45 protein-coding genes and 1 other RNA gene (1 of these 46 running past the window's edge) are annotated in these 57,671 nt (G+C 72.7%); 16 read left to right on the top strand and 30 right to left on the bottom strand.

Going from position 1 to position 57,671, the window contains the following annotated elements:
- The 6 genes from IDM40_RS12810 to IDM40_RS12835 all read right to left on the bottom strand — a co-directional run.
- A partial coding sequence (locus IDM40_RS12810; RefSeq protein WP_193122218.1) for a protein kinase domain-containing protein occupies positions 1–516 on the bottom strand: 516 nt, incomplete at its 3' end.
- Between the two features lie 235 nt (positions 517–751).
- Entirely contained in the window at positions 752–2,062 is a 1,311-nt protein-coding gene (locus tag IDM40_RS12815) for a hypothetical protein (RefSeq protein WP_328807012.1), read from the bottom strand.
- Positions 2,052–4,013 (bottom strand): hypothetical protein, encoded by a 1,962-nt coding sequence (locus IDM40_RS12820; RefSeq protein ID WP_193122219.1) that lies wholly within the window; start codon positions 4,011–4,013, stop codon positions 2,052–2,054. The genes IDM40_RS12815 and IDM40_RS12820 overlap by 11 nt, the downstream gene beginning before the upstream one ends.
- A 147-nt stretch (positions 4,014–4,160) precedes the next feature.
- Entirely contained in the window at positions 4,161–4,412 is a 252-nt protein-coding gene (locus IDM40_RS12825; RefSeq protein WP_193122220.1) for a hypothetical protein, read from the bottom strand.
- A gap of 336 nt (positions 4,413–4,748) precedes the next feature.
- Positions 4,749–7,472, bottom strand: a complete 2,724-nt coding sequence (gene acnA, locus IDM40_RS12830; protein WP_328807013.1) for an aconitate hydratase AcnA — start codon at positions 7,470–7,472, stop codon at positions 4,749–4,751.
- Between the two features lie 376 nt (positions 7,473–7,848).
- Positions 7,849–8,784, bottom strand: a complete 936-nt coding sequence (locus IDM40_RS12835; protein ID WP_193122222.1) for an LLM class F420-dependent oxidoreductase — start codon at positions 8,782–8,784, stop codon at positions 7,849–7,851.
- Between the two features lie 180 nt (positions 8,785–8,964).
- On the opposite strand from IDM40_RS12835, the gene IDM40_RS12840 reads away from it, so the two are divergent.
- Together IDM40_RS12840 and IDM40_RS12845 are read left to right on the top strand one after the other, a co-directional pair.
- Positions 8,965–10,065 (top strand): hypothetical protein, encoded by a 1,101-nt coding sequence (locus IDM40_RS12840; protein WP_328807017.1) that lies wholly within the window; start codon positions 8,965–8,967, stop codon positions 10,063–10,065.
- Between the two features lie 101 nt (positions 10,066–10,166).
- Positions 10,167–10,304, top strand: a complete 138-nt coding sequence (locus IDM40_RS12845; protein WP_193122224.1) for a hypothetical protein — start codon at positions 10,167–10,169, stop codon at positions 10,302–10,304.
- 107 nt (positions 10,305–10,411) lie between these two features.
- On the opposite strand, the gene IDM40_RS12850 is transcribed toward IDM40_RS12845, so the two are convergent.
- Entirely contained in the window at positions 10,412–11,701 is a 1,290-nt protein-coding gene (locus IDM40_RS12850; protein ID WP_193122225.1) for a class I SAM-dependent RNA methyltransferase, read from the bottom strand.
- A gap of 226 nt (positions 11,702–11,927) precedes the next feature.
- On the opposite strand from IDM40_RS12850, the gene IDM40_RS12855 reads away from it, so the two are divergent.
- Positions 11,928–12,602, top strand: a complete 675-nt coding sequence (locus tag IDM40_RS12855; RefSeq protein WP_193122226.1) for a potassium channel family protein — start codon at positions 11,928–11,930, stop codon at positions 12,600–12,602.
- Positions 12,595–13,284, top strand: coding sequence for a potassium channel family protein (locus IDM40_RS12860; RefSeq protein ID WP_193122227.1), 690 nt, complete (start codon positions 12,595–12,597; stop codon positions 13,282–13,284). Before IDM40_RS12855 ends, IDM40_RS12860 begins: the two co-directional genes overlap by 8 nt.
- A gap of 61 nt (positions 13,285–13,345) precedes the next feature.
- Here the strand turns inward: IDM40_RS12860 and IDM40_RS12865 are convergent, their stop codons facing one another.
- Positions 13,346–14,134: a DUF3159 domain-containing protein gene (locus IDM40_RS12865; protein WP_193122228.1), complete on the bottom strand. Its 789-nt coding sequence runs from the start codon at positions 14,132–14,134 to the stop codon at positions 13,346–13,348.
- Positions 14,135–14,364: 230 nt separating this feature from the next.
- Between IDM40_RS12865 and IDM40_RS12870 the strand changes: the two genes are divergently transcribed.
- Positions 14,365–15,468 carry a serpin family protein gene (locus tag IDM40_RS12870; RefSeq protein WP_193122229.1) on the top strand — a complete coding sequence of 368 codons (1,104 nt, stop codon included), beginning with the start codon at positions 14,365–14,367 and terminating at the stop codon, positions 15,466–15,468.
- Positions 15,469–15,486: 18 nt separating this feature from the next.
- On the opposite strand, the gene IDM40_RS12875 is transcribed toward IDM40_RS12870, so the two are convergent.
- The 4 genes from IDM40_RS12875 to valS form a co-directional block, all read right to left on the bottom strand.
- Complete coding sequence (locus IDM40_RS12875) at positions 15,487–16,227, bottom strand: PIG-L deacetylase family protein (protein ID WP_193122230.1); 741 nt, start codon at positions 16,225–16,227, stop codon at positions 15,487–15,489.
- Positions 16,228–16,276: 49 nt separating this feature from the next.
- Positions 16,277–17,110, bottom strand: a complete 834-nt coding sequence (locus tag IDM40_RS12880; RefSeq protein ID WP_193122231.1) for a DUF3710 domain-containing protein — start codon at positions 17,108–17,110, stop codon at positions 16,277–16,279.
- 101 nt (positions 17,111–17,211) lie between these two features.
- Positions 17,212–17,673 (bottom strand): dUTP diphosphatase, encoded by a 462-nt coding sequence (gene dut / locus IDM40_RS12885; protein ID WP_193122392.1) that lies wholly within the window; start codon positions 17,671–17,673, stop codon positions 17,212–17,214.
- Positions 17,674–17,775: 102 nt separating this feature from the next.
- Positions 17,776–20,355, bottom strand: a complete 2,580-nt coding sequence (gene valS, locus IDM40_RS12890; protein ID WP_193122232.1) for a valine--tRNA ligase — start codon at positions 20,353–20,355, stop codon at positions 17,776–17,778.
- Positions 20,356–20,550: 195 nt separating this feature from the next.
- Between valS and IDM40_RS12895 the strand changes: the two genes are divergently transcribed.
- Entirely contained in the window at positions 20,551–20,829 is a 279-nt protein-coding gene (locus IDM40_RS12895; RefSeq protein ID WP_193122233.1) for a DUF4235 domain-containing protein, read from the top strand.
- Between the two features lie 201 nt (positions 20,830–21,030).
- On the opposite strand, the gene IDM40_RS12900 is transcribed toward IDM40_RS12895, so the two are convergent.
- The 3 genes from IDM40_RS12900 to IDM40_RS12910 form a co-directional block, all read right to left on the bottom strand.
- On the bottom strand, positions 21,031–21,327 hold the full coding sequence (locus IDM40_RS12900; protein WP_193122234.1) for a DUF4193 domain-containing protein: 297 nt from the start codon (positions 21,325–21,327) through the stop codon (positions 21,031–21,033).
- Positions 21,328–21,833: 506 nt separating this feature from the next.
- The gene (locus tag IDM40_RS12905) at positions 21,834–23,090 is read right to left on the bottom strand and encodes a sensor histidine kinase (RefSeq protein ID WP_193122235.1); all 1,257 of its coding nucleotides are present in this window, start codon (positions 23,088–23,090) and stop codon (positions 21,834–21,836) included.
- Positions 23,087–23,740 carry a response regulator transcription factor gene (locus IDM40_RS12910; RefSeq protein ID WP_193122236.1) on the bottom strand — a complete coding sequence of 218 codons (654 nt, stop codon included), beginning with the start codon at positions 23,738–23,740 and terminating at the stop codon, positions 23,087–23,089. The genes IDM40_RS12905 and IDM40_RS12910 overlap by 4 nt, the downstream gene beginning before the upstream one ends.
- Positions 23,741–24,417: 677 nt before the next feature.
- Between IDM40_RS12910 and IDM40_RS12915 the strand changes: the two genes are divergently transcribed.
- Entirely contained in the window at positions 24,418–24,582 is a 165-nt protein-coding gene (locus tag IDM40_RS12915) for a hypothetical protein (RefSeq protein ID WP_017614545.1), read from the top strand.
- Between the two features lie 140 nt (positions 24,583–24,722).
- Here IDM40_RS12915 and IDM40_RS12920 read toward each other — a convergent pair whose 3' ends face one another.
- From IDM40_RS12920 to IDM40_RS12930, 3 genes are all read right to left on the bottom strand, one after another.
- Complete coding sequence (locus tag IDM40_RS12920) at positions 24,723–25,538, bottom strand: inositol monophosphatase family protein (RefSeq protein WP_193122237.1); 816 nt, start codon at positions 25,536–25,538, stop codon at positions 24,723–24,725.
- A gap of 46 nt (positions 25,539–25,584) precedes the next feature.
- A complete protein-coding gene (locus tag IDM40_RS12925; RefSeq protein WP_193122238.1) occupies positions 25,585–27,621 on the bottom strand; it encodes a S9 family peptidase in 2,037 nt (678 codons plus the stop codon).
- A 258-nt stretch (positions 27,622–27,879) separates the two neighbouring features.
- Positions 27,880–28,899, bottom strand: a complete 1,020-nt coding sequence (locus IDM40_RS12930; protein ID WP_193122239.1) for a ferrochelatase — start codon at positions 28,897–28,899, stop codon at positions 27,880–27,882.
- Positions 28,900–29,048: 149 nt separating this feature from the next.
- Here IDM40_RS12930 and IDM40_RS12935 point away from each other — a divergent pair, with 149 nt between their 5' ends.
- Complete coding sequence (locus IDM40_RS12935) at positions 29,049–30,347, top strand: D-arabinono-1,4-lactone oxidase (RefSeq protein WP_193122240.1); 1,299 nt, start codon at positions 29,049–29,051, stop codon at positions 30,345–30,347.
- A 136-nt stretch (positions 30,348–30,483) separates the two neighbouring features.
- On the opposite strand, the gene IDM40_RS12940 is transcribed toward IDM40_RS12935, so the two are convergent.
- Complete coding sequence (locus IDM40_RS12940) at positions 30,484–31,638, bottom strand: hypothetical protein (protein ID WP_193122241.1); 1,155 nt, start codon at positions 31,636–31,638, stop codon at positions 30,484–30,486.
- Positions 31,639–32,220: 582 nt separating this feature from the next.
- Between IDM40_RS12940 and sepH the strand changes: the two genes are divergently transcribed.
- Positions 32,221–33,654 carry a septation protein SepH gene (gene sepH / locus IDM40_RS12945; RefSeq protein WP_193122242.1) on the top strand — a complete coding sequence of 478 codons (1,434 nt, stop codon included), beginning with the start codon at positions 32,221–32,223 and terminating at the stop codon, positions 33,652–33,654.
- Positions 33,655–33,714: 60 nt separating this feature from the next.
- On the opposite strand, the gene IDM40_RS12950 is transcribed toward sepH, so the two are convergent.
- The gene (locus IDM40_RS12950; protein WP_328807014.1) at positions 33,715–35,700 is read right to left on the bottom strand and encodes a PH domain-containing protein; all 1,986 of its coding nucleotides are present in this window, start codon (positions 35,698–35,700) and stop codon (positions 33,715–33,717) included.
- 1,088 nt (positions 35,701–36,788) lie between these two features.
- Complete coding sequence (locus IDM40_RS12955; protein WP_193122243.1) at positions 36,789–37,379, bottom strand: PH domain-containing protein; 591 nt, start codon at positions 37,377–37,379, stop codon at positions 36,789–36,791.
- Positions 37,380–37,530: 151 nt separating this feature from the next.
- On the opposite strand from IDM40_RS12955, the gene IDM40_RS12960 reads away from it, so the two are divergent.
- Both IDM40_RS12960 and IDM40_RS12965 read left to right on the top strand, forming a co-directional pair.
- Complete coding sequence (locus IDM40_RS12960; RefSeq protein WP_193122244.1) at positions 37,531–38,493, top strand: ATP-binding cassette domain-containing protein; 963 nt, start codon at positions 37,531–37,533, stop codon at positions 38,491–38,493.
- Positions 38,490–39,320, top strand: coding sequence for an ABC transporter permease (locus IDM40_RS12965; RefSeq protein WP_193122245.1), 831 nt, complete (start codon positions 38,490–38,492; stop codon positions 39,318–39,320). The genes IDM40_RS12960 and IDM40_RS12965 overlap by 4 nt, the downstream gene beginning before the upstream one ends.
- Here the strand turns inward: IDM40_RS12965 and IDM40_RS12970 are convergent.
- Positions 39,302–42,697 carry a BTAD domain-containing putative transcriptional regulator gene (locus IDM40_RS12970; RefSeq protein WP_193122246.1) on the bottom strand — a complete coding sequence of 1,132 codons (3,396 nt, stop codon included), beginning with the start codon at positions 42,695–42,697 and terminating at the stop codon, positions 39,302–39,304. The two genes, IDM40_RS12965 and IDM40_RS12970, sit on opposite strands and share 19 nt — an antisense overlap.
- A gap of 153 nt (positions 42,698–42,850) precedes the next feature.
- Between IDM40_RS12970 and IDM40_RS12975 the strand changes: the two genes are divergently transcribed.
- The 3 genes from IDM40_RS12975 (at position 42,851) to IDM40_RS12985 (ending at position 49,720) form a co-directional block, all read left to right on the top strand.
- Positions 42,851–43,468 (top strand): YbhB/YbcL family Raf kinase inhibitor-like protein, encoded by a 618-nt coding sequence (locus IDM40_RS12975; protein ID WP_193122247.1) that lies wholly within the window; start codon positions 42,851–42,853, stop codon positions 43,466–43,468.
- Positions 43,469–43,793: 325 nt separating this feature from the next.
- Positions 43,794–47,018 (top strand): hypothetical protein, encoded by a 3,225-nt coding sequence (locus IDM40_RS12980; protein WP_193122248.1) that lies wholly within the window; start codon positions 43,794–43,796, stop codon positions 47,016–47,018.
- 335 nt (positions 47,019–47,353) lie between these two features.
- Positions 47,354–49,720, top strand: a complete 2,367-nt coding sequence (locus IDM40_RS12985) for a SulP family inorganic anion transporter (RefSeq protein ID WP_193122249.1) — start codon at positions 47,354–47,356, stop codon at positions 49,718–49,720.
- On the opposite strand, the gene IDM40_RS12990 is transcribed toward IDM40_RS12985, so the two are convergent.
- From IDM40_RS12990 to IDM40_RS13015, 6 genes are all read right to left on the bottom strand, one after another.
- Positions 49,669–49,818, bottom strand: a complete 150-nt coding sequence (locus IDM40_RS12990; protein WP_193122250.1) for a hypothetical protein — start codon at positions 49,816–49,818, stop codon at positions 49,669–49,671. The genes IDM40_RS12985 and IDM40_RS12990 overlap by 52 nt on opposite strands.
- 223 nt (positions 49,819–50,041) lie before the next feature.
- Positions 50,042–50,430: RNase P RNA component class A (gene rnpB, locus IDM40_RS12995), an RNA gene on the bottom strand.
- Positions 50,431–50,452: 22 nt separating this feature from the next.
- Positions 50,453–51,103: a histidine phosphatase family protein gene (locus IDM40_RS13000; RefSeq protein ID WP_193122251.1), complete on the bottom strand. Its 651-nt coding sequence runs from the start codon at positions 51,101–51,103 to the stop codon at positions 50,453–50,455.
- Positions 51,100–51,861, bottom strand: a complete 762-nt coding sequence (locus IDM40_RS13005) for a zinc ribbon domain-containing protein (protein ID WP_193122252.1) — start codon at positions 51,859–51,861, stop codon at positions 51,100–51,102. Before IDM40_RS13005 ends, IDM40_RS13000 begins: the two co-directional genes overlap by 4 nt.
- A 121-nt stretch (positions 51,862–51,982) precedes the next feature.
- The gene (locus tag IDM40_RS13010) at positions 51,983–52,852 is read right to left on the bottom strand and encodes a Nif3-like dinuclear metal center hexameric protein (RefSeq protein WP_193122253.1); all 870 of its coding nucleotides are present in this window, start codon (positions 52,850–52,852) and stop codon (positions 51,983–51,985) included.
- 4 nt (positions 52,853–52,856) lie between these two features.
- Entirely contained in the window at positions 52,857–53,882 is a 1,026-nt protein-coding gene (locus IDM40_RS13015; protein ID WP_193122254.1) for a helix-turn-helix transcriptional regulator, read from the bottom strand.
- Between the two features lie 62 nt (positions 53,883–53,944).
- Here IDM40_RS13015 and IDM40_RS13020 point away from each other — a divergent pair, with 62 nt between their 5' ends.
- The gene (locus IDM40_RS13020; protein ID WP_193122255.1) at positions 53,945–55,324 is read left to right on the top strand and encodes an FAD-binding oxidoreductase; all 1,380 of its coding nucleotides are present in this window, start codon (positions 53,945–53,947) and stop codon (positions 55,322–55,324) included.
- 85 nt (positions 55,325–55,409) lie between these two features.
- The gene (locus IDM40_RS13025; RefSeq protein WP_193122256.1) at positions 55,410–56,261 is read left to right on the top strand and encodes a deoxyribonuclease IV; all 852 of its coding nucleotides are present in this window, start codon (positions 55,410–55,412) and stop codon (positions 56,259–56,261) included.
- A gap of 20 nt (positions 56,262–56,281) precedes the next feature.
- On the opposite strand, the gene IDM40_RS13030 is transcribed toward IDM40_RS13025, so the two are convergent.
- Together IDM40_RS13030 and IDM40_RS13035 are read right to left on the bottom strand one after the other, a co-directional pair.
- On the bottom strand, positions 56,282–56,989 hold the full coding sequence (locus tag IDM40_RS13030) for a winged helix-turn-helix domain-containing protein (RefSeq protein WP_193122257.1): 708 nt from the start codon (positions 56,987–56,989) through the stop codon (positions 56,282–56,284).
- 62 nt (positions 56,990–57,051) lie between these two features.
- Positions 57,052–57,671 carry the 3' end of an MFS transporter gene (locus IDM40_RS13035; RefSeq protein ID WP_193122258.1) on the bottom strand. Its footprint extends 661 nt past the window's final position, so the window shows 620 of its 1,281 coding nt (coding positions 662–1,281); its start codon lies beyond the right edge, outside the window; the stop codon is at positions 57,052–57,054.

Genomic DNA, 57,671 nt, shown 5'->3' on the forward strand with positions numbered 1-57,671 from the left:
CGACTCCACCGCACGCGCGATCCCGAAATCGATCACCCGGGGGCCGTCGGCAGCCAGCATGATGTTGTCCGGCTTCAGATCCCGGTGCACCACACCGGCTGCGTGGATGGCTGCCAGGGCGGTGGCCGTGTTGACGGCCAGCCGGTGCAGGTCGGTCCCGCGGCGGGGGCCTTCCTTGGCCACGGAGTCCTGGAGCGTGGGGCCGTCGATGTACTCGGTCGCGATCCAGGGCTCGTCCGCCTCGGGGTCGGCGTCCAGGATCGTGGCGATGCAGAACCCGCTCACCCGACGCGCCTGCTCGACCTCCGCGGTGAACCGGCGCCGCATGTCCGTGTCGCCCGCCCAACTCGCGTGCAACACCTTGACCGCGGCCTGCCGGCCCGAGGGGTCCTCACCCAGGAAGACCTCACCGAAACCGCCGCGGCCCAGCGAGCGCAGCAGCCGGAAGTCGCCCACGGTCCGCGCGTCCGGTCGCCCCGGATCCGCTCGGCTCTCCTCGTCCAGGGGTTCGTCCACGCCCGTCCCGTTCCTTGGTCGTCCTGCGGAAGGCACCCAGCCCGCACCCGGGGTCCGCGGGGCACTCCGGGGTGCGCGTGTCGGGGGCGGTGTGCCGGCGGACCCGTGCGGCGGCACGGGACGCGGGGACGGCCTCGCCCTACTGGGAGCGGCCTCCAGGTTAGCCACAGGGCGCGGGTGCCGGGGACGCCAGGGGCGCGCTGGGCCGGGGATCCGGGCCTCTCGGACCCGGCGCTCATCTTCGCGCGGTGGGCTCACCGCGCAGGATCCGCTCCACGAGGTCGTCGCGGAGCGATCCGTAACCGGTCGCCGACCACACACTCTCCTCGGCCGGGACCTCGTAGTAGGGCACCTGGCTCCCCTCGTGCTCGGCCGGGAGCACGGTGGGCCGCAGACGCCGTCCCACCGCACGGGCGCACTCGCTGCACAGCGGAACCTTGATCGTCCGGGTTCCGCCGAACTCTCGCCACTGGGTGGGCGCGGTGCCGGTGCCGTGCAGCGGGTTGGCGTAACAGGGGCGGCGCGGGGTACGCAGCCCCGCCAGGGCGTCCTCGGCGCGGTCCAGGAGCACGAGCACCCCGGCGGCGTCGGGCAGGTTGGGCCCCTCCGCGGCCATCCGGTCGAAGACCCGCGCGGCGGCGTCGCGGGCGTCGAGCGCGCGCGAGACCTGGCGCGGGGGCGCGGAGGTCTCCCCGTGCAGGCGCTCCCCGAGTTCGATGAGGTCGTTCTCGGCGCGTTCGACGAGGGACTCCAGTCGGGCCCGGTCGGCGTTGTCGAACGCGGCGTGCTGGGCCACGGGCGTGCTCGCGCGGTGCGTGCGGGCACGGACGACCAGGTACAGCGACAGGGCGAGGGCGAGCAGGGCCAGGAGCACGGCCCCGCCGAGCACCCACGGGGTCCACAGCAGTGTTCCCACCGGGGTCGAAGGGCTGCCGTTCTCCGCCTGGTGGGCCTCCATGGCCTCCTCGTAGGCGGCCTCGGGGTCGGGTGACAGGGCCGCCTCGACCGCCGTTTCCACCTGGTCGGGGATGGTGCGCTCCTCCCCGCCCATGTGGGTGTAGCTCGCGGCCATGGCCCCGTGCAGAGCGGGCCGGTCGCTCTCGCCGGGGGTGCCGCCCAGGTCCGTCCCGTCCAGGCCGCCGGTGCTGTTGTGCACCAGGTAGTGGCGTTCTCCCCCGCCCAGGCGGTCGTGCACGGCCGTGGCCAGGGACTCGGTCTCCCCGCCCCAGGCGTCGCCCTGGGTGAGCGGGACCACGACGACGTAGAGGTCGAGGCCGCTCTCCTCGATCTGCTCGGCGACCCGTGCGCGCACGTCCTCGGGGAAGGCGTCGTCGTAGGCCGGGTCGACGTGGACCGGGGAGCTCTCCAGGTGCTCGGCGATGCTCTGCGCCGGGCTCGCCCCGGTACCGGTCCCCTCCTCCGGTGCGTCGTCGGCGGAGGCCGGGGCGGCGGGGCCGGAGAGCAGGGCGGCCAGGAGCAGGGCCGGGGCCGCCGCGCGCGTCACCGCCCGTGCGCACCGTCGGGGGAAGCGGGGGTCAACGGGCACGGGTCGCCTCCAACAGCGTTCCGGTCATGCGTTCGGGGTCGTGGGCGCCGAAGCGGTGGCGGATCCAGGGTGACTTCGGCGCGGCCCGGTAGGGGTGCGCGGTGGTGCGGGATCTCAACCTCAGGACCCGTTCGCTCCGCACGGCGTCGCCGAGCCGTGCGCACTCCGCGCACAGGGGCGCCTTCCCTCCGGTGATGCGTGTGCGGCGGTGTTCGGCGGCGAAGGGGTGCAGGGGGTTGACCGTGCACGGTTCGGTCGAGGCCTCGGGGTCGTGCGCGGCGGTGAGGACCCGGCGGGCCAGGACCGCCGACCCGAGCAGGCCCAGCTCGTCGTCGGTGCACTCGGCGTACAGCAAGGCGATCTCGGCCTGGGGCATGAAGGCGTCCGGGACCTGTTCGGGACTGCGGTCGAGCAGGTCGCGCAGCCGGGCGGTCTCGCGGGCGGCGGTGCGGCGCAGGGCGCCCCGGCTCAGGACCGGGGAGGCGATCTGGCCGCGCTGCCTGCGCACCATGTACAGCCCCAAGGCCGCAAGGCCGACCGCGGCGGCGCCCAGGAGCGGTCCCACCACGAGCGCGCCGGGGACCAGGCCCTCGACCCAGTAGCGCTCGGAACGCGGCCCGGGCAGGATCGGGTCCGCGTCGGCGAAGGACGGCTCGAACCCATCGCCGGGGGTGAACTCCAGCTGGTCCATCTCGGCCACCGCCTGTTCCAGGGCCGCGGCCGGGGTGGTCTCCTCGATGAGGGTCGCGGCCGACCACAGGCTGTAGGCGTCGATCTCGAGCCCTTTCACGGAGGCGCCCACGTCGGGAGTCTCGACACCGGGGCCGACCACCAGGTAGACACCGTCCTCCTCGGCCACCGACGCGAGCGCGGCCGCCAGGACCTCCGCGTTGCCCTCGGTCTCGTCGTCCGTGGCCAGCGGTACCACCGCCGCGTACACGGGCACGGACGCTTCCTCGAGCCGGTCGGGCAGCTCGGTGAGGCCCTCACGGTCCATGCCCGCGAGCGGGTCGACGTGGAGGGGGCTCCCCGCGAACGTGGCGGCGATCCGCTCCACCCGGGCGGTCGAGGCCACGTAGGGCTCCTCGGTGCGCACGAGGTCCTCGGGGGAGACGACCTCGCTGCCGCCCGGGGGTTCGTTCACGGTGTAGGTGTAGGTCCCGACCACCGCCGCGGCGAAGGCCGTCAACGGCAGGAGCACGGCCGCGGAGGCAGGCCCGGGCCTGCCTCCGCTGCCGGCCCGCCAGGCCAGGACGCCGCCGATCACCAGCAGGGCCCCTCCGGCCGTGCCCACGAGCAGGCCGAGGTTCTCCGGGCCGTTGTTCGCGGTGGGGTGCAGCCCGGCCAGGAAACCGTCCTCGGCGTCGTCGGCCTCCACCGGCGGCGGTGCGTCGCCGGCCAGGCCCGCGGCCATGGTGCGGGCCACGTCGTGGGCGGGCACGCCGTACAGGTCGGCGTCGTACACGGCGGTGCGCGCGTCGTCCTCCGACAGGCCGACACCGTGGGTGAGCACCTCGGTGAACCCGCCCGAGGGAGGCAGGAGGACGTAGAGCCCGTCGGCCCCGAGCCGGTCGTGCACGGCGGGCAGGATCTCGTCCGTGCCTCCCGGTGACCCCGCGCCGACGAACGGGGTGACCACCACGTAGTAGGGCACACCGAGGGGCTCGAAGGCGGCGTGCACACCCTCGGCGAGCTCGTCGGGCGGCACAGTTCCGCCCGTGGCGCCGTCCACGACCACGGCGGCGTCCTCGGGCTCCTCGGCCAACAGTTCGGCGTAGTGCTCGGCGGGCGTGGGTGTGTGCTCGATCCCGTCGGCGGGTCCGTCGGGGGCGGTGTCGGCGACAGCGGCCGGGGCCGCCGCGAACAGCGCGAGCAAGGCCGCGGCCGACAGCGACAGGGCCGCGCAGACTGGGAAGAGGGGGCGGGAGGGAGGAGGGACAGGCGAGGGCATGAGCTGATATTAGGCCCATACCGCTCTCACCGGGACAGACGGTCCCGGATCTGTGGACAACGGTGGCGACCGAACGCAGAAGGCCCCGGCACCCGCTGCGGGATGCCGGGGCCGGAACGCCCGTGTGGCAGGGCCTTCCCTACCGGGTCAGCCCGTTCCGGTGACCGTCTCCGAGGAGCCGGCACCGTTCTCGTTCGCCCACTCGTGGCTGTGGTACCACCACGTGCCGTGTTCACCGGCGTAGGCACCCGTCTGGCTCTGCCACGCACCGTCCGGGCCGGCGCCGCTGGCCTCGGACCCGTAGTAGCTGTCGGCCATCGCCAGCGCCGGCGCCCCCAGCGCCAGTGCGGGGACGGCAGCGGCGACGACGGCCGCGCGGCGCAGCATCTTCTTGCCCATGTCGGTCGGTTTCCCCTCATCGGTGTCGGGGCCCTGCTCCGGCACACGGGGCCCGGTCCGCCGGTGGTCCCGTCTCGACCGCACCCCAGGAGTATGCCCCTCGTCTCAGGCCATGCTGCGCCCGGACGGTCCAACCCGAAACACACGACACCTCCATACTCCGCAAATTCGAACCATGACTGTGTGTAGGCGACCAAGGCGACGGGAAACGCCTCCCCTCCCCCGCCCACGTACACACCCTGCGCACGACGAAGGGACCGCCACCGTCGGTCGGACGGTGGCGGCCCCCGTGAACCGCGCGGCCCACCTGTTGGGTGGGGAGCGGAGCTCGAACCGCTACTTGGCGATCAGCTGGCGCAGCACGAACTGCAGGATGCCGCCGTTGCGGTAGTAGTCGGCCTCACCCGGGGTGTCGATGCGCACGTCGGCGTCGAACTCGACCCCGGTGTCGGTGGTGACCTTGACCGTGCTCGGGACACGGCCCTCGTTGAGCTCGGTCACGCCGGTGATGGAGAAGGTCTCCTCACCGGTCAGGCCCAGGGAGTCCGCCGAGTGCCCCTCGGGGAACTGCAGCGGCAGGACGCCCATGCCGATGAGGTTGGAGCGGTGGATGCGCTCGTAGGACTGGGTGATGACCGCGCGCACACCGAGCAGGCGGGTGCCCTTGGCGGCCCAGTCGCGCGAGGAGCCGGAACCGTACTCCTTGCCGCCCAGGACCACCAGCGGGGTGCCCTGCTCGGCGTAGTTCTGCGCGGCGTCGTAGATGAACGACACCGGGCCGTCGGCCTGGGTGAAGTCGCGGGTGTAGCCGCCCTCGGTGCCCGGCGCGAGCTGGTTGCGCAGGCGGATGTTGGCGAACGTCCCGCGGATCATCACCTCGTGGTTGCCGCGGCGCGAACCGTAGGAGTTGAAGTCGCGGCGCTCGACACCGTTGGCCTTGAGGTAGTCGGCGGCCGGGGTGCCGGGCTTGATCGCCGCGGCCGGCGAGATGTGGTCGGTGGTGACCGAGTCGCCCAGCTTGGCCAGGACACGCGCACCCGAGATGTCGGTGACCGGGTCCGGGGTCTGGCCCATGCCCTCGAAGTACGGGGGCTTGCGGACGTAGGTGGAGTCGTCCTCCCACTCGAAGGTGTTGCCGGTCGGCGTGGGCAGCGAGCGCCAGCGCTCGTCACCGGCGAACACGTCGGAGTAGGCCGACTCGTACATGTCGGAGGCGATGGAGTTGTCCATGACCTCCTGGATCTCCTCGGAGGTCGGCCAGATGTCGGCCAGGTAGACCGGCTCGCCGTCCTTGCCGATGCCCAGCGGCTCGGTGGTGATGTCGACGTCCATGGACCCGGCCAGGGCGTAGGCGACCACCAGCGGCGGCGAGGCCAGGTAGTTCATCTTGACGTCGGGGTTGATCCGGCCCTCGAAGTTGCGGTTGCCGGACAGCACCGAGGTCACGGCCAGGTCGTTGTCCTGGACGGCCTTGGAGATCTCCTCCGGCAGCGGGCCGGAGTTGCCGATGCAGGTGGTGCAGCCGTAACCGACCAGGTTGAAGCCCAGCTTGTCCAGGTACGGGGTCAGGCCGGAGCGCTCGTAGTAGTCGGTGACGACCTTCGAGCCCGGGGCCATGGAGGTCTTGACCCACGGCTTGCGGGACAGGCCCTTCTCGACCGCCTTCTTGGCCAGCAGAGCGGCGCCCAGCATGACCGAGGGGTTCGAGGTGTTGGTGCACGACGTGATCGCGGCGATGGTGACGGCGCCGTGGTCGATCTCGGTCTTGGTGCCGTCGGCCATGGTGACCTCGACCGGGCGGTGAGGACGGTTGCCGTTGACGTGCTGGGCCGGGGCGTCGGAGGCCGGGAAGGACTCCTCGTTGGCCTCGTCGACCTCGTCCTCGACGTAGTTGCGCACGTCGTGGCGCCAGGAGGTCTTGGCCTCGGACAGCGCGATGCGGTCCTGCGGGCGCTTGGGGCCGGCGATGGAGGGGACGACCTCGGACAGGTCGAGCTCCAGGTACTCGGAGTACTCGGCCTCGTTGGACGGGTCGTGCCAGAAGCCGTTGGCCTTGGCGTAGGACTCGACCAGCGCGACCTGCTCCTCGGAGCGGCCGGTCAGCTTCATGTACCGGATGCTCTCCTCGTCGACGGGGAACATCGCGGCGGTGGAGCCGAACTCGGGGCTCATGTTGCCGATGGTGGCGCGGTTGGCCAGCGGCACCGAGGAGACGCCGTCGCCGTAGAACTCGACGAACTTGCCGACGACGCCGTGCTCGCGCAGCATCTCGGTGATCGTGAGCACCAGGTCGGTGGCGGTCGTGCCGGGCTGGAGCTGGCCGGTGAGCTTGAAGCCGACCACGCGCGGGATGAGCATGGAGATCGGCTGGCCGAGCATGGCGGCCTCGGCCTCGATGCCGCCGACGCCCCAGCCGAGGATGCCCAGGCCGTTCTGCATCGTGGTGTGGGAGTCGGTGCCCACACAGGTGTCGGGGTAGGCCTGGCCGTTGCGGTTCATGGTCACGCGCGCCAGGTGCTCGATGTTGGCCTGGTGCACGATGCCGGTGCCGGGCGGGACGACCTTGAACTCGTCGAAGGCGGTCTGGCCCCACCGGAGGAACTTGTAGCGCTCGTAGTTGCGCTCGTACTCGATCTCGACGTTGCGCTCGAACGCGTCGGGGCTGCCGAAGAGGTCGACGACGACCGAGTGGTCGATGACCAGCTCGGCGGGGGCGAGCGGGTTGATCTTGTCCGCGTCGCCGCCCATCTCGTGCACGGCCTCGCGCATGGTCGCCAGGTCGACGACGCAGGGAACGCCGGTGAAGTCCTGCATGATCACCCGCGCGGGGGTGAACTGGATCTCCTGGTTCGGCTGGGCCTTCGGGTCCCAGTTGCCCAGGGCACGGATGTGGTCCGCGGTGACGTTCTGTCCGTCCTCCTTGCGCAGGAGGTTCTCGAGCAGAACCTTCAGGCTGTAAGGGAGTCGGTCGGAGCCCTCGACGGCGTCCAACCGGAAGATCTCGTACGACTCGTCGCCAACGCGCAACGTGTCACGTGCACCGAAGCTGTTCGTGGACACGGTGTCTGCCTCCTGATCTCGCCACTTTGTCCCCAGCATCCTGCCTCATCGGGCAGGCGCGGGACCTACTGAGGCCGCCCTTACCGGATGCCGCGGACCGGGGCCTCCGACTGCGGGGCCCGTCTCGGCACCAGCATCCACCAGTTCCGCTCTGACCTGCAACGACACCACTCGCCACAGGACAGGCGGCCCACGGATCCCGGGCGTCCACGATGGAGCGGGGCCGGGCGCCGCCAAGCGGTGAACTTCACACGCCCGAGCCGGATGCGGGCCGGGGGAGCCCCGCTGTTATCTTGATGTCAAGGTATCTGACTTGTATCTCGATATCAAGTTATCGGGTCCCTGCCGGGGACGGACGCCCGCCCCCGCACAGAGCTCATCCCACCTGCGGAGCGACCTGCTCTGCCACCAGCGCCAGGTGGTCCAGGTCGGACATGTCCAGGACCTGGAGGTAGAGGCACTCGGCCCCCGTCTCGGCGAACCGGCCGATCTTGTCCACCAGCTCGGCCGGGGTGCCCGCCAGGCCGTTGGCCCGCAGTTCCTCGGGGGCGCGGCCGATGCGCTCGGCCCTCCGTGCGATCTCGGCCTCGTCCCGGCCGGCGCAGAGCACCTGGGCGGCCGAGTAGACCATGGGCGCGGTGCGGCCGGAGCGGGCCACCGCGTCGCGGGTGCGGCCGAAGGCGGCCCCGGTCTCCTCCAGCGAGCAGAAGGGCACGTTGTACTCGTCGGCGAACGTGGCCGCCAGGCGCGGGGTGCGCTTGGGCCCGGTCCCGCCGATGACCACCGGCGGACGCGGCGCCTGCTCGGGTTTGGGCAGGGCCGGCCCCTCCGAGAGGCGGTAGTGCTTGCCCTCGTAGCGGAAGGACTCGCCCACGGGCGTGCCCCACAGGCCGGTGATGATGTCGAGCTGTTCCTCGTAGCGGTCGAAGCGCTCTCGGCCGGTGATCGGGAAGGGGATCCCGTAGGCGGCGTGTTCCTCCTCGTACCAGCCCGCACCGAACCCGAACTCGACACGGCCGCCGCTCATCCGGTCGACCTGGGCCACCGAGATGGCCAGAGGGCCGGGGTAGCGGAAGGTCGCGGCGGTCATGAGCGTGCCGAGCCGGATGCGGGAGGTCTCGCGGGCGAGCCCGGCGAGCGTGATCCAGGCGTCGGTGGGACCGGGGAGACCGTCGGTGTGGTCGCCCATGTGCAGGTAGTGGTCGGAACGGAAAAGGCCGTCGAAGCCGAGCTCCTCGGTGGCTCTGGCGACGGCGAGTTGGTCCTCGTAGGTGGCCCCTTGCTGGGGCTCGAGGAAGATCCTCAGACGCATGGGCCCCATCCTCGCCCACCTGTGCCCGGGGCGCCGAATCCGCCGCGCGTCCGGGGGTCTGCGCACGCGAGCGTGCGATGACCCCCGACACACCATCTTGCATTTGGCAAATATTTTACCAGGAAGAAAATAGGATGCACGAGTCGGCCCCGACCGGGGCGGCGCCCTCTCCCGGAGGTGGTGTTCTTGTCCCTGTCCCGCGTCTTCCTCACCGCCCCGGCAGCCCTCGTGGGCGCCGCAGCGCTCGCCCTGTTCCCGCTCGCCCCGGCCGCCGCCGACACCGCCTCAGAGGACGAGCCCGGTTTCCCGGCGAGCGCGGTCAGCACCCTGGTCCGCGTCGATCTGCCCGACGAGGACACACGCGGTTTCTGGGGACGGGTGCACGCCGAGTCCGAGCTGGGCGCGGAGCGTTCCTCGGCCGAGTTCGGTTCCGACCCCACCGGCATCACCCCCTATCTGGAGGTGGCCGGCCCCCAGCGCTCGCAGGTCGGCACCAGTGCCGAGGACAACGGGCGCGCCGAGGCACACACGTCGGCCGCCGGCATCGAGCTCTTCCCCACGGCCGCGGAGGAGGACCCCCTGCAGCCAAGGTCCCAGGAGCAACAGCCTTTGGTCGCGGTGAGCGGACTGCACACCTCCGTGGCCTGCGACTTCCACGGGAACCTGTCGTGGGAGCACGGCCTGGGCGGCAGCGGTTTCAGCGAGCAGGTCATCACCGTCCTGGGCACCCCCGTCCCGGCGGACGAACCCGAGGTCACCCAGACCGTCGAGGGCCCCGGCGGGGAGGACACCGAGGTCACCGTCACCACCACCGAACCCGACGGGGAGGACGCACGCGGCGGGACCGTGGGCACCACCGTCACCGCCGTCCAGGACGGAGAGATGCTCTTCGAGCTCACCCTGGGCCAGGTCAGCGTCGAGTGCGGCACCCCCGACGAGACCGCCGACGGCGGTGCGGGCACTGCCGTCCCTGCGGGCACCGGGTTCGCGGCCGGCGCGGACCAACGATCCGGTGGACTGCCTGCCGCCGACGGGGCCGAGGCGGCGGACGACAGCGCAGCCGGGGCGGTGACCGCCGACGACCGGGACGGGATCGGCCGCGACCAGTCCGCGGACGGGCCGCCCGGGCCCGGTACCTACCGCGAGGCCTCCGCCGAGGGCCTGCCCGTGACCGGGACGGCCGTGGCGGGTCTGGGAGCCGTCGGCGTGCTCGCGCTCCTCAGCGGAGGCGTCGCGCTGTACCTGGGCCGCCGGCGCAGCGCGCAGGGCGACGACGCGTGAGCGGCACCGACACACCCCGGGACGGCCGGATCCCGGCACAGACCGCGCCCGGGTCCGGCACCGGCCGGGACCGAGAGGCCCCGAACGGGTACATCCTGTACATGGAAGAGACCCCCCTGCTCCCGGAAGACCGTGCCAGACTCGTCGAGCTCCTCGCCCTCATGGACCCGGACCACGCCCGTGAGGTGGCCGAGTACCTCGGGATCGATCTCGAGGCGGAACCGGCCGAGGGCCACTGACCCCGCGTCCCGTGGCTCCTGTGACTGACCCCGCGTCCCGGGCTCGTGTGTGCCCGGGACATGCGCCCGCGCGGCGACGTTCCCCCTGACGGGAGGCCGGCCGGGGCTCAGCCCTGGTCGCGGTGGCGCGGTGCGGGGTTGAGCGGCTCCAGCACCGCCAGGCACTCCACGTGGTGGGTCATCGGGAAGGCGTCGAAGGCGCGCAGTTCCGTGAGCCGGTACTTGCGGCGCTCGAACTCGGCCAGGTCGCGGGCGAGCGTGGCCGGGTCGCAGGAGACGTAGGCGATCGCACGCGGGCGGGTGCCCGCGATCAGGTTCACCGCCTCCTTGCCCGCACCGGCCCGCGGCGGGTCCAGGGCGACGACGTCGGCGCGCACGTCGGCCCACTCGCGCAGCTGGGCCGTGGCGTCCCCCTGTTCGATCCGCACCTGCTCCAGGTCGCGCAAGTTGTACCGGGCGTCGCGCACGGCGTCGGCCCCGCTCTCCACGCCCATGGCGCGCCCCTCCGGGCCCACGGCCTCGGCGAGGAAGCGGGTGAACAGACCCGCACCGCAGAACAGGTCCAGGGCGGTCTCCCCCGGCTTCGGGCCCAGGGCGTCCAGGACGGCGTGGGTCAACACCCGCCCGGCCTCCGGGTGCACCTGCCAGAACCCGCCGGCGCTGACCCGGAACTCACGGCCGTCGACGTTCTCGCGCACACCCTTGCGACCGCGCACCTGCTGGATGCGGTTGCCCTTGAACCGGCGCAGCACCGCGCTGGACGCCTTGAGCTCGGGCAGCGTTCCGAGCTTGGCCTGCACGGGGTTGACGATGACGGCCCGGTCGGCGCGGGCGGCGGAGGCCACGGCCTCGACGTCACGCACACCGTTCCAGCGCACCTCGGGGATGCCGAGCTCGGTCACGCCGGGGTGGGCGATGAGGCAGCGGTCCACGGGCTCGACCTCGTGGGAGCGGTGGCGGCGCAGTCCGGCGTGGCCGTCCTCGTCGACGGAGAACCGCACGCGGGTGCGCCAGCCGAGCCCGTCGGGGGTGCCGGGCAGTTCTTCGACCTCGACCTCGCGCTCGATCCCGGCGATGCGGCGCAGCTGTTCGGTGACCACACGGCCCTTGAGCCGGCGCTGGGACTCCGGTGAGGCGTGCTGCCAGTCGCAGCCGCCGCACTTGCCGGGGCCGGCGAAGGCGCAGGGGGCCTCGACCCGGTCCGGGGAGGCCTCGAGCACGTCCACGGCGTCGCCGCGCAGGAAGCGGCTGGTCTCCTCGGTCACGCGCACACGCACCCGCTCACCGGGCAGGGTGTGGCGCACGAAGACGACCTGGTCGTCGTGGCGGCCCACACACCACCCTCCGTGGGCGACGTCGTCGACGGTCAGTTCGAGCTCGGTACCCACACGGGTCATGGCGGTGTCCTTCGATGGTCGGGGCAGGTACGGGTGACCCTGCGCGCACAGCCACCATCCGTGCCCAATCTACCGTCCCGCCGGGGCCCGCCCGGACGTGCGGAAGCCGCCCCGGGGGTGGGCCGCCGCACGTGCTATGGGGATCTGTGCCAGGGTGTGTCGTTGAGGGCACGGATCGATCGTTCAGGGTGCCCGGTGAGGGTATTTCGACAGGAGTGCGGGCCAGATGCACATCGTGATCATGGGGTGCGGCCGAGTGGGGTCCACTCTCGCGCACACGCTGGTGGACCTCGGACACACGGTCGCGGTGATCGACCAGGACCCCGACGCCTTCCGGAGGCTGCGCAGCAACGTCGCCAAACACGCGGTGCGCGGTGTGGGCCACGACCGCGAGGTGCTGCAGACGGCCGGGATCGACCGGGCGTCGGCGTTCGCGGCGGTCAGCAACGGCGACAACTCCAACATCATCGCCGCCCGGGTGGCACGCGAGACGTTCGGTGTCGAGCACGTGGCCGCCCGCATCTACGACCCGCGGCGCGCGGCGGTCTACCAGCGCCTGGGGATCCCGACGGTGGCGACGGTCCGGTGGACCGCGGACGCGATCCTGCGCCGCATGGTCCCCGGCGACGCCCAGCTGGCCACGGAACCGGAGTGGCAGGACGCCTCCGGCACGCTGGCGATGCGCGAGACGACCCTGCCCGAGGCCTGGGCCGGGCGCACCATCGCCGAACTGGAACAGGGCCGGGGCCTGCGGGTGGTGTACGTGACACGCAGCGGCCGGATCCTGCTGGCCGGGTCCGACGAGGTGTTGCAGAGCGGCGACGTCCTGCACATGGCCGCCCGCCCCCGGGACCTGCGTGCCCTGCCCGAACGGCTCGCCGACGAGACGGAGCGTGGTTGAGATGCGGATCGCGATCGCGGGGGCGGGGAGCGTCGGGCGCTCCATCGCCACGGAACTGGCCGGCAGCGGACACGACGTGCTGCTCATCGACCGGGACACCCGGCGCATCGGCGTCGACGACATGCCCCAGGTGGAGTGGCTACTGGCCGACGCGTGCGAGCTGGCGACGCTGGAGGACGCACGTCTGGGCGACTTCGACGTGGTCATCGCCGCCAGCAGCGACGACAAGGTCAACCTGGTGGTGTCGTTGCTGGCCAAGACCGAGTTCGGCGTCGAGCGGGTGATCGCACGCATCAACGAGCCCGGCAACGAGTGGCTCTTCGACGACTCCTGGGGTGTGGACCTGGCGGTCTCTCCCCCACGCCTGATCGCCGACCTGGTCGAGGGTGTACCGGAGGAGGACCCGGAGGACGAGGGCACACGCCCGCCGCTCCCGGGCGCGGAGATCGCCGAGACGGTGCTCCCCGCGCACAGCCCCTTCGCGGGCCGCCCGGAGTCGGAACTGACGGCGGTGCTGCCCGAGGGCGTCGCGCTGGTCGCGGTGCTGGCCTCCGGCGGGACGGTGCGCCCGCCCGAGCCGTCCCGGGAACTGGCCGTGGGCAACACGGTGGTCTTCCTCGCCGCCCCCGAGGCCCTGGGCACCCTGGAGGAGCTCCTCGGCCACGCCGACGACGACCTCTGACGGAGCCCGCGCAGAACGGCCCCGGTCCGAAGGGATCCGGGGCCGTGCGTGTGCCGGGAGGTCAGGGGGCGTCGGGGCGGGTGCGCTCCCCGGCCGGTTCCTGGTCCTGGTCCGAGCTCTGGCCCCGGTCCAGTGGGGTGCGGCCGCGCGCGAGCACCCACACCATCCCGGCGAACGCGGCGACCTGCAGGGGCCAGCCCATGGCGACCTTGGACAGCCCCAGGAGCGCGAAGGTGTCGGCCCATTCGTAACGGTCGGCGAGCCACAGCGGGTACTGGACGAGCACCCGGATCACACACGGCAGCACCAGGAGCCAGGTCAGGCGCGAGGCGAGCGTGACCACGGCGGGGTTGGCACGCCAGGAGGTGAAGTCCTCCTTGTCCCCGATGAAGGGGCCGATCATCAGACCGATCGCGGGCCAGCGGATCAGCACCGTGATCGACAGGACCACCGCGTACACGGCGTTGTAGATGATGCCGGGCAGGAACGCGTCGGCGGCATTCCCGCTGCGCATCGCGAACAGCGCGGCGATGCCGATGCCGAACAGGCTCGTGATGACGTACTGGGGCGAGGAGCGCTGCACCAGGCGGATCGCGCCCAGGAGCAGGGCCACGACCACGGCCGCGGTGATCGACTGCCCGAGCTCGCTGGTGATGACGTAGCCGAGGGTGAAGGTCAGGGTGGGCACGGCGGCCTCGACCATGCCGCGTTTGCCGCCCAACGCCTTGGACAGCTGTGAGCGGACCAGGGCCTCGACGGTGTCCTCGGTGACCCGGGGGGTCTCGCGGGCGCCGTCCTGGTCGTCCGCCGGCGAGGCGGGCTCCTCGGCGGCCCGATGCTGCTCAGTCATCCTGCTCCTGGTCCGGTCTCGCATGCCTGCGGCGCGGTCGCACCCGCTCTCGCGACCCAGCCTATGCCACGTGTCACCCTGCGCATCGGGCGCCGGAGCAGCCGGTGACGGGCAGCGGCCCCGGTTCGCCCGCTTTGATCCCCGGTTGTCGCGTGCGGCTTCTCACCGCTTTCCGTGCACCGGCGCTTTCCGTACGCTGGCGGCCACACCCGCCGTCGCGAGGAGACCGCATGAGGCTGAGCACCGCACCCCGGACCGACCACCTGGCGTTCGCAGCCGCTGTGGACCGGGTCCTCACCCGGACCGGGGGCTCGCACGTGTGGTCTCCCTACTCGGTGGCCACGGTGCTGTCCCTGTTGGCCTCGGGCGCACGCGAGCGCACCCGTGAACAGCTGGTCGCCCTGGTCGGAGAGGATCTGCGCGGACACCTGGAGGCGCTCGACGACGCCGCGGCGCCGGAGGAGGGGCTGGAGCTGTCCGCCCTCAACGGCCTCTATCCGCACCAGGACCTGCCGCTGCGCCCGGGGTTCGAGGAGCTCGTGCGCGCACGGGTCGCGGCCGAGGTCGAACCGGCCGACTTCCGCGGCGACGCCGAGGGCGTGCGCAAGCGCATCAACGAACGGGTCTCCCGGGTGACCCACGGCCTGATCGACGAACTCCTGCCCGCGGGCACCATCCACTCCGACGTGCGGTTCCTCCTGGTCAACGCGTTGTGGGTGACCATGGCCTGGACCCGCCCGTTCGAGTCCGACCTGACGTCGCAGCGCCCCTTCCGCGCCCCGGGCGGGCGGCGCAAGGTGGCGACCATGCACCGCACCGAACGCCTGCCGTACGCCCGTGCCCGCGGGTGGTCGATGGTGAGCCTCGAGGGCGGGCACGAGCTGTCCCTGGACCTGTTCCTGGCCGACGACGAGGCCTCCACCCCGCCGCCGTTGGGCGCCGACGACCTGGGGGCGCTCTACGCGGGCCGCAAGCAGCAGCAGGTCGAGCTGGCCCTGCCCCGGTTCTCGGTGGAGACCGACACTTCGCTCCTGGAACCCCTGGGCGAGCTGGGTGTGCGCGACGCCGCCTCCGACCTGGCCCGGTTCGACGGCATCAGCGAGGCGCCGCTGAAGGTCGACGCGATGCTGCACCAGTCGGTGCTCCGGGTGGACGAGAAGGGCGCCGAGGGGGCCGCGGCCACCGCGGCGGTGATGGTGATGTCGGCGGCGGTCCCGACCCGTCCGGTGCGTTTCACCGCCGACCGTCCGTTCGTGTTCGCGCTGCGCCGCCGCGGGGCCCTGCTGTTCCTGGGACGGGTGAGCGATCCGGTCGACCCGGGTCCGGCTGAGTGAGGCGCGGCTCCCCGGGCCTCAGGTGTCGAAGACCTCGAACCCGGTGGCCAACGGGACCCCGGCCCAGCGCCCGGCCTCGACCGCCGCTTCGGCCAGGAACGTGCGGTGGTCCCAGCCTTCCAGGGCACCCATGTAGACCTCGTGTGCGTCGAGGGAGGCCACCCCGGCCGCGAGGTCCTCCTCCGCCAGTTCGACGTAGTGCGTGGACTCCGGCGCCGAACCGAACGCCGCGAACCGCACCCCCTGCCACGGTTCCAGGCCCTCGGCGAGCTGGTCGCGGAAGACCCACCGGTTGGCGGCATCGCGCACGGCGTCCAGGAGTGCGGGGCCCAGGACCCGGTGGTCGGCGTGGTTGAAGAACGAGGCGCCTCCGAACTTCTCCCGGAAGTTGATGGAGACCACCACGTCGGGTCGGTGCCGGCGGATCGCCGCGGCGAGCGCCCAGCGCAGGGGCAGTCCGTACTCGAGGGTGCCGTCGGAGAAGTCGAGGAACTCCACCGCCGAGGCGCCGACCACCGCAGCGGAGGCGCGCTGCTCGGCCATCCGGACCTCGGCGCACTCGGCGGGGGCGAGGGTGTCGATGCCCGCCTCGCCCTTGGTGACGAGCAGTTCCACGACGTCCTTGCCCTGCCGGGTCCACCGGGCCAGGGCGGAGGAGGCGCCGAACTCCAGGTCGTCGGGGTGGGCCACCACGGCCAGGGCGCGATGCCAATCCTCCGGCAGGGGCCGGGGGGCGCTGTCTTCCGTGCTCGCGTTCATGTCCCCGAGCCTACGGACACCGGCGCTCCCCCGACAGGACCCGGCCCCGTCAGGTGCTCGGGGGCTGCTCGCCGGCCGACCCGGATTCGGGCGAACCGTTCGGGGAACGGCCTGCGTTGCCCTTCTGCGCCGCGCGCTGCTTGGCGGCCTCGGACATCTTGTCCTGGATCTCCTTGGGCACGACGATGGGCAGCATCTCGCTGGGCGGCGCGGGCTGGTCGCCGCGCGCCACGACGATGCCGGCGAACATGCGCTCCGCCTCGGCCATCATCTCGGGCTTGGAGGCGCCCTCACCGCGCACGACCCCGCGCAGCACCCAGCGCGGGCCGTCCACGCCGATGAAGCGCACGCGCTGGCCCATCTGCTTGCCCTCTTCGTTGGTGCGGCCCTTGACCGGCACCAGGGCGCGCAGCTCCGCACCGAAGGGGCCCTCGTGGTCCTCCACGCGGCCGCCCTGCTGGGTGACCTGCCCGCGCAGTTCCTCGCGCATCTCGTCCCAGAGCCCGGAGGACTTGGGCGCGGCGAAGGGCTGCACCTGGAGCGAGGTGCGGCCCCGCACCAGAGTGATGCCGATGACGCGCTGCTTGCCCTGCTTGTCCTGCGCGACGTTGACCTGGATGTCGGTGCCCTGTTCCATGGGCACCTGCATGCTCCCGAGGTCCATGCGGTTGGCCTCGGGGGCGTCCTCGCTCTCGTCCCAGGGGCCGGTCGCGCGGTGGCGGTCGACGTCCTTGGCCGGCTGGGCCTTGGGCGCCTCGGGTGTGATCTCGTTGTCGAAGGAGACGGCGCCCGCAGCGCCCTCCTTCTTCACGGGGCTCGACCCGGATTCCGGTGCGGCCCCTCTGTCGGTCTCCTGGTCCTTCTTCTTACGGCGTCCGAACACGCCCTCACCTCTCCAGCTCTCAGGTCGGACCCGGCTGGTCACCGGGGTTGGCCTCTGCGACGGCGTGCCGTGCGGCCGCCGGCCGGGGCCTGGGGGAACCGTCAGCTCTGTGCGGCGTGTCCCCCGGTCGATCCGAAACCGCCCGCGCCCCGCTCGGTGTCGGGCAGGGCGTCGGCCTCGACGAACTCGGCCCGCTCCACGCGCTGGACCACCAGCTGGGCGATCCGGTCCCCCCGTTCGAACTTGACGGGGGCGTGCGCGTCGGTGTTGAGCAGAGTCACGCGGATCTCTCCCCGGTAACCGGCGTCGACGGTGCCGGGCGCGTTGACGATCGTGACGCCGTGGCGCGCGGCAAGGCCGGAGCGCGGGTGGACGAAGGCCGCGTACCCCCGGGGCAACGCGATGGCCAGACCGGTGGGCAGGGTGGTCCGCTCCCCCGGTTCGAGGACGGCGTCCACGGTCGTGCGCAGGTCGGCGCCGGCGTCACCGTCGTGGGCGTACTCGGGGAGGGGGAGGCCGGGGTCGATCCGGTGGACCGTGATCGGGATCCGACCCTCTTCCATGGATGTGGTACTCACATTCGCCGAGCCTATCGTTCCCGGCACAGCGGGCCGGGGCAGCGAAGGGGCCGGGTCGACGGCGGCCGACCCGGCCCTCGGGGACCGTTACTGCTGTTCCTCGGGCTCGGGCAGGGTCACCTCGACGGTGAGCTCCTTGCCCTCGACCGGCTCCAGGTCGATGGCGGCGGCGCGGCCCGCGGCGGACAGGTCCCCCACGGCCGAACGCACGGCCTCGACACGGTCGCCGGCCACCCGCACACGCTCGACCTCGGCGCGCATCGACAGCTTGGCCTCGGACTTGGCGCGGCGCACGTCGCGCAGCACCTCGGCGGTCACGGCGAGCACGGCCGGGTCGCCGTCGGCGGCCACGGTGCGGTACTCGGCGGCGGAGGGCCAGGCCTGTCCGTGCACAGAGCCGTCCTGCCACCAGCTCCAGACCTCTTCGGTCACGAAGGGCAGGAACGGCGCGAAGAGGCGGTGCAGCGCGCCCAGGGCGATGAGCAGGGCCGAACGGGCCGAGGCGCCCTCGGGCGACTCGGTGTCGTAGGCGCGGGCCTTGACCAGCTCCAGGTAGTCGTCGCAGAAGTCCCAGAAGAAGCGCTCGGTGCGCTCCAGGGCCCGGGTGTGGTCGAAGTTGGCGAAGGCCGTGCCGGCCTCCTCGACGACCTCGGCCAGGGCGGCGAGCATCGCGCGGTCCAGGGGTTCGGTGACCTGGGCCGGGTCGGATGCGGCGCCCTCGCCCGCGACCGACATGACGAACTTGCTGGCGTTGAGGATCTTGATGGACAGGCGGCGCCCGACCTTCATCTGACCCTCGTCCAGCGCCGTGTCGGTGCCCAGGCGGCCGTTGGCGGCCCAGTAGCGCACCGCGTCGGAGCTGTACTTCTCCAGCATCGCGATGGGCGTGACGACGTTGCCCTTGGACTTGGACATCTTCTTGCGGTCCGGGTCCAGGATCCAGCCGGAGATGCCGGTGGTGGACCAGGGCAGCGAGCCGTTCTCCAGGTGGGCGCGCACGACCGTGGAGAACAGCCACGTGCGGATGATGTCCTGGCCCTGGGGGCGGAAGTCCATCGGGAAGACGCGCTCGAACAGGTCCTGGTCGCGTTCCCAGCCGGAGGCGATCTGCGGCGAGAGCGAGGAGGTCGCCCAGGTGTCCATGACGTCGGGGTCGCCGGTGAACCCGCCCGGAAGGCCGCGCTGGTCCTCGGTGTAACCGTCCGGGGCCTGCGAGCTCGGGTCGACCGGGAGCTGGTCCTCGGCCGGGACGAGCGGCTCGTCGTAGCGGGGGTTGCCGTCGCCGTCGAGCGGATACCAGACGGGGAAGGGCACGCCGAAGAAGCGCTGGCGGCTGATGAGCCAGTCGCTGTTGAGGCCCTCGACCCAGTTCTCGTAACGCTGGCGCATGTGGTCGGGGTGCCAGACGAGCTCGCGTCCGCGCTCGAGCAGCTCGTCGCGCAGGTCCTCGTCACGGCCGCCGTTGCGGATGTACCACTGGCGGGTGGTGACGACCTCGAGGGGCTTGTCGCCCTTCTCGTAGAACTTGACCGGGTGCGTGATGGGCGTGGGCTCGCCGACGAGGTCGCCGCTCTCCCCCAGCATCCCGACCATGCGCTCGCGGGCGGTGTGCACGGTGGCCCCGACGAGCTTGTCGTAGGCCTCGCGGGCGGCGCCCTCGCGCAGGCCCTGCGGGGCGTCGGCCATGATGCGCCCGTCCCAGCCGATGATCGGACGGGTCTCGAGCTGGAGCTCGCGCCACCAGGTGACGTCGGTCGTGTCACCGAAGGTGCAGATCATCGCGATGCCGGACCCCTTCTCGGGGTCGGCGAGGCGGTGCGCCTTCACCGGGACCTCGACACCGAAGACCGGCGTGGTCACGGTGCTGCCGAAGAGGTCCTGGTAGCGCTCGTCGTCGGGGTGGGCGACCAGGGCCACGCACGCCGGGAGCAGTTCGGGACGGGTGGTCTCGATGTGCACCGGGCTGCCGTCGGCCTTGTGGAAGGCGACCTTGTGGTAGGCGCTGGGGCGCTCGCGGTCCTCGAGCTCGGCCTGGGCGACGGCGGTACGGAAGGTGACGTCCCACAGGGTGGGCGCCTCGGCCATGTAGGCCTCACCGCGTGCCAGGTTGCGCAGGAACGCACGCTGGGCGGCGGCGCGGGAGGTGTCGTCGATGGTGGCGTAGGTGTGCCGCCAGTCCACGCTCAACCCGAGGCGGCGCCAGATCGACTCGAAGACCTTCTCGTCCTCGGCGGTGAGGATGTCGCAGAGCTCGATGAAGTTGCGGCGCGAGATCGGGATCTGCCGCTTGGGGTCGGGCTTGGCCGGGGGCTGGAAGTCCGGGTCGTAGGGGATCGACGGGTCGCAGCGCACGCCGTAGTAGTTCTGGACGCGACGCTCGGTCGGCAGTCCGTTGTCGTCCCAGCCCATCGGGTAGAAGACGGCCTTGCCGTTCATGCGCTGGAAACGCGCCACGGTGTCGGTGTGGGTGTAGGAGAACACGTGACCGATGTGCAGCGACCCCGAGACCGTGGGCGGAGGGGTGTCGATGGAGAAGACGTCCTCGCGGCCGGCGGTGCGGTCGAAGTGGTAGACGCCGGACTCATCCCATACGTCGACCCACTTCGCCTCGATACCGTCCAGCGAAGGCTTGTCGGGCATGCGGAAGGAATGAGAGCGGTTGGTCATGCGCCAATATTAGGCCCTGTTCGGCGGGCACTCGACCGGCTTCGCAAGGCTCGGGCGGTGAAAAAGCGCCGCGCTTTCCCCGGGGCTCCGCCGCTGCGCGGGGACCGCCCCCCGTGGCAGGATTCGGTACGCAGACGGTGCGCGGTCCGGCCGCGCACCATCGTGTAGGTACGAAGGAAACGGTGGACGATTCTGATGGCTAAGAAGGACGGCGGTGAGATCGCTCCGGCGCTCATCGGTTTCGCGGCCGGTTTCGCGGCGGAGTTCGCCACGCGCAAGGCGCTGACCTTCGCGTGGACCCGTGCGACGGGTGAGGAGCCGCCCACGGACCTGGAGTCGCCCGAGGTCAGCCTGGGGCGCGCCCTCAGCTGGGCCGTCGTGGCCGGCGTCGGGGTCGAGGTGGCCCGGGTGCTGGCCGTCCGCGCCGCCCGCAAGGGGATCAGCGGTTCGCCCAGGGCCGAACTCTCCTCGTAGCGGTGTCCCGGACGGAGACAAGGCGTGGTGGTGGACGGCTCACCGCACGGGGATTTCGTGCGGTCGGCCGTCCACCACCCTCGCCCGTGGACGTGAGGGCCGCCCCGTGGCTCTGCCTGTAGGGAGGGACGACGGGTCGGGCCCGCCTTCACATGCGCGCCCCGTGGGTGTTGACCCCTGAGACGGCCCGTTCACGTCCGTTCAGACGCACTCCTTGCAGATGAGCCCACCGTTGCGCTGTTCGGCGAGCTGGCTGCGGTGGTGCACCAGGAAGCAGCGCGAGCAGGTGAACTCGTCGGCCTGGCGGGGGAGCACACGCACGGCGAGCTCCTCACCGGACAGGTCCGCGCCGGGCAGCTCCATTCCCTCGGCGACCTCGTCCGGGTCGACGTCGATGGTGCCGGTGCCCTTGTCCCCACGGCGAGCCTGCAGCTCCTGGAGGCTGTCCTCGTTGATGTCCTCGTCAGTCTTGCGCGGGCTGTCGTAGTCGGTGGCCATCTCTGCTAACTCCATCCCCCTCGTTCAGTGCCTCGTCGCGCGGGTGTAACGCTTGAGAGACCTTGGTTTGTGCCCGGTTCGTCCGATGAGTTCTCCCGATGCCGGCGGACCGTGCCCCCTCCCGGGCCACTGCCCACAGGTCAGCGGCACGACCACGGTCCTGTGGCCGGAGGCGGCCACGTGAGGTGGTCGTGTCCGCGACCGGTCGGTTGAGTACTACCCAACGCCGGGCGTCCCGTAGACCTGGAAAGTCCGATTCCGCCCACGGTCGGAAGAACCGCGAAACGCTGCCCCCGGTATGGACAAAAACCAAGACATGCCCACGTCAGGAGGGATTCCCTCCCTGTCCACGCCCGGGGAAGCATACCCACCCGTGGTCCACGCTCGTTACACGGGTACGCGTGTCGTCGGACACGTATAGATACCACGAAGCGGGAGCTCCCGCAGCCCGACCCCTGACCCGGTAACAGGCCTGTTGCAATGCCGTGCGAAGACGGCCACGGGCGTCAACGCCGGTCGGTCGGCTCCGCCGGGGGCGCGGGAAGGCACACGGTCACGACCAGTCCCCCGCCGGCCCGGGGCCAGGCGGTGACGGCGCCCTCGTGGGCGCGCACGACCGAGCGCACGATGGACAGCCCCAGGCCGGCGCTGCGCCCGGACCCGACCCGGTCGCCGGTCCCCCGGCGGAAGGGCTCGAAGAGGCCCTCGATCTCGTAGGCGGGCACCACCTTGCCGGAGTTCTCGACCTGCACGGCGGGCATGCCCTCGTACAGGCCGCTGCGGATGGTGATCTCCCCGCCCTCGACGTTGTACTTGAGGGCGTTCTCCACGAGGTTGCCCACGAGGCGTTCCAGGAGCACGGGGTCGCCGACCACCGCGGCCGTGCGCAGGTCCCGGCGCAGGGTGAGGCCGGAGGAACCGATCTCGGCGTCGAGCTGGCTCAGGACGGTCTCGGCGACCTCGCCCAGGTCGACACGGGCGTGCACCTCGAGCTCGCGGTCGCTCTTGGCCAGGAGCAGGAGCCCGTCGATGAGGCGCTCGTGGCGTGCGTTGGTCTCCATGAGGGTCTGGCCGACGCTCTTGAGGTCCGCGGACACGTCGGGGGCGCTCAGGGCCACCTCGAGGAGCGTGCGGTTGATCGCCAGCGGGGTACGCAGTTCGTGGGAGGCGTTGGCGACGAACCGGCGCTGGCCGTCGAAGGCGCGGTCGAGGCGTTCGAGCATGCCGTCGAAGGTGTCGGCGAGCTCGCGGATCTCGTCGTCGGGTCCGGACAGCGCGATGCGTTCGTGCAGGGAGCGTTCGGACAGGCGTCTGGCGATACGCGTGATCTTCTGCAACGGTGACAGCGCGCGTCCGGCCACGGCGTAGCCCAGGCCGACGGCGAGCAGGCCCACCAGGAACAGGGCCAGCAGGGAGAAGCGTGTGACGTGGTTGAGGACCTCTTCGATGAGGTCGCTGTGTGCGAGCAGCTCGGCGGCGCTGTCCTCGACCAGCAGGGCGTTGAGCAGCAGCGCCACGATGAGGTAGTTGACCAGGACCAGCACCGAGCCCGCGGCGAAGAACAGCATCCCGTAGATGAGGGTGAGCCGGGCGCGCAGGCTGAGGTTGTCGGTGATGCGGTGCACGCGGTCCATGGGGCTGGGCTTGGTGCGCTGCTCGCCCTCCTCCCCCGCCGACGCGGTCTCGTTGAGCCTGCGCCAGGTACCGGTGTCGCCGGGGCGGGTGGGTTCCACCTGCCCCGGTTCGGCCCGCTCGGGTCTCACAGCCGGTACCCCGCGCCGGGGACCGTGTGGATGACGGCGGGTTCGCCGAGTTTCTTGCGCAGGGTCATGACGGTGACCCGCACGACGTTGGTGAAGGGGTCGGCGTTCTCGTCCCAGGCCTTCTCCAGCAGCCCTTCGGCGCTGACGACCGTGCCCTGTGCGCGCATGAGCACTTGCAGGACGGCGAACTCCTTGGGCGTGAGGGAGACCTCGGTGCCGTCGCGGTGCACGGTGTGGTTGGCCGGGTCGAGCGCGATGCCGTGGCGCTCCAGCACCGGCGGCAGCGGCGGGGTCGCGCGCCGGGCCAGAGCGTGCACCCGCGCGATGAGTTCGGCGAAGGCGAAGGGCTTGGCGAGGTAGTCGTCGGCGCCCAGACTGAGCCCCTCGACCTTGTCCTCGACCCCGTCGGAGGCGGTGAGCATGAGGATGCGGCCGGGGTAGCCGTCCTTGACCAGGGTGCGGGCGACCTCGTCGCCGTGCACACCCGGGAGGTCGCGGTCGAGCACGACGACGTCGTACTCGTTGACCCACAGGTGCTCGAGCGCGGTGTCGCCGTCGTAGACCACGTCCACGGCCATGGACTCGCGGCGCAGTCCGACCGCGACCGCGTCGGCCAGGACCTGTTCGTCTTCGACCACGAGTACGCGCACGTTGGACCTTCACAGTCTCGACAGCGAACAAAAAGGGGCCGCTGCCGGCGCATCCCCCAACACACCGGCAGCGGCGTTCTCGGTCCCGGCCGCGCCTTCGGGGGTCCCGCGGCCGAGGTACGAAGACGGTAAACCCGTCTCCACGGTTCTGGCGAACCGCCTCGGCCCGGTCCCGGTTGCCCGGGCGCTGGGCCGGGAGTCTCACTCCCCTTGGTGCGCGGGGGCCGTCGCCGGCGAATCCCCCAACCGCCGGCGACGGCTCAACCCCGCACATCTCGAATCTGACACATCGAGAATAAGAAACAAGTAAGCGCAGGACCTACGGCGTCCAATGTGTCATGGGACACCTCCCCACTCGGTGTCGCCCTACCCTTGCGCGCCCTTCCCACACCCCCGGAGAACACCGCCCTGACCTGGTATTTCACCATGGTCAACAGCAGCCACAGGAGCCACATCCGGCCACAGATGCATCTCGCCCGGACCCGGTGGTTTGACCCTCGTCACAGTGCGGTAGAGATAGTGAGCGCACGCGTGGAAACCGGCCGAGCGCCGGACCGCGACGTGTTCGCATGTCACAGGGTCGTGACTACTTCGATCGACACACGCACCAGGCGTGTGCCTGACGGATCCGCACCGGGCGTCGCCATGCCCCGGTGCCTACCCCTGGAAGAGGTGCAATGGGCGAGTTCCTCGCGGAGATCAAGGTCCGTATCAACGAGACCTACCGGTCGCTCCAGTCGGCTCAGGCCGCCGGGGACGACTTCCTCGCCGACACGCACGCGTCGGAGCTCGAGGACCTGTACCGACTCGCGGCCCGCAACGGCGTCGACGCCCGCGCCTGATCGGGCGTCGAAGAGCTCTGGGGGCCGCTCGGATCCACGTGACCGGGACGCCCCCGTAACAACGGAAGGGGCGGGGACCGAAACCGGTCCCCGCCCCTTTCGTGCGCTCAGCGGCCCTCTCAGGGCTCCGCGTCGGCGGCTCAGTCGTCGCGGTCGGCGCCCAGCTCCAGGAGCAGGGGCTCGAGCTCCTCGAAGAGCTCCGGCCGCGCGGCCACCACCAGGTCCTCGGCGGGCGGTCCCCCGCGGGCCCCGGCCACCCTCACGCCGGCCTCGGAGGCCACCAGGCCCGGAGCGGCCCAGTCCCACGGGTTCAGGCCGCGCTCGTAGTAGGCGTTGCACTGCCCCGAGGCGAGCCCGCACAGGTCCACCGCGGCCGAACCGGTACGGCGGATGTCGCGGACCCTGGGCACGACCTCCAGCAGGACCTGGGCCTGGCGCCTGCGCCGTTCGGGCACGTAACCGAAGCCCGTGGCCACCAGGGCCCGGTCCAGCGGCACCGCCGCGGGTGCGGTCAACCGCTCCCCGTCCAGGAAAGCGCCCCCGCCCCGGACCGCCTCGTACAGCCGGCGGCGCCCGGGCTGGGCCACGGCCGCGGCCACGATCTCCCCGTCGACCTCGGCGGCGATGGCCACACCCCAGTCGGGGCTGCCGTAGAGGTAGTTGACGGTGCCGTCGATCGGGTCGACGATCCAGCGGACCGGCGCTGTACCGGCCTCGTCGCCGCCCTCCTCCTCACCGAGGAAGGCGTCGCCGGGGCGCCGGTCCAGGAGCCGGGAGCGGATGAGCTCCTCGGTGGCCCGGTCCATCTTGGTGACGACGTCGGTCGGGCTGGACTTGGTGTCCAGGACGGTGATGCCCTCCTGGCCCTGTGCGGCCAGTTCACCCGCCTCGGTCGCCACGCGCACGGCGAGTGCGCGCAGGTCGTCCGGGTCGGGTGCCGGCTGCGTCGTGGTCACGTCGGTTCTCCCCCGCGGTGGCTGGTTCTTCGTTTCTTGCGGATTCTCAGAGGTGGTCGGGGCGGACCCACTCCTTGCCGAACACGTGGTGGTCCAGGAAGGCGAAGATCGTCTCGTACCAGACCCGTGCGTTGCCCGGCGTGAGGATCCAGTGGTTCTCGTCCGGGAAGTAGAGGAACTTGGCCTCCACGTTGTGCAGCACCAGGTCGCGCCACAGCCGCAGGCCCTCGCCGATCGGCACCCGGTAGTCCTTGTCGCCGTGGATGACGAGCATGGGGGTGCTGATGCGGTCGGCGCTCAGGTGCGGGGAGTTGAGCTCGTAGCGCTCGGGGCGCTCCAGCGGGGTGCCGAACTCGCGCTCCCACACCGGCGGGTGATCGGTGGACCCGTTGAACGCCTCCAGGTGCCACAGGGAGGCGTGGGAGACGATCGCGGAGAACCGGTCGGTGTGGCCGGCGATCCAGTTGGCCATGTACCCGCCGAAGGAGCCGCCCATCATCGCGGTGTGGCGGGCGTCGATGTCCTCACGCGCCTCGGCGGCGTCGGTGGCGGCCATGACGTCGGCGTGCACACGCGGGCCCCACTGGCCCCAGGCGCGGCGCAGCATCTGCTGGCCGTAGCCGGTGGACAGACCGGGGTCGGGCAGCAGGACCGCCCAACCGCGGGCGGCCAGGATCCAGGGGTTCCAGCGCCAGCTCCAGCCGTTGAAGCTCATGTAGGGGCCGCCGTGCACCCACAGCATGAGCGGGGCGGGCGAGTCGGCCGAGGCCTCCTCGGGCAGCACGAGCCAGGAACGGATCGTGGTGCCGTCGTCGGCGGTCGTCTCGACCTCGGTGAGCGTGCCCGGCATCGTGAGCTCCGAACCGGGGGTGCGCAGGTACACGGGCTCGCCGTCCTCGGTGGCCGCGTCCAGGCGCACGGGCGCGGGCGCTGCGTCCCAGGCGTCGCGCAGGGCGAAGACGTGGCGCCCGTCCGGGGAGGGGTTCAGCGCGCTGTAGGCACCGTTGTCCCCGGTCAGGCGGGTCGGCGATCCGGTGCCGAGGTCGACGCGGAACACCGGACGGCGGCCCTGCTCGTCGGCCACGATGAAGACCGAGGCGGAGTCGGGGGCCCAGGCCAGGTCGCGCGGCCACAGTTCGGACCCCTCGGCCAGGATCCGCTCCTCACCGGTACCGAGGTCGACCACGCACAGCCAGGTCCTCCGGGGCTCACCGTCGTAGTCGCCGTCGTGGTCGCGCACGCACAGGACCTTGCGGCCGTCCGGGGAGACCACGGGTGAGCCGTAGTCGTACTCGTCGGAGGAGATCAGGGTGGAGCGCTCACCGGTGGCGGTGTCCACGCGCACCAGATGGGTGCGCACCGCGCCGCCTCCCGCGGGCACGCGCCAGGTGGTGACCAGCGCCGAGCCGTCCGGGGTCAGGTCTCCGGAGGCGCCGATGAGGTCCTTGCCCGCGTCGGGGGTGAGGTCCCGGTGCTCGCCGAGCCCGGAGTCCTCGTCCTCGGGCGGGGCGGCGGTGAAGAAGCGGGGGTACTGCGGTCCGAGGTCGTGGTCCCAGGAACGGATCGGCAGGGACTCGTGCAGGATCGCGGTGACCCCGGCCTCGCGGCGCTCCTTGCGGGCCTCCTGCTCAGCCTCGGCGTCGGAGGAGTCGGGGTGGGTGTCGGCGGTGAAGGCCACCGTGCCGGCGTCGCGGGCGACGGTGAAGGAGGAGATGCCGCCGGGCCGGGTGGCCACGCGGCGGGCCTCGCCGCCGTCGGCGGGCAGCACCCACAGGGCGGGTTCGGGTTTGTCGTCGGGGCCGGCGTCGGGGTCGGGGCGGCCCGCGCCGAAGAGCACGGAACCGTCGGGGAGGAACCCGGCGCTGCTCTCTCCCTCGGCGGAGCGTGTGAGGCGGCGCGGGGCGCGCCCGCCCTCGGACTCGGGTGCGGCATCGATCTCCCACAGGGCGCTGCGGAAGCTCTTGCCGTCGGGGGATGCGCCGCTGACCGGCGCGACCAGACGGGTCCCGTCCGGGGAGAGTTGGAGGCCGTTGACGCGGCGGAGCTGAACGTATTCCGGCAGTTCGTACCAGGAACGGACCAAGACGCGTATCTCCTGTGACTCGGTGTGGACGAACACCGCTCAGGGGGTGTGGGCGGTGCTGTGTGCCCCGTGCGGCGGACGCTCGACCTGCTGCGTGTCACGCCCGTACGGGGCCCGGAACCACCTTCCCACAGGTGCCTGCGGGCACGGCAGGGCGCTGGAGGGACAGAGCATCGGGAGGGGCGGAACGGGGGCGGGGCAGGGCGCCGGGAGAAGCAGCTCCGGAGGGGCCGGTCCCGCGGGACCGGCCCGGGCGGTTCAGCAGCTGCACTGCCCCATCGCGCACGGCGGCAGCTCGCTCAGGCGCTGCTGCTCGGCGCGGCCGGTGTACTCGCGCACCAGGTCGGTGACCATCGAGACGAACGCGGGGTGGGTGCCCGGGCTGAGGGCACGCTGGTAGCCGATGCCGAGCTTCTCGGCGGTCTCGCGGGCCTCCACGTCGAGGTCGAACTTGACCTCCATGTGGTCGGAGACGAAACCGTGCGGGACGACCACGACCGCGGGAACGCCCTCGGCGGCGAGTTCCTCCATGCGGTCGTTGACGTCGGGCTCGAGCCAGGGCTGGCTGGGCGGGCCGCTGCGGCTCTGGTAGACGATCTCGAAGGGGTACTCGCGGTCCAGGCGGTCCACGACGAGGCGGGCGACCTCGTGGAGCTGGTCCCCGTAGGCGCCGGCGGGGCCGTAGGTCTCACCGGGTGCCCCGCTGCGCTCGGCCATCGCCGTGGGGATGGAGTGCGCGGAGAAGAGCAGGCGCACACCCTCGCGCTGGTCGGCGGGCAGCCGGTCGAGGGCGTCCCGGGTGTACTCCGCCAGCGGGTCGACGAAGCCGGGGTGGTCGTAGAAGGGGCGCACCAGGTCGATCTCGGGGGCGTCCTCGCCCAGGGCTTCGCGGGCCCGGTCGATGTCCTCGAGATAGGCGGTGCGGCTGGACCAGTTGCAGTAGGCGGAGGTGGGCACCGCGAGCACACGGCGCACCCCGTCCTTCTTCATCTGTTCCAGGGTGTCGGTGAGCATCGGGGTCCAGAACCGGTTGCCCCAGTAGACGGGCAGGTCGATGTCGGCCGACTCGAAGTCGGCGGTGACGGCGGCGAGCAGGTCCCGGCACTGCTGGTTGATCGGGCTGACCCCTCCGAAGAGGAAGTAGTGTTCCCCGACCTCCGCGAGCCGCTCCCTGGGGATGTTGCGTCCGCGCGTGACGTTCTCCAGGAACGGGATGACCTCGTCCTCGCCCTCCGGGCCACCGAAGGAGATGAGCAAAAACGCGTCGTAAGGCCTCATGCCCTTCATGAAACCAGTTCGGCCGCACCCGCTCGCTCCGACCCGTGGTCAGCGTGCTTGTGTTCTTGGACTCTCCCCCGCGGGGCCGCTCGTCCCGGGGTCCCAGGGACCCTGGCGGCAGAGGTGACCGGTCGGTAATGTCCGGTCGCATGACTGATGTGCTTTGGCAGACCTGGTCCGGCACCCACCGGGCACACCCGCGGCGGACCGCCTCCCCCAACGACACCGCCGAGGTGGCCGCGCAGGTGTCCGCGGCCGCCGAGGAAGGGCTGCGGGTGCGCATGGTCGGGTCCGGCCACTCGTTCACGGACGTGGCCGTCACCGACGGGGTCCTGCTCTCCCCCACCTCACTGGCCCGCTTGCGGTCGGTGGACCACGAGAAGGGCACGGCGACGGTGGACGCCGGCATGGCGCTGTGCGACTTCAACGAGGAACTGGCGCGGCACGGGCTCGCGCTGGCCAACATGGGCGACATCGCGGTGCAGACGGTCGCGGGTGCGGTGCAGACCGGGACCCACGGCACGGGGCGTGACGCCGGCGGGCTCGCCTCGCAGGTCGTAGGCCTGGAGATGGTGCTGGCCGACGGCTCGGTGGTGCGGTGCTCGGCCGACGAGGACCCGGAGCTCTTCCACGCCGCCCGGGTCGGGTTGGGCGCTTTCGGGGTACTCACGGCGGTCACCTTCGCGGTGCGCCCGGCGTTCCTGCTGCACGCGCGCGAGGAACCGATGCCGCTGGAGGAGGTGCTGGAACGCCTGCCGGAACTACGGTCGGCCAACGACCACTTCGAGTTCTTCTGGTTCCCCCACACCGGCAGCACCAACACCAAGCGCAACAACATCACCGACGGTCCGGCCCGGCCGCTGTCGCCGTTCAAGGCCTGGCTGGACGACGATCTGCTGTCCAACCGGGTCTTCGGGGGCGTCAACCGGGTGTGCCGGCGCTTCCCGGCCCTGGTTCCCGCGGTCAACCAGGTCAGCTCGCGGGCGCTGTCGGCGCGTTCCTACACCGACGCCTCGCACCGGGTGTTCGCCTCGGTGCGCGACGTGCGGTTCGTGGAGATGGAGTACGCGGTCCCGGCCGAGCACACCGAGGAGGTGCTGCGGGAGATCCGGTCGGTGGTGGACCGGCGCGGGTACCGGCTGAGTTTCCCGGTGGAGGTGCGGTTCGCCCCGGCCGACGACGTGTGGCTGTCGACCGCGTACCGGCGCGAGACCGCCTACATCGCGGTGCACATGTACCAGGGGGTGCCGTACGAGGCGTGCTTCGCGGACCTGGAGTCGGTGCTGGCGTCGGCGGGCGGGCGCCCACACTGGGGCAAACTGCACACCCGCACGCACACGGATCTGGAGAAGGTCTACCCGCAGCTCGGTGCGGCGATGGCGGTGCGCGACCGGGTCGACCCGGAGCGGCGGTTCGCCAACGCCTACCTGGACCGGGTCCTGGGCTGAGGCCGGACCGGCACTGTCGGCGGGGCGCCCGCTGGCTCGAGGCAGGGCCGCGAACGCAGGAGCGCCGCCGCGCACTCGGTGTGCACGGCGGCGCTCGTGTGCCGCGGTGGTCCGTCGGGGAGGCCCGCCTGGTGTGTCAGTCGCTCTGCAGCTCGGAGTCCTGCTCGTCCCCGGGTTCGCGCGGCGGCGGGACGGACCCGCCGGGATCGTCGCCCGGTTCCTCCTCGGCGGGCGGGTCGGTCTCCTGGTCGCCCGGGTCCGGCGTGGGCTGGGTGCCGCCGCCGTTCCCACCGCTGCCGTTGCCGCTGCCGCCGTCGGTGCCGTTGCCGCCCTCGGGCTGTTCGGTGCCCGGTTCGGTGGGCTGGCCCTGTTCCGGCTGCGGCGTGGGCTCCGGTTCCGGGGTGGCCGGCTCCTCGGTGGGAGCGTCCTCGACGACCGGCTCCTCGGGCTCCGGCTCGGGCTCCTCCTCGACCGGAGCGGAGTTGCCTCCCACGATCGAGGGCGAGGTCTGCTCGTCCAGGCCGCGGGTCCAGGCGGTCAGGGAACGCCCGGTGAGCAGCTCGAAGGCCAGGATGACCAGCATCACGACGGTGAAGACCAGGGCGGCCGGGATCAGGACCGCGCGCCACCCGCGGCGGCGCGGTGTCGGCGCCTCCTCGGGTTCGTCGGCGGTGCTGTCGCCGTCGCCGCCGTCATCGTCGCCGCCGGTGCGAGCGGGTTCCCACACGGCCGTCCCGGCGTCCGCCTCCTGGGTCTGGGCCGGGATCAGGACGGTCTCCTCGGGGTCGACGGCACCCCCGTGCCCGTCGACCCGCGTGGCCTCCTGGTCGGCCTGGGCGAGGTCGGCGCCCAGGACCGGCATGGCCATGGTCCGGGTGGCGTCGTCGTCCTGCTGCACCGGCGGCAGGTCGACGCTGATGTTCTGCGTCCCGGTCGCGGCGGACGCACCCCTGCCCTTGGCCGCGCCCGGTGCCTTGGTCGCGACGGCCTTCTCCGCGAGCTGCTTGGCCTGTTCCCCGCTGCGCGAGAACCAGTGGGAGAGCAGCGGGCTGGCGCTGGTGCTCAGGATCGCCATGACCGCGGTCCCGATCACGGTCCCGTAGACGTCCAGGTAGGAGGCCAGGGTCGCCGCGGTGAGTGTGGCCAGGCCTGCGGCCGCGACCTGCGCGAAGCTCAGGTCGATCTTCTTGCCGCCCTGGCCCCGGCCGTCGTCGCCGCCCCGGTCACCGGATCCGTGGTCACGGTCGGGGTGTTCGTCCCCGGGTCCGTCCGGGGTCTGGGTTCGGCCCATCCGGGTTCCCCTCTTGACTGGGCCGTGTCGGCGCACGGCGTACTTCGGTCGTGGTCTCTGGGATGGGCGTGTGGTGGGCCAATCCGCACCACGGGCCACAGGCTCCACATAACGCCCATAAGGGGATAACTAAGACTAAGGGCGACAGGTGCCCGATAACGCCATCAAACAAGAAGCATCACTGTCTAGTGACCACCGGCGTGTCGAGTTGCGCCCGCATACGTCCCTGTGTTGGGGCAACGTGTGGAGACCCGGGTTTTTCACCGGACCTGGGGTGGTTCGTGCGGTCCGGGATACCATCACCGCGGAGCCCCGTGCGGAATCGTCGACATTCCCCCACGAACGCTCCCGGTCGCCGACGGACCAGCGTGCCAAGATTGGCACCGGAAGCGACCGTGAGGGCCTCGGGCAGGTTCCGGGGCCGCTCCCACTGTGGCGAGAGCCACGGACCGGGAGGCGGGCACACAGTTCGGACAGGCCGGGCGCGGTTCTGGCCGGACCGGGTGTCGGCCGACCAGACTTGGAGAACGCGGGGGTCGGGTCGCGGGATCAGCCCCTCGACGGGACGCGAAAGGGAGGGCGATGCACGAGCTTCGCCTCGTGGCCGTGAGTGAGGACGGCGCCTACTTGGTGCTCGCCAGTACCGGCCGTGGAACCCGTTTCATGCTGCCCGTCGATGACCGCCTACGCGCCGCTGTACGCGGCCAGTTCTCCCGGCTCGGCCAGTACGAGATCGAAGTGGAGAATCCGTTGCGCCCCAAGGAAATCCAGGCCCGCATCCGGTCCGGCGAGACCGCGGAGGCCATCTCCGAGATCTCCGGCATACCGATCGAACGGGTCCGTTGGTTCGAGGGTCCCGTGCTCCAGGAACGCGGGTACATCGCACAGCAGGCCCAGAACGCCACCGTGCGTTCCCAGGGGGAGGCCGCGCCCGGCTCGACCCTGGAGGAGCTCGTCACCAAACGCATCGGCGCCCACCAGTTGGAGACCGGCGACGCGGAGTGGGACTCCTGGAAGCGCGAGGACCGCACCTGGCAGCTCAGGCTCGTCTACCTCCACCGGGGCGAGGAGCGCACGGCCCACTGGCTGTACGAGCCCAGACACAACAGCGTGAGCCCCGCCGACGAGGAGGCGGCCCGTTTCTCCTCGCCCGAACCCTTCGAGAGCGTGCAGGGCCCGGGCGCCAACGTCACACCCTTCGCCCCGCGCCGGAGCGAGCCGGCACCCGCGCCCGCGCCGCCTGCCCCGCCTGCGCCGGAGCCCGCGTCCGAGGCCCCGTCGCGTGAACCCCGGCCCGCCGAGCAGGAGCGTCCCGAGCCCCGCTACCCCGCCGCCGAACAGCGGCGCAGGCAGGAGGAGGCGCAGGCGCAGTCCCAGCGGGACGAGCCGCTGCGTCCTGCGGGCGGGCGCGCGCAGACCGACCAGTTCGGTGTTCCGCTGACCGAGGAGCGCCGGCGCCTGGCCGAGGAGCGGCGCAGGCCCGCAGCCGAGCCCCGGCACCCGCGTCCGGGGCAGGACCCCTACTTCGACCCGACCGAGAGCGACCCGGCCGCCCGTCCTGAGACCGCACCGCGCCCCGGCCCCGCGGCGCCGCCGAGCGCGCCCCCGCCGGCCGCGCCCGAACGTCCCGCTGCGGTGGAGCCTCCCGCCGCGGCAGAACGCTTCGCGGCCCCGGAACGGCCCGCCGAGACCGAACGTCCCCGCAGGACCGAGCAGCCCGCCGCCCCGGACTGGTTGGACTCCCGTCCCGCCCGTCCCGCCGAGCCTCCGGCCCCCGAGTCCGCGCCGCCGGCCGCTGAACCGCCCGCGCAGCCCGAGCGCCCGCGCAGGCGCCGCGCCACCATCGACCTCAACGACACCGGCCGTCCGCGCCGGGCCGCCGAACAGGCAGGACCGCCCGCACCCGCCGCCGACCAGGGCGCCGAGCGCCCCGCGCCCAAGCGCAAGGGCCGAGGGCGGCGGGCGTCGGTCCCGTCCTGGGACGAGATCATGTTCGGTTCCAAGAAGAGCGATTGACCACCCGCGCCGGCCCGACCGGGCCGGGGCGCACCCGACGAGGACCGCGAGGACCGCTGATCAGCGGTCCTCGTCCGCTGTGCGGGGGCTCTCGCCGTCGTGGGCGTCCCGGCGTTCCGGGGCGTCGGGGGCGGTGGGATTGCTGGGGCCTTCGGGGCCGGTGGGGCTCTCGGGCCCTTCGGGGGCGCTGGAGACGCCGGCACCGCTGGGGCCCGGCTGCGCGGAGGACGTTCCGCGTTCCACCAGGAAGGGGCGCACCATCGCCGGGGTGACGTCGGCGGCGAAGGCCACCGACCCCGGGAGGGAAGCGTCCTGGGCGGTGTAACCCCCTGCGCCGGCACCGACGGTGACCTGCAGGTTCGCGAGTCCGGAACGGCGCTGGAACAGGGTCTGGGTCCAGGTCCAGCCGATCACCGCGGAGCGTTCCACGACGGCCTGACCGCGCTGGAGCGAACCCGAGCGGACGCTGACGTAGGCGCCGTCGTAGCCGTGGCCGAGCGAGCGGTAGCGGTCGATGCCCAGCGGTACACCGAGGACGGCCATGACCGCCGAGGCGATGACGAGCCAGTTCCAGTCCAGGGCCACGCCGACCGCACCCGTGAGCAGGAACGGGCCCACCGAGCGGATCAGGCGGCGGGACAGGGCCGCGCGCGGGTGGCGCCGGAGCCCGCCGTCGTAGCGGTCCAGGGCGCGTTCGACGACCGAGGCCACCTGTGGGCGCGGTCCGGTCGGGAGCAGGACCGCGCGGGTGGCGACCTCGCCCAGGCCGGTGACGATCGCACGCAGGCGCACGGCGCTCCGGGTGCGTTCGAGCGGGTTGTCCTGGAGTTCGTGCCCGCGGATCCGGCGCTTCTCCAAGGTGACGCTGCGGCGGGTGAGCAGGCCGCGCTCGGCGACGAGGGAGCCCTCGCGGCCCTTGAGGGTGAAACCCCAGTTGGTGACCGTGTAGGAGACCACGGCGAAGACCGGCATCAGGAGCACCAACGCCACCGGGATCCCGATGGCCAGGGTGGTGAGCAGGGCGCGGTCGGTGGCGTCGATCCAGCCCACGACGGTGTCGGTGGCGGCCTCCATCTGGGCCGCGGACTGCTGGAGGAGGCCGATCGCCGTGGCCAGCAGCGCGAACGGGGTGAGGAGGTGGGCCAGGCTCAGGGCGCCGAAGAGGTACCAGGAGCGCGGCATCTCGAAGTAGGTGACGGTCTCCGGCTCGGCCGCGGCGGGCTCCTCGTCCCCCTCGGTGCGTGCCTCCCCCGTCTCGGTGAGCACGGCGCGGCGGCGCAGGAGCTCGCCCCGGAGGCGGTCGGCCTCGGCGGCGTCGACGGCGTCGAGCTTGCCGTCCTCGGTGGCCATGGAACCGGCGGCGGCCTCGATGTGGACCACGGACACACCCAGCATCCGGTGCAGGAGGCTGCTGGTGACGTCGACGCCGCGGATGCGTTCCAGCGGGATGGTGCGGCGTTCCCGGCGGATGAGGCCCTTGCGGATCTCGATGCGGTCGTCGGTGATCTCGTAACGCAGCGTCTGCCACGTGACGAACCCGCCGACGAGCAGCATCACGACGGTCGCACCGGTGGCCGCGAGCAGCCACGGGTTGAAGCCGCCGATGACCAGGCCGATGAGGATCGGGAGGAGGATGCTGCGCAACTGGTTGATGGGGCCGACGACCATGCTGCGGGGGCTGAGGCGTCGGCCGCTCTCGGAGGTGAACGGCTGGGAGGCCTCTTCGGTCCACCACTCCCGCGGCCCCGGCGGGTGATGGCCCTCGGGGACGCCGTGGGCGTTGCCCCACTGGCTCTGCGGCCCCCACCCGTTCTGGGGTCCCTGCGCCTGCCACTGCACCTGCCCCGGGTACGCCCCGCCCTGGGGCGGACCCCAACGCGCACGCTCGTAGGCCCACGCGTCCTGCGGATACGGCCCCTGCCCACCGGCAGGTCCAACAGGGCCCTCGGCCGCCTCGCGCGGATAGGCACCAGAAGCACCACCAGCGACGTCGCTGCGCGACGTGCTCTCCCCACGCGGAGGCGGACCGTTGCCCTGAGCGCTCACCGGACCTTGCGATGCCGGAAGAGCTCGCTCGGACGCAGCCGCGTCCTGCGGACGGGCACCGGACGCAGCGCCCACCTCGTCGCCACGCGACGCGATCTCAGGGTGCGGTACAGAGCCCGAACCCGGGCCGCCCTGGGGCGGGCCCCAGCGCGCACGCTCGTAGGCCCACGCATCCTGCGGATACGGCCCCTGCCCACCGGCAGGGCCTTCGGCCTTGTCCCCCGCCCCAGCGGAGTGAGCCCCACTCTCGGCACGCGAGTCAGGACCGGAGTCCTGAGTACTCCCCGGACCTTGCGATGTCGGAAGAGCGCGCTCGGACGCAGCCGCGTCCTGCCCGTAGGCAGGGCCGGCGGGGCCGGGCGCCGCGCCGACGCCGTCGCTGCGCGACGTGCTTCCCCCGCTCGAGGAAGGGCCGGTCACCGCCCCGCCCTGGGGCGGACCCCAACGCGCACGCTCGTAGGCCCACGCGTCCTGCGGATACGCCCCGGGGACCTCGGGCCCGGACTGCGGGCGGGGACCAGGGGTACCGCCGTCCGCGCCGTCGCGGGGCGGGCCCCAGCGGGTCGACCCGTGCCCGGGTGCGTCTGCCGGGCCCGCATCGGTTCCAGCGAACGGGGTGGTCATGCCCGCCCCAGGCCCCTCCGGGCGAGCTTCATGGGGCGTCGCACCCTGCGGCTCCGAGGGCTCTTCCTGCGAAGGCCTCTGGGCACCGCTCCGGTCCTGGACCGGGTTCTCCCCCGCGGGACGCCCGTCCTCCGGACGGCGCTCCCACACCGGGCCGCTGCCCTGTCCGGGTACGTGGCCCTGCGGCCCCCGACCGGCGCTCTCGTTCCGGAGCGCGTCCCGCATCCCATGCTCATGACGAACACCGGACGGATCCGCACCGGGCCCCTGTCCGCGCTGGGGCGGGCCCCAGCGGGCACGCTCGGACACAGCCGCGTCCTGCGGGCGGTCGGGCTCGGGGGCAGCGGGCTCCTGGGCCTGGCGCCACTGGTACGGGTAACGCCCCGCGGTGTGGCCGGCGGGGCCGCGGGCCCAACGCTCGCGTTCGGGGTCCGGGGGGCCGGGGCTCTCGTGCTCGTCGTTCATCAGGTCGCGTCGTCCCGGAGTGTCGCGGCGCGCGCGGCCAGCTCCTCGCTGAGCACACGCGCTTCCTCGGCGTCCAGCCCTTCGATCGTGGAAGAACCCGCGTAGGAGGCGGTCTGCACCTGCAGGGTGGCCACGTCGAAGACCCGCTCCAGCATGGCCTGGGTGTGGTCCACGGTCTGGATCCGGTTCACCGGCACCAACTGCCAGGCGCGGGCGATCCACCCTGCCCGGGTGTAGATGACGTCCTCACCGACCTCCCAGCGGTGCACCCGGTAACGCCACGACGGCACCACGGCGATCTTGAGGAGCCCGTAGATGCCGTAGGCGATCGGCAGCACCCGGGCGTTCTCGCTCAGCCAGTCCGGGATCCACGGCAGGGGCAGGTTGGCCAGCATCGCCGCGACGACGCTGACGAAGACCAGGTTGAGGGCCACCCCGATGACCATGCGCACCGTCCACACCCCGACGGCGCGCCCGCTGACCCTGCGCAGGGGCGGGCGCAGTTCGGCCGTGTGTCCTTCCTCCGTGCGGGGCTCTCGGGGTTCCTCCCCCGGTTCGGGACGGTCGTCGTGGGCGGGGCTGTTCAACACGCGACCGAGTCTAGGCCGTGTGGGCCGGGGTCAGGCGGGAACCCGGCTCCGCACGGGGGAATGGGCGACGTCAGGGCCGTGTTCCCGTCTCGTCAGCGTTCTGTCAGAGCGTCTCGGCACACTTGCGTACAGACGTTGAACGGAGGACGAAATGACCCACGCCATTCGCGCGGAGGGGCTGGTCAAGGAGTTCAAGGGCAAACGCGCCCTGGACCGGGTCGACCTGACCGCCAGGAGAGGGGCCGTTCTGGGCGTGCTGGGTCCCAACGGCTCCGGCAAGACCACGACGGTGCGCATCCTGGCGACCCTGCTGCGCCCCGACGCCGGGCACGCGGAGGTCGACGGGTTCGACGTGCTGCGCCACCCCCACGAGGTGCGCCGCCTCATCGGGCTGACGGGCCAGTACGCGGCCGTGGACGAGGAACTCACCGGAACGCAGAACCTGGTACTCATCGCCCGCCTCCTCGGGTTCGACCGCGCCCAGGCCCGGGTCCGCTCCGCCGAACTCCTGGAACAGTTCGGGCTCTCCGACGCCGCCGACCGCCCCACCAAGGGCTACTCGGGCGGTATGCGCCGGCGCCTCGACCTGGCCGCGAGCATGATCGGCCGCCCCTCGATGCTCTACCTGGACGAGCCGACCACCGGACTGGACCCGCACAGCCGCAATGAGCTCTGGGAGGTCGTGCGCCGCCAGGTCGACGCCGGGGTCACGGTCCTGCTCACCACCCAGTACCTCGAGGAGGCCGACCACCTCGCCGACGACATCGTGGTCCTTGACCACGGCCGTGTCATCAGCGAGGGCACCCCCGAGCAGCTCAAGGACAGCGCAGGGACCCAGGTGCTGGAACTGCGCACCGCCGAGACCGACCAGCTCGGGCTCGCCGTCAAGGTGGTCGAGGCCGTCACCAGCGCACCCGTGTCCGACGACGGGCTCGTGGCCCGAGTCCCCGTCACCGATTCGGCGGTGCTGCCCGAGGTGGTGCGCCGCCTGGACGAGCAGGGCGTGGCGGTGGGAGAGCTGTCGCTGCGCAAGCCGAGCCTGGACGAGGTCTTCCTGGCGCTGACCGGCCAGCCCGCCGAAGCCCAGGAGACCAGCGAGGAGACTTCAGCATGAGTGCCGTGACCACCGACTCCCCGACCGGTCCGGCCGGCCCGACCCCCCTGGCCCCGCAGAGCGTCACCCCGCTGCGCACCGTCCAGCAGGGCCTTCAGCTGGCCTGGCGCAGCGTGCTCAAGATCAAGGCCAACCCCGAAGAGGTCCTGGGCCTGATCCTGCAGCCGGTCATGTTCGTGACCCTGTTCGTGTTCGTGTTCGGACAGGCGATGATGGGCGACTGGCAGTCCTACCGTGACTTCCTCATGCCCGGCATCATCGCCCAGTCGGTCATCTTCGCGACGCTGGGCACCGGTTTCTCGCTCAGCCAGGACGTGGAGAAGGGCATCTTCGACCGGTTCCGGTCCCTGCCCATCGCCCGCTCGGCCCCGCTGGTCGGTGCGATCCTGGGCGACCTGGTCCGCTACACGATCACCGTGGTGATGGTGCTGATCGTGGGCCTGGCGATCGGCTTCCGTCCCGAGGGCGGCGCACTGGGTGTGGTCGTGGCGGGCGCGCTGATCCTGCTGTTCGCCTTCGCCCTGTGCTGGATGTCGGCGTTCGTGGGGATGATCGTGCGCACCCCGATGTCGGTGCAGGCGTTCGGGATGATCCTGATGTTCCCGCTGACCTTCGGCAGTTCGGCGTTCGTCGCCCCGGAATCGATGCCGGGCTGGCTGCAGACCGTGGCCGTCAACAACCCGGTCAGCCACGTGGTCGACGCGATGCGCGGACTCATGATCGGCGGGGACGTGGCCGGTCCGATCTTCTGGACCCTGGTGTGGACGGCCATCATCACGGCCGTGTTCTTCCCGCTGGCGGCCTGGGCCTACCGCCGCCGCACCTGAGCCCTCTCCGGACCCTCGCCCTCTTCCGCGCCCGGACGTCCGGGCGCGCGGGGAGGGCGGGGGTTCGCGACCCGTCGGGGTACGTGGCCGGAGAGGCGTTCGGCCAGGGCGTCGCCGATCCCCTCGGGGCAGGCCTCCCTCCCCCGGGCGAGCAGGGCCCCGTAGCGTTCGGGGCCCAGCGCACGGTCGAGGTGTTCCCGGGCCTCCACCACGTCGGGTTCGGCGAGTTCGGGCAGGCCGCGCAGCGCCTCCCCGTACCCGATCAGGAGCGCGGCGTCCTCGGGGTCGCGGCCGACCGACAGAACGCCGAGCAGTTCGGCGATCTCGGCGCCGACCGGTCCGGGCGCGCCCCGGACGGAGGCGACCGACCAGGCGCGCCCGAGCATCTCGAGCGCCTCGTGCTCCCTCCCGGCCCGCCGGTGGACGGTGGCGGCCAGTCCCCACCATGCCGGTTCGACGTAGATCCAGGAGAACCCGCCGAGGTTGGTGACCTCCTCGGTGTGGTGTTCGATCAGGTCCACGGCCCGGTCCAGGTCGCCCTCCTCCCGGGCTGCCTGCACCCGCGCCATGATCCACAGCACCCGGTGGTCCTGTTCCAGACGCCCCGCCACGGGGGCCAGGGCGTCCAGGTCCGCACGGGCGGCGTCGAGGTCGCCCTCGAGGACGGCGACCTGGACACAGCGGAGCGCGAAGACGGTGGCCATGTCGTGCAACCCGGTGCTCTCCGCGATCCGCCGCCCCTCGGCGAGCAGACTGCGCGCACGGGCCAGGTCGGAGTAGCGGTACAGGTCGGCGGACTGGGCCAGCGCCTGGCAGGTCCCCCACGGGTCACCCAGGTACCGGAAGTCCTCCCAGGCGCGCAGAGCGCGGTCGAGCCCGTGGTCCGCGCGCCCGTGCACGACGTCCGCCAGGGCGAGCATGATCTCGATCGAGGCGCGCGTCCACCGGTCCGCCCCGTCCAGCGCATCGGCCAGGCGCCCCAGGTGCCTGCTCCCGTCGGGGCCGACCAGCGCCGCGTAGAGCAGCGCGTTGACCAGTACGGGGTGGTACTCGGCCAGGCGCCCCTCAGGGGCCAGCACGGCGTCGATCTCGGCCATGAGCTCTTCGGCGTGGTCGAGCTCCAGGTCGATGCGGACCGAGGCCCGGTGGAACAGGCAGCACGCGTGCGCGACCGCCCTCCCCGGGGGCATGCGGTCCTCGAAGGAGTCCAGGACCTGCGACGACCAGCGGGCCAGGGGTTCCCAGTCGCCCTCGATGGTCCAGTACCACTGCCCGTACTCGATCAGGTCCAGGGCCAGGTCGGCGTCACCGGAGTCCACGGCCCAGCGCAGGGCGGCGCCGAACCCCGCGGCGTCGTCGGCCAACGACGCGAGCACGGAGGCCTGGCGGGCCCCGCGCAGGCCCGCGTCGGCCTCGCGCCACAGGTCCCGCACGTACCGGGAGTGCTCGGTACGCACCCGTGCGGCCTCGCCGCTCTCGACGAGGCGTTCGTCGGCGTAGGCGCGGACGGTCTCCAGGAGCCGGTACCGCGGCTGTTCGGGGTCGGCGGTCCCGGCGTCGGCCACCACGAGCGACTGGTCGACGAGGGAGAAGAGGGCCTCCCACACGTCCACGCCGTCCACCTCGGTGGTCCCGGGGTCGGCGCACACCCGTTCCACCGCGCTCAGACCCGCACCGCCGGGCACGACCGACAGCCGCGCGAGCAGGCGGCGTTCGGCGCGGCCGAGCAGGTCCCAACTCCAGTCGACGACGGCGCGCAGGGTCCGGTGCCGGGGCAGGGTGGAGCGCTGGGGGCCGGTCAGGAGGCGGAACCGGTCGCACAGGCGCGCGGACAGGTGCGCGGGGCCCATCGAGCGCAGGCGGGCGGCGGCCAGTTCCAGGGCGAGCGGGATCCCGTCGAGCTCGCGCACGATCTGCACGACGTCGCCCACGTTGTCGGGCCCGACGGCGAAGTCGGGGCGTACGGCGCGGGCGCGGTCGGCGAACAGGGCCACGGAGGGGTACCGCGAGGCCTCGGCAGCCCCGGAGCCCTCGGGGGGCAGGGCCAGCGGCGGGACGGGCAGCAAGCGTTCACCGGGCACTTCGAGCGGCGCACGGGAGGTCGCCAGGACGGTGAGCGCGGGGCAGCGCGCGAGCAGGGCCTGCACGGTGCCGGCGGCCGCGTCGAGCAGGTGTTCGCAGTTGTCCAGCACCAGCAGGGCGCTGCGCCGGGCGAGGTAGGCGGCGACGCGGTCCAGGGCCGAGGGCGCGGCGGATCCGACGGCGCGCGGGCCCAGGCGTGTGCCCTCCCTCAGGCCCAGGGTCGCGGCGACGGTCTCCGCGAGGTCGTCGCCCTCGGCGAGCGGGGCGAGTTCGACGAACCACGCGCCGTCCTCGACCTGGTCGTCCCCGTCCTCGACGAAGGCGGTCGCGGTCTCCACGGCCAGGCGGGTCTTGCCTGCGCCACCGGGTCCGGTGAGGGTGACCAGGCGCGCGCGGGTGAGCAGGTCCCGGGCGCCGGCGCTCTCCTCCTCGCGCGGCACGAAGCTGGTCAGGGCCAGTGGGAGGCGCACACGTTCGGCCGCGGGGTCGTGGGGGCCGGCGTCGGCGTCCGGATGCTCGGGATCGGGACCGGTCCGCCCCGGCTCGTCCGCCGCCCGGGGCGCGAGCTCACCGCGCAGCAGGCGCAGGTGCAGGTTCTCCAGGTGCGGTGACGGGTCCAGCCCCAGGGTGTCGGCGAGGTGCTCACTGAACCCGGTGTAGGCGGCGAGGGCGTCGGCCACGCGCCCCTGGGCGGCCAGGGAACGCATGAGCAGCTCCACGGGGCGTTCCCGGTAGCGGTCCTCGGCCGCAAGGGCCTCGGCCTCGGGCAGCACGCCGGCGGGGTCGCGCTCCAGGCGGGCGGCGAGGTGGTCCTCCACGACCGTGCGGTGCAGGCCCTCGAGCCGGACCACGGTCTCCTCGGCCACACCGCGCGCGGTCAGGTCGGGCAGGGGCCGTCCCCGCCACAGGGACCGGGCGCGGGACAGGTCGCGTTCGGCCCCGGCGCTGTCGCCCTCCTTGAGCAGGGCACGACCCGAACGGGCCAGGCCCTCGTACGCGTGCAGGTCGACGCTGCCGGGGTCGGCGTCGAGGCGGTAACCGGTGCCGTCGCCGTCGACGGTGACCTCGTCCCCGAGGGTGCGGCGCAGGCGGGAGACCAGCGCCTGCAGGGTGTTGGGCGGAGGAAGGCTCTCGCGGTCGGGCCACACGGCCTCGGCCAGGGCCTCCCCGCTCACGCGTGCACCCGCGCGCAGCAGCAACAGGCTCAGCAGGGCACGCAGACGCGGTCCGCCGACGGCCACGGGCTGCCCGCGGTCGTCGCGGACCTGGAGAGGACCGAGAACGCTGAACCACACACGTCCATCATGACCGATGACCGACCTTGCCGCGGCGGCCAGTAAAGTTCGCTCAGGACCCCAGGGTCCGACACCAGCGAGTCCGCCTGCCGGCCGGCGCCCCCGAGTGCGCGGCGCCACCCGGCAGGCCCCGAGAGCCCAGCAGGAGCCCCATTGTTCCCGGTCCTCCCATCCACCCGGATCCCTGCGCCGCGTCCGGTGCGTCGAGCCTCCGCCGCCACGCGCGCCGGTGCGGTGGCGGCGGGTGCGGCCGTGGTCGCGACCACCGGCTGCGGGATGTTCACCCCCGGGCTGAGCGGGGAGATGCCCGACGACATCACCGTGACCAGCCCCCTGATGCAGGAGGGCCAACCGCTCCCCGAGGTCTACACGTGCGAGGGCGTGGAGAGCGAGGACGGAGCGGAGATCGCCGGGGCCTCGCCGCCGCTGAGCTGGTCCGGGATGCCCGAGGGCGCGGGGTCGACGGCGCTGGTGGTCGACGACCCCAGCGAGGCGACGGTCTTCTGGGTCGTGCACGACCTCGACCCCCAGCTCGTGGAGCTGCGCCAGAACACGATCCCCACCGACGCCAAGCAGGCGCAGAACAGCGCGGGCGAGGCCGAGTACACGGCGCCCTGCCCCGAGGAGGACGCCCTCTACGAGTACCGGTTCACGGTCTACGCGTTGGAGGAGGGCCTCGGCCTGCCCGACGGTGCCGAGTTGGAGACCACGTTGGAGGCCATCTCCGAACGTGCCATCGCACGCGGCACCCTGGTCGCCGAGAGCGATTAGCGCCGCCGGCCGGCCCGTGTGACGGATCACCGGCCGCTGCGCTGGAGTGCGCTCAGGAAGCCCCCGGCGCCCTCTGCACACGGCGCACAACAACACATACAGTGGGGTCGTGCCCCTCGCCCCATTTCAGATGACCGATACCCGTCCAGTCACCGCGCGGCACCTGACCTGAGACCGCGGTGGACCCCCGACACCTCCTCAGTCACCCGGCCCGGGGTCCACGGGCACGCCGGCCTCCACGGTCGCCGTCCCGTGCTCGGACACCCGGTGTCCGGCCCGGGCTCGTCGCGGGTGCGGCCGACCTCCCCAAGGTAGTGCGTACACCATGACCGTCACCGTCATCCTCATCATCGCCGTCATCGTCGTGCTCGCCGTGCTCCTGCTCCTGCTCCTGCTCCTGGGCATGCGGGCGCTGAACCCGGGTTCGCGCTCGGACGACCACGACGGTTTCGACGACGAATACGACTACGACGACACCGAGGACGACCGGGACGGGGACGCACCGCGCGGGCGACGCCCTCGCAAGGCGCCCGGTGTGCCGGGGTTCCTGAAGCGGCGCCGGGTCGACTGGGAGGACGACGACGGCGACGACGACGGGCTCTCGGACAACGACTTCTGGTCGAGTCTGAACGAGGAGGGGCCGGCGCAGCGCCCGTCCCAGGGGCGGGGCCGCGGCGGTCACGGCGGCCAGTACGACGAGTACGACGACGGGTACGACGACCACGAGTACGACGACGGACCTTACGAGGACGAGTACGGGTACGAGGACGAGCACGGCGACCGTAACGGCCCCCGCACCCCGGTGGGCGGCTCGGACCTGGGACAGGGGCCGCCGGCGAACGCGGCGCCGTCCGCGCCCGGGCCGCAGACCAACATGATGGCGCTGGCCGACCTTGGCCGCGGGGACGGTCCGCAGCAGGGCAGCGGCCCGGCCGGCGGCGACCAGGGGCGCCACGGCCCGGGGCGTGAGCGGCCCGAGGCGCCCTACCCAGGGCCCGAGCGCTCCGAGCAGTCCATGTCCGAGACCGTGGCCTACCCCGGTCCACCGTCCCCCGGCACCGAGCGCGCCGAGCCCTACCGCGACGAGCGTCCCTCGCTGCCCTCGGCCGACGACAGCCGGGGCCTGCCTGCCGCGGGGCCCTCCGGTGACAGCCACGACCCGCTGGGTTCCGGGTCCTGGTCGACGGGGCCCTCGGCGCTGCCACCGCGCTCGGAGGACCCGCTCGGCGGCCCGCTCAGCGCACCCTCGGCGGGGCCGGGCACTCCTTACGCGGGGGGTCCCGGGGCCGTGGGTGGCGGGCCGGCCGGCCCGTCGGGCCAACCGGGGCAGCCCACCCCGTCCGCGCCCTACGGTGCACCGTTCGACGGCGGGCGCCCGTCCACGGGTCCGTCCCAGGGGCCGGGGTCTCCGTACGACAGCGGCACGCACACCCGGCCCGAACCGGGCTCCGGATCGCGCCCCTCCCACGACCCGCTGGACCCGGACTTCCGGCCCGCGCCGAGCAGCTCCGGGCCCGAACCCGTCTCCCCGATCTGGTCGAGCATGGACACCGGCGCGCACCAGCGCCCCGACCCTTCGGTACTGCGTTCCCCGGAGCCGCCCGCGACCGGGGGCCCGTCCCCGTACGGCGGCACCGATCAGGGACCCGGGCAGCCGGGGCGGTCCGACCCGCTCGGCGGCCACGGCGCCCCGTTCGGGCAGAGCGGACCGAACCCACCGGCACAGCCCTCCCCTTACGACAGCGGCACCCACAGCCGCCCCGGTCAGGGGCCGACGGCGTGGGGATCGCCGGAGGACACCGGTAACCACACCCGCACCGACCAGGGCCCCGCACCTTGGGGCAGCCCGAACGACACGGGCGGGTACACACGCCCCGGCCAGGGCCCCGCACCCTGGGGCAACGCGAACGACACCGGCGGCCACGCGCGCCCCGACCAGGGGCAGGCCCCCTGGGGTGGACCGGGCGGGGCCCCGCAGTGGGGCGGCCCGGGCGACAGCGGCTCGCGCACACCGGCCTCCGGGTGGAGCCCCGCCGCGGACACCGGGAACCACAGCCGCCCGGCACCGGGCTCACCGATGTGGGGCGAGACGGGCGTCACCGGAAACCCGAACGACACCGGCAACCACACCCACCCGGGGCAGGGCCGGGCCCCCTGGGGCCACCCGAACGACCCCACGGCCTCTCCCGGCCGGGCACCCCAGTGGGGTGAGCCCAACGACACCGGCAGCCACGCGCGCCCCGACCAGGGCGGATCGCCGTGGGGCACGCCCTCCGGGCTCTCCGCGGCCGGCGGGGACCGCCCCTGGGACACCGGCTCCCACAGCCGTTCCGCCCAGGAGACCGACCCCTACGGATGGCAGGGCTCCTCCTACGACAGCGGCACCCACACCCGCCCGGGCGGCGGCCCCGGCGCTCCGGGCACCGGGTGGGAGAACCCGGGGGCCGGCGCACCGAACGACGGCGTTCCGGCCGGACACCCGGGAGGCTCGTACGGCACACCGGGTTGGGGCAGCGGCGCTCCGGACCACTCGGCTCCGGCCTCCGCGTCCCAGGAGACCGACGCCTACGGGTGGCAGGGTTCGCCCTACGACAGCGGGAGCCACACCCGTCCTGGGCAGGGCCCGGCGCCGTGGGGTGCGCCCGAGGACACCGGAGGCCACACACGCGCCGACGCGGGCGGCGCCCCGATGTGGGGCAACCCGAACGACATGGCCACCCAGGTCCACCCGCCCGTCTCCGGATGGAACCCGAACGAGGACACCGGAACGCACAGCCGTCCTGCACCGGGCGGTCCCCCGATGTGGGGCAACCCCGGCGGCCCCGAGAACTCGAACGACACCGGCAATCACACGCGCCCCGGGCAGGGACCGGGCACGTGGGGTCCGGCCCAGGACACCGGCAACCACCACCGCCCCTGGGACACCGGGACGCACACACGCCCCGCCCAGGAGACCGACCCCTACGGATGTCAGGGCTCGCCCTACGACAGCGGCACCCACGAACGCCCGCTGCCCGGCGACGTCCCGCCGTGGGGTGTCCAGGACAGTGGTGGTCCGGGCGGCCCGACCGGTGCACACGGCGGTTACGGAGCGCACCAGGGGAACGGGCCCTCGCCCTTCGACAGCGGGACCCATGCGGCCCAGGCCGGCCCCGGCGGACCCGCCCAGGCACCGCAGGACCCCCTGTGGAACAACCCGCTCCAACCGGGGCCGGGCGCCGGCCCCTACGCTCCCGGCGAGCCGCCGACGCACCCGTACCAGGCCCCGCCCACGGGCGGGTACCCGGCCGACCTGTGGTCGGGCGGCGCCCCCGGGTACGCCGGCGAGCCCCCGCAGAACGAGGCCCCCGGGCCCGGCTACGCGGACATGCTCGACGGCGGCTACACCCCTCCGGCCCCTCCCCAGCACGGCGGCCCCGCGCCGGCCGACGGGTGGGGCAACCCCTCGCCCACGGGCGCGACCGATCCCTACCCGCGGGACGCCTACGGTCGGCCCCTCCCGCCCGAGGGGTACTACGACGGTCACCACGACGACGGCCGTTTCCGCTGACACCGTTCCGCCCCGGGGATGACATCGTGTGATCACCCCCACAGTGGTGGGCGGCTCAGAAGTTCACGACGCCGAGGCGGCGCACCCCGCGCCACCTCGGCGTTCTTCGTGTGTGTCCGGCGTGCTTCACGCCTGTGACATCACGGAGAACTCTCCCGCGATCGACACACTCCGTAACACTGCGACCGCAGAAGTGACTACAGTTGGTGATTGTCGAGACACAATGCGCGGCCCTTCGGTCCCGTGTGCCCACACACGACACCCTCCACCGTTCCGGTCCGCAGCCCCCGTGCGCCGACGCATCACTTGCCTGGTCCAACCCGAACGGAGTAACCATGCGCAACGACGCCCAGGGAGCACCGCCCCGAGAGCCGTCCGCACCACCGGGCGGCCGCGGGGCATCCTTGGACCGCAAAGGGATCACCGCTGATGTCGGTGCTTCCCTCGTGGTCTTCCTGGTCGCCGTCCCCCTGTCCCTGGGGATCGCCGTCGCTTCGGGCGCGCCCCTCATCGCAGGCCTCATCGCCGCCGTCGTCGGCGGGATCGTGGCCGGCGCCGTCGGTGGATCGATGGTGCAGGTCAGCGGCCCCGCCGCCGGACTCACCATCATCGTCGCCGACCTGGTCATGACCTACGGCTGGCGGGTCACGTGCCTCATCACCCTGCTGGCCGGACTCGTACAACTCGCGCTGGGCGCCTGCCGGATCGCCCGCGCCGCGTTGGCCGTCTCCCCCGCCGTCGTGCACGGCATGCTCGCCGGGGTCGGCGTGACCATCGCCCTCGCCCAGCTCCACGTGGTCCTGGGCGGGGCACCCCAGAGTTCGGCACTGGCCAACATCGCCGAGCTCCCCGAACAGATCGCCAACAACCACACCGCGGCCGTCGGTGTCGGCGTCATCACCGTCGCCCTCATGTTCGGCTGGAACCGGATGCCGTCCATCGGGCGCTTCAAGCCGGCCCTGATCCCGGCCGCACTCGTGGCCGTGGGTACCGCGACCCTGATCGCGACCCTGGGCCGGTGGGAGGTCGAGACGGTCGCCCTGCCGGACTCCCTGGCCAGTGCCTGGAACGGCCCGGCCCTGCCCGAGTCCGGCCAGTGGCACGGCATCGCCTTCGCCGTCGCCGCCGTGGCCATGGTCGCCAGCGTGGAGTCCCTGCTCGCCGCCATCGCCGTGGACCGCATGCACAACGGCCGCCGCGTGCAGCTCAACCGCGAGCTGTGCGGGCAGGGCGCGGCAAACACCGTCAGCGGCGCCCTGGGCGGCCTGCCCGTGGCCGGCGTCATCGTGCGCAGCACCGCGAACGTGCGCGCCGGCGCCCAGAGCCCGCTGTCGACGATCCTGCACGGTGTGTGGATCCTGCTCTTCGTCGCACTGTTCGCGCACGTGGTCGAGTTGATCCCCATGCCGGCGCTGGCCGCTCTGCTGGTCTTCATCGGAACGCGCATGGTCTCCATCGCCCACCTGCGGGACCTGCGCCGCCACCACGAGGCCGGGGTCTACCTGACCACGCTGTTCGGTGTGGTCTTCCTTGGGCTGCTGGAAGGGGTCTTCCTCGGCTTCGCGCTCGCGATGATCGTGTCCCTGCGCCGCCTGACCAAGCTCACCGTCACCACCGAGGAGCGCGACGGCACCGTGCACATCGCCGTCAACGGGTCGCTGACCTTCCTGGCGGTACCGCGCCTGGCGCACGTGCTGCGGACCGTGCCCGAGGGTGCGCCGGTCGACCTCGACCTGCACGTGGACTTCATGGACCACGCCGCCTTCGAGGCCATCCACGCCTGGAGGGTCGACCACGAACGCACCGGCGGCCGGGTCGACATCGACGAGGTGCACGAGAACTGGTACGCCCGGAGTTCGGCGCAGTCGGCCCCGGCGGCCAAGACGACACCGCGGGGCTCGGCACGCTGGTGGGCGCCGTGGCAGATGCGCGGCAGTTCCCGCAGCGGGCTCAACCCGGTGGGGCTGCTCGCCGCGGGCGCCCGCGAGTACCACGCGGGCACGGCGGACCGGATGCGTTCGGTGCTCAGCCGACTCCCGCACGGCCAGCACCCCACGTCACTGTTTGTCACCTGCGCCGATTCGCGGGTGGTACCCAACGTCATCACCGCGAGTGGGCCGGGCGACCTGTTCACCGTCCGCAACGTCGGCAACCTGGTGCCCAGGTACGACTCCGCGGCACAGGACAGCTCAGTGGGGGCCGCCGTGGAGTACGCGGTCACGGTGCTGGAGGTGCCCTCGATCGTGGTGTGCGGGCACTCCCACTGCGGAGCCATGCAGGCGCTGCTGGACCGCACGCACCGCAGCGCGGACGAATCGGAGACCGCCCACATGCGCCGGTGGTTGGCGCACGGCGAGGGCGGGCTCACGCGAACCGGAGAGGACGAGGGGGCGCTCGCGGGGCTCCCCGCCGCCGAGGCGCTGCGCCGGCTGGCCCAGGAGAACGTGCGCGAGCAGCTCGAGCACCTCATGGAGTACCCGGTGGTACGCGAGAGGGTGGAGTCGGGAGAGCTCACCCTGACGGGGATGTACTACGACCTGGAGACCGCGCGGGTGCACCTGTTGGACCCCGACACCGGCGAGTTCGTCGCGGTGACCGGCGTGCAGGACGTGCCCGCTCCCCGCACACGGGCGGCAGGCGGGGACGGCGCTCAGTTGGTGGACGGGTCGTCGTCCGGGGTGTCGTCGCGGCCGTCCTGCTGAACGCCCGATGCCTGGTAGGCGGCGAGCAGGATGATCGCCACGATCGCCAGGATCGGTAGGCCGAAGAGAACCACCCAGAACATGGTGGAGTCGAACACGTTGCACCCATTCCCGTGAAGCGGACGCCCGCCGGCCCCGTGGTCTCGTCCGAGGCCGGTCGGCGGGCGTTCGCCCGCTGTGGCCGCGGACACGGAGGCACGGGCCAATCTACAGGCGCGGGCGCCACGTGTCCCATCACTGGGGGGATGTAGGGACCTATCCGTTCCGTGGATGCACCCAGCGGCTGCGGGGCCCGATGTGACGGGAGGGAGAAAGGGGGTGAGGGGGAGTCGGCCGATAAGCCGGATTCTGTCGGCCCCGGAAGGGACCGGGCGAACATCCATCTGGGGCCGCCGTTGCCGGCGACCTCGGTGCGGTCCACCCGCGGACTCGGGCGGGCAGCCCTCGAACATCCGCGCGGGGACCCTGGGGTCCCCTTTTTGACCTTGCTCCGGGTGGGGTTTACCGAGCCGACCGGATCGCTCCGGCCGCTGGTGGTCTCTTACACCACCGTTTCACCCTTACCACCGCGAGGCGGTGGCGGTCTGTTTTCTGTGGCACTTTCCCGCGGGTCGCCCCGGGTCGGTGTTACCGACCACCCTGCCCTGTGGAGTCCGGACTTTCCTCGAACCCGCGCACCCGGCGCGGTCCGCGATCGCCTGGCCGACTCCCCTCGACGCCGATCCTACCGCCTCACAGGCTGTCCCAGGCCAGATGGGCGGTGTCGTTGAGCGAGCGCACGACCATGGGGCCGTCGGCGTAACAGTCGACCCGGGACAGGCACGCGGTGTCCAGGTGCATGCGGTACAGCGCCTCGAGCGGGGCGGCCATGGCCTGTTGCACGAGGATCTTGATGGGGGTGACGTGGGAGACCACCAGGACGGTGCGCCCGCGGTGCCGGTGCAGCAGTGCGTCACGGGCCGCGCCCACACGCGCCGCGACCTGCGCGAAGCTCTCCCCGCCGGGCGGGCCGACCTGCGGGTCGCTGACCCATCGGTCCACCCCGCCCGGGTCGGCCGCGCGGGCCTCGGCGAAGGTCATCGCCTCCCACTCACCGAAGTCGGTCTCCACGAGACCCTCGTCGACCTCGACCGGCAGCCCGAGCTGCTCGGCCGCGTGGGCGGCGGTGTCCCGGCACCGGCTCAACGGCGAGGAGACCACGGCGTCCACCGGCCAGGCCGCGATCCGGCGTGCCGCGGCGCTGGCCTGCTGGTGGCCCTCGTCGGTCAGCTCGACGTCACCGCGGCCCGCGAAGCGTTTGTCCACGGACAGCGGTGTCTGGCCGTGCCGCAGCAGCACCAGCCGGGTCGGTTCGGTGTCGGGAGCACCCCACCCCGTACTCACTCCGCGGCCCGGCCCGCCGCATCGGAGTCCTCGGTACGGACCAGGATCCGGCGGCAGTCCTCGCAGCGCACGACCTCGTCGGCGGCGGTCGCCTTGATCTCGTTGATCTCGACGGTGCTGAGCACGAGCTTGCACCCGCCGCAGCGCCCGTACCGCAGCGGGGCCGCGGCCACACCGTCGTACTGGGCGCGCAGCTTGTCGTAGAGGGCGAGCAGGTCGGCGGGCACCTCTTCGGCCACGCGCTCGCGGTCCTGGGAGACGCGGGTGCGCTCCAGGTGGATGTCGGCCAGGGCGGTGTCGCGGCGGGCGACGGTGGCGGTGTGCTCGGCCACGGCCTCCTCGCGGGCGGCGGCGACCCGGTCGACCTCGGAGGAGAGCTCCTCGGACTGCTCCATGACCTCCAGGACGATCTCCTCCAGTTCCCCCTGGCGGCGGGCGAGGGAGGCGATCTCCGACTGGAGGTTCTGGAGCTCCTTGGCGTTGGTGATCTGGCCGGACTCCAGGGCCTTGTTGTCGCGGTCGGCGCGGTTGCGCACCTGCTCGACGTCGCTCTCGGCCTTGCGCTGGCGGCGCTCGATGTCGGAGGCCTTGGTGCGCACCGAGACCAGTTCCGCCTCGAGCTCGTCGGCGCGTTCCTTGAGTGTGGCCGCCTCGGTCACCTCGGGCAGGGTGCGGGCACGGTGGTCCAGGCGCTGGAGCTCGGTGTCCAGGTTCTGCAGGTCGAGGAGTCTGGCCTGCGCGGCGGGTTCGGCTTTCACTTGTGAGGTCTCCTGGAGTGACTGAGGGAAGGCGCGATGGCCGTCGGCGCCCCTGACTCTGTTCAGTTGGTCTCCGGCCACCGGGCCGGTTGCGGGAACGGTGCCCCGCGGGGGGTGGGTCTCACCCGTGGTGGAACGTCTGTGACCAGGCATCCGTCACGGTCGTCGACACGCGCATCTCCACGTTAGCTCCCCCGGGACCGGCCTCGCGCGCGAGTGCGTCGGCCAGGTGCATCGAACCGTCGGTGAGCCAGGGCCACTCGCTCGCGAAGTGGGCGGTGTCGACGAGCGCGGGCGCACCCGGTTCCTCGACGAACTCGGAGGCGGGGTGGTGGCGCAGGTCGGAGGTGACGTAGGCGTCGACCCCGGCGGCGCGGGCCGCACCGAGCAGGGAGTCGCCGGAGCCTCCGGAGACCGCGACGGTGGTGATGAGGCGGTCCGGGTCCCCGGCCGCACGGACCCCGCCGGCGGTGGCGGGCAGGCCGCGGGCGACCTGGTCGGCGAAGTCGTGGAGGATGAGCGGCTGGTCGAGGGTTCCGATGCGCCCGATGCCGCGGCGCCCCTCGGGGTCGGTGGGGTCGGGGTCGAGTGGGCGCAGGGGCCCGGTCAGACCCACGGCCCGCGCGAGGGCGTCGGAGACCCCGGGGTCGGCGGTGTCGGCGTTGGTGTGCGCGGTGTACAGGGCGGTGCCGGAGCGGATGAGGCGGTGCACGATCCGGCCCTTGGGGGTGTCGGCGGCGACGCTGTGCACCCCCCGGAGCATGAGCGGGTGGTGGGTGATGATGAGGTCCGCTCCCCAGAGCAGGGCCTCGTCGACGACCGCCTCGACGGGGTCGACGGCGAAGAGGATCTTGCGCACGGGTTGGTCCGGGTCTCCGCAGGCGAGTCCGACGGCGTCCCAGGAGGCCGCCCACGAAGGCGGGTAGATCTTCTCGAAGGACGCGGTGACGTCGGACAGGCGGGGATGCGGGTTCTCGGTGCTCACGGGCACGAGACTAGGGCATCGCGGGCGTGTGCGCGGCCGGATCCGGTCCTTCGCCCCCGCCGTCGCCGAACGCGGCCGTCAGCACGTGCGAGGCTCCACGCATGCGCCGGACGGCCTCCGGCGGCGCTTCGCAGGTCATGGGCTCCCCGAGAGCGGCCACGACGGCGATGTGGCGGCAGAGCAGGTCCAGGTCATCGGCGCTCACCCGGACCTCGCAGTGCTGCTCGTCCAGAGGGCGGACGCGGCCGGGCGGGCGGTGGAAGAGGCGGTCCAGGAGCGTGTGCTCGGGGATCCGCACGGTCAGTGTGGCGGTGTGGCCGTAGGCGCCCTGGGCGAGGCGGTCGGTGAGGAAGCTCGCGGGGTCGGGCGCGGGCAGCTCCCGGGGTTCGAAGCGCCGGTGTGTGGGGCGCGGGTCACGTGCGCGGTCGACGCGGAAGGTCCTCCAGTCCCGGCGTTCGGTGTCGTGGGCGAGCAGGTACCAGTGCCCGCCGTGTTCGACGAGGTGGTGGGGCTCGACCCGGCGTTCGGTGGGTGTCCCCGTCCGGTCCCGGTAGGTCAGGTCGAGGACAGCGAGATCACGGCAGGCACCGGCCAGGGTTCCCAGGACCAGGGGGTCGGTGGGGACGGCACCGGGGTGGTCCACCGCGCTGGAGCTGTCTCCGACGGCGAGCAGGCGCCCGCGCAACCGGGCGGGCAGGAGGCGTTCGAGCTTGGCCAGGGCGCTCAGGGCGCTGTCACCGATACCGGTGACGGTGGCCAGCCCCAGGGCGATCGCCACGGCTTCGCCCTCCTCCAGCGGGACGGGCGGGAGTTCGCTGCCCGAGGTCAGGCGGTACCCGCCCGCTGCGCCCGGGGTGCCTTCGATGCGGTAGTCGAGGCTGCGCAGCCGTTCGACGTCGCGGCGCAGGGTGCGTGCGCTGACCCCGAGGCGGCCGGTGAGCTCGGCCGCGGTCCAGGTGCGGCGCACCAGCAGCAGGGTGAGCAGGCGCAGGAGCCTCTGGGGCAGTTCGGCGCGGGTCGAGGTCGCAGCATCCATGGTTCCACAATGCCGGTCATCGCGGCCGTGCTGTGGCCGCAATGCTCTCTACCGTGGCCCGCATGAGCGAGTACGCACACGAGGACCTGGTCCGTGAACTGTCCGAACACGTACGCGGAGAAGTGCACGCCCCCTGCACCAACGGCTGGGAGGAGGGGCGCTCGGGCATGCAGCAGGGCGCCCCGCACCGGCCCGGCGCGGTGGTCGTGGCCGCCGGCGCGGAGGACGTCCGTGCCGCTGTGGCCGTGGCGTCCCGGAGGCGTGTTCCGATCACTGCCCAGCGCACCGGCCACGGTCAGGGCGCGGGCATCGACGGCGGGATCCTTGTGCACACACGGAGCATGGACCGGGTGCGGGTGGACCCTGAGCGCCGTGCCGCGTGGGTCGGGGCCGGGGCCCTGTGGAGCGACGTGATCGGGGCGGGGGCTCCCCACGGCCTGGTTCCCCTGGCCGGGAGCGCGCCGGGGGTGGGCGCGGTCTCCTACACCCTGGGCGGCGGGGTCGGGCTCCTGGCCCGCAGGCACGGGTTCGCGGCGGACCACGTACGCCGGGTCGATCTGGTCACGCCGGACGGGACGGCGCGCACGGCGACGGCCGAGCACGAACCGGAGCTGTTCTGGGCGGTGCGCGGGGCCGGTGCTTCCCTGGGGATCGTCACCGGTATGGAGATCGGCCTGTTCGCCCACGGGGACCTGTACGGCGGCAGCCTGGTCCTGGACACCACCGAGGCCCCGGCCGCGCTGGACGCGTGGCTGCGCTGGACCGGCACGGTGCCGGAGGAACTGACCTCCGGGGTCTCGCAGCTGGTGTACCCGGACGTGGAGGGCGTGCCCGAGGCGTGGCGCGGACGACGGATCCTGCAGATCTCCGCTGCCTGGTGCGGCCCGCTCGACGAGGGACCCGCGTGGATCGAGCCGCTGCGCCGGATCGCACCGGTGCTGTCGGACACCTTCGCCGTGCGTCCCTGGACCGACGCGGGCGCGGTCTTCGACGAGCACACGGACCCGGCAGCGTTCGACGGGCGCAGCGTGCTCGTGGACACCGTGCCGGAGGGCGCAGCCGAGGCCTTGGCCGGGCTGACCGGCCCGTCGGCACCGTGCATGAGCGTGGTCTCGGTGCGGCACCTGGGCGGCGCTCTGGCCCGCCCGCCGCGGATGCCCAGCGCAGTGGGGCACCGCGGCGCCTCTTACGCGTTCACCGTCCTGACCTTCCCCGCGGGCGGGGGTGCGGGCGCACGCAAGGCCGCTCGGGGGCTGCGCGAGCGTGCGGCGGCCCTGTTCGACGGACACGGCTCGGGCCGCTCCACGACCCTGGCGTTCGGGACGCACACCCCCGACGAGGTGGGTGAGGCGTTCGCGCCGGACGACCGCCAACGCCTGATCCGGTTGAGCCGCGAACTGGACCCCTACCGCCTCTGGCACAGTCACCGGCCGCTGCGTTGACCGCCTCCCGGGCCGGGACACGCGCAGGGGCGCGGGTGCCGGAGCGGAGCCGCGGGTGCGGTCCACACCGTAAGCTTGGGCGGCGATGAACGACACTGAGCACCCCTTCACCCCGGTCGGCGCACACGTCCCGGTCGCCGGCGGTATGGCCACCAAGGGGTTGGCCTACGCGGACCGGATCGGCGCCGAGACCGTCCAGGTCTTCACCTCCAACCCTCGCGGCTGGGCGACCAAGGAGGGCGACCCGAAGCAGGACGAGCGGATGCGGGACACGGACCTCCCGGTGTTCGTGCACTCGCCGTACCTGATCAACCTCGGCACACCCAACGAGGAGACCGCGGAGAAGTCCGTGCACTCCCTCGGGCACACGATGCGCCGGGGCTCGGAGATCGGTGCGGGAGGCGTGGTCGTACACACCGGTTCGCCCGTCTCGGGCGGCCGCGAGGCGGGGCTGGCACGCACACGCGAACGCCTGATGCCGCTGTTGGAGGAACTGGGCGACGGTGTCCCGCCGCTGCTGCTGGAGCCGATGGCCGGACAGGGCCAGGTGCTGTGCGCCACCGTCGACGACCTGGTGCCCTACTTCGAGGCGCTGGACTGGCACCCGAACGTGGGCGTGTGCCTGGACACCGCGCACCTGTTCGCGGCCGGGCACGACATCTCCACGCGTGCGGGCATGCGCGAGGCCCTGGACCGGTTCGGCGAGGTCGTGGGCGCCGACCGCCTGTACCTGATCCACGCCAACGACTCCAAGGCCCCGTGCGGAAGCAACAAGGACCGCCACGAGAACATCGGCAAGGGCCACATCGGCGCCGAGCCCTTCGGCGAGCTGTTCACCCACCCGGTCACGGCGGGGACGCCGATCACCCTGGAGACTCCCGGCCCGGAGGGCCCGCACGGCGAGGATGTGGCCACGCTCAAGGGGCTGCGCCCGTAGGAGTTCCCGGGGCGGGGGCGTCAGGCGCGGCCGTCCTCCCCCTCCCCGGGTTCGGCGGGCTCCCCGTCGGCCGGGTCCGTCGCGGACTCGGACGCGAGCAGGCGCGCGAGCACGGGGAACAGGTTGATCTGGACCTCCACGGTCTCGGCGCCCGGAACGTCGTCGGCGACACGGTCCTCGGGCACGTGCTCGCGCCGCCACCGCCACATGAAGTCCAACAGGTCCCGGGAGAGCCCCTCCGCTTCCTCCGGGGTCAGGGGGATCGGGAAGTTGGAGTCGCCGGCGGCACCCCTCCACCGCTGCACGTCCGGGTCCTGCGGGTCGGACGCGGCCAGCTCCTGCCAGGCCTTGAACCGCTGTTCGCGGGCGCTGTAGTGGTACTCGAGCACCGCGTCGGCCGCGTGTCGGGTGACGGGGTCCTGCCGGAAGGCCTGCCCCTGAATCGACCACCCACCTCGACGGGCCTGCCACCAGCGTTCGCGCCCGCCGCCGCGCCCCTCGGCGGGTTCGATGAAACCGTGCTTGGCGAGCTGGCGCAGGTGGTAGCTGGTGGACCCGCTGCTCTCCCCCAGGCGCTTGCCCAGGATCGTGGCGGTGGCCGGCCCCTGCAGCTGGAGCTGGTCCAGGATGCGTCCGCGCAAGGGATGGGCCAGTCCGCGCAGGGCGGTGGCGTCCACGTCCAGGTGGTTGTCGGGACGCTCGGAGGGGGTCGGGGCGCTCTCTGCCATGGGGCCACCGTAGTACGGGCGGGACCGCTCCCCCGCGCGTGGCCGGGGCGGCGGCGCCCGCGTCATCGCGTCCGGTCGGCCTCGGTGTCCATGGCCCGTGCGGCCTCCGAGATCCGGTGGCGCAGGAGCCAGACCACGGTGATCGTGATCAGCGGCCCGGCCAGGTAGGGCAGCGCCAGGTCGATGCGTCCGAGCAGCCCGCCCAGGAGCGCGCCGATCGGTGCCAGCCCCCAGGCGATGGTGCGGAAGGCGGCCGAGACGCGCCCCCGCAGGTGTTCGGGCACCACGATCTGCATGAACGGGGAGGCGGCGATGTTGGACGCCGTCATGGCCAGCCCGGTCAGGGCCAGGGCCGGTACCGCGGTCCACACCGACGGGACCGCGCCCATCAGCATCAACCCCGCGGAGAAGCCCAGGTAACCGCCGAACATCACCGTGCGGCGTCCGAGCACCCGTACGAGCCGGGCGCTCACCACGGCCCCCGCGAGCCCGCCCACGGCCAGTGAGGCGAGGAAGACGCCGTAGAGCGCGGCCGGAACCCCGAGCACGTTCTGCACGTAGAGCACCTTGACGGCCGTCGCGCACTGGATTCCGATCATGCACGCGGCGTTGACCAGCATGAGCGCGGGCAGCAGCCGGTCGTGGCGGATGTGGGCGAGGCCCTCGCGCAGGGAGGTCCACA

It is taken from the genome of Nocardiopsis coralli (assembly GCF_014892575.1).
Lineage (GTDB): Bacteria > Actinomycetota > Actinomycetes > Streptosporangiales > Streptosporangiaceae > Nocardiopsis > Nocardiopsis coralli.

What these genes read in the sequence shown, in the direction of transcription:
- IDM40_RS12820 (WP_193122219.1), bottom strand. Translation starts at nt 4,013, where the DNA reads ATGCCCTCGCCTGTCCCTCCTCCCTCCCGCCCCCTCTTCCCAGTCTGC.
- IDM40_RS12825 (WP_193122220.1), bottom strand. Translation starts at nt 4,412, where the DNA reads ATGGGCAAGAAGATGCTGCGCCGCGCGGCCGTCGTCGCCGCTGCCGTC.
- IDM40_RS12835 (WP_193122222.1), bottom strand. Translation starts at nt 8,784, where the DNA reads ATGCGTCTGAGGATCTTCCTCGAGCCCCAGCAAGGGGCCACCTACGAG.
- IDM40_RS12845 (WP_193122224.1), top strand. Translation starts at nt 10,167, where the DNA reads ATGGAAGAGACCCCCCTGCTCCCGGAAGACCGTGCCAGACTCGTCGAG.
- IDM40_RS12850 (WP_193122225.1), bottom strand. Translation starts at nt 11,701, where the DNA reads ATGACCCGTGTGGGTACCGAGCTCGAACTGACCGTCGACGACGTCGCC.
- IDM40_RS12855 (WP_193122226.1), top strand. Translation starts at nt 11,928, where the DNA reads ATGCACATCGTGATCATGGGGTGCGGCCGAGTGGGGTCCACTCTCGCG.
- IDM40_RS12865 (WP_193122228.1), bottom strand. Translation starts at nt 14,134, where the DNA reads ATGACTGAGCAGCATCGGGCCGCCGAGGAGCCCGCCTCGCCGGCGGAC.
- IDM40_RS12870 (WP_193122229.1), top strand. Translation starts at nt 14,365, where the DNA reads ATGAGGCTGAGCACCGCACCCCGGACCGACCACCTGGCGTTCGCAGCC.
- IDM40_RS12875 (WP_193122230.1), bottom strand. Translation starts at nt 16,227, where the DNA reads ATGAACGCGAGCACGGAAGACAGCGCCCCCCGGCCCCTGCCGGAGGAT.
- dut (WP_193122392.1), bottom strand. Translation starts at nt 17,673, where the DNA reads ATGGAAGAGGGTCGGATCCCGATCACGGTCCACCGGATCGACCCCGGC.
- valS (WP_193122232.1), bottom strand. Translation starts at nt 20,355, where the DNA reads ATGACCAACCGCTCTCATTCCTTCCGCATGCCCGACAAGCCTTCGCTG.
- IDM40_RS12895 (WP_193122233.1), top strand. Translation starts at nt 20,551, where the DNA reads ATGGCTAAGAAGGACGGCGGTGAGATCGCTCCGGCGCTCATCGGTTTC.
- IDM40_RS12900 (WP_193122234.1), bottom strand. Translation starts at nt 21,327, where the DNA reads ATGGCCACCGACTACGACAGCCCGCGCAAGACTGACGAGGACATCAAC.
- IDM40_RS12915 (WP_017614545.1), top strand. Translation starts at nt 24,418, where the DNA reads ATGGGCGAGTTCCTCGCGGAGATCAAGGTCCGTATCAACGAGACCTAC.
- IDM40_RS12930 (WP_193122239.1), bottom strand. Translation starts at nt 28,899, where the DNA reads ATGAGGCCTTACGACGCGTTTTTGCTCATCTCCTTCGGTGGCCCGGAG.
- IDM40_RS12935 (WP_193122240.1), top strand. Translation starts at nt 29,049, where the DNA reads ATGACTGATGTGCTTTGGCAGACCTGGTCCGGCACCCACCGGGCACAC.
- IDM40_RS12940 (WP_193122241.1), bottom strand. Translation starts at nt 31,638, where the DNA reads ATGGGCCGAACCCAGACCCCGGACGGACCCGGGGACGAACACCCCGAC.
- sepH (WP_193122242.1), top strand. Translation starts at nt 32,221, where the DNA reads ATGCACGAGCTTCGCCTCGTGGCCGTGAGTGAGGACGGCGCCTACTTG.
- IDM40_RS12960 (WP_193122244.1), top strand. Translation starts at nt 37,531, where the DNA reads ATGACCCACGCCATTCGCGCGGAGGGGCTGGTCAAGGAGTTCAAGGGC.
- IDM40_RS12965 (WP_193122245.1), top strand. Translation starts at nt 38,490, where the DNA reads ATGAGTGCCGTGACCACCGACTCCCCGACCGGTCCGGCCGGCCCGACC.
- IDM40_RS12980 (WP_193122248.1), top strand. Translation starts at nt 43,794, where the DNA reads ATGACCGTCACCGTCATCCTCATCATCGCCGTCATCGTCGTGCTCGCC.
- IDM40_RS12985 (WP_193122249.1), top strand. Translation starts at nt 47,354, where the DNA reads ATGCGCAACGACGCCCAGGGAGCACCGCCCCGAGAGCCGTCCGCACCA.
- IDM40_RS13015 (WP_193122254.1), bottom strand. Translation starts at nt 53,882, where the DNA reads ATGGATGCTGCGACCTCGACCCGCGCCGAACTGCCCCAGAGGCTCCTG.
- IDM40_RS13020 (WP_193122255.1), top strand. Translation starts at nt 53,945, where the DNA reads ATGAGCGAGTACGCACACGAGGACCTGGTCCGTGAACTGTCCGAACAC.
- IDM40_RS13025 (WP_193122256.1), top strand. Translation starts at nt 55,410, where the DNA reads ATGAACGACACTGAGCACCCCTTCACCCCGGTCGGCGCACACGTCCCG.
- IDM40_RS13030 (WP_193122257.1), bottom strand. Translation starts at nt 56,989, where the DNA reads ATGGCAGAGAGCGCCCCGACCCCCTCCGAGCGTCCCGACAACCACCTG.